Source organism: Clostridioides sp. ZZV14-6150 (assembly GCF_020657875.1).
In the GTDB taxonomy this organism is placed as follows: domain Bacteria; phylum Bacillota; class Clostridia; order Peptostreptococcales; family Peptostreptococcaceae; genus Clostridioides.
The window spans coordinates 1-47,504 of sequence record NZ_JAGWDA010000022.1 but is presented as its reverse complement, the minus strand read 5'-3'; the positions used below and the strand labels follow the sequence as shown (position 1 = coordinate 47,504).

Sequence of the window (47,504 nt, the reverse complement as noted above, 5' to 3'; positions counted from 1 at the left end):
GGGATAGCCTGTGGAGAATTGGTAAGACATATTTTAGTATGCAAAATTCTATGAAGCAGGAACCCTGTGACTTTAGTTATGGGAGGTTCAGAATAAACATTTATGAATAGTTATAAATGATACCTTTAATTTTTAGAAAATGATTAAAAGAAAGATTTATGAAATTAAACCTAGTATTTTCTGATATAATAAACATGTGTATTTTTAAATAAAAAGGATATTATTATTAAGTTTGATTAAAAATAAACTTGCAAAACAATGTACTAGTTTAATATTATAGTTATATTGAATAAAATATCAGGAGGAAGTAAAAATGAATGTAAGAGTAAGATTTGCACCAAGTCCAACAGGATTTGTACATATAGGTAGTTTAAGAACTGCTTTATATAACTATTTATTTGCAAAAAAAATGGGCGGAGAATATATATTAAGAGTAGAAGATACAGACCAAAGTAGATTAGTAGAAGGTGCTATAGAGAATATGCTTAATGCTATGAAATGGGCTGGTGTTAATCATGATGAGGGTGTTATATTAGATGATAATGGAAAAGTAATACAAAAAGGAGAATATGGACCATATATTCAATCTCAAAGATTAGATATATATCAAGAATATATAAAACAACTTTTAGATAGTGGAAAGGCTTACTACTGTTTCTGCACAAAGGAAAGATTAGATGAAGTAAGAGATGCTCAAAAGGCAGCAGGAGAAACTGCTAAATATGATGGTCACTGCAAAAAACTTTCTAAAGAAGAGATAGAAGCTAATATAAAAGCAGGAGTACCATATGTTATAAGATTAAAATTACCAGAAAATCATATAATTAAGTTTACAGATTTAGTTAGAGGAGACATGGAATTCAATACTAATGATTTAGATGACCAAGTTTTAATGAAAACAGATGGATTCCCAACTTATCATTTTGCAGTAGTGGTAGATGATTATTTAATGAAAATTACACATGTTATAAGAGGCGAAGAGTGGGTATCATCTACTCCAAAACATGTTTATTTATATGAAGCATTTGGATGGGAAGCACCAGTATTCGTACATTTACCAAATATACTTAATAAAGAAAAGAAAAAATTGAGTAAGAGACAAGGTGATGTAGCAGTTGAAGATTTTAAGAAAAAAGGATATTTACCAGAAGGATTAGTAAACTATGTAGCACTAGTTGGTTGGTCTCCAGAAGATAATCAAGAGTTATTTACAATGGAAGAATTAGAAAAAGCTTTCTCTGTGGAAAGAGTATCTAAAAGTGGAGGAGTATTCGATACTGAAAAGTTAAACTGGGTTAATCAACATTATATAAAAGATGGTGATGATGCTTACTTAACGGATTTAGCTATACCGTTCTTAATAGAAGATGGATTTATAACAGAAGCAGAAGCTACTAGTAAGTATGAATTTTTAAAGAGTATGATATCAGTGCTTAAAGAAAAATTACAATATGTAAAAGAAGTTACTGAGCATGCGAGTATATTCTTTGGAGATAAGGTAGAGGTAGAAACTGAAGAAGGAAGTGACTTCTTAAAATTAGAACACATACCTACTTTAATAGATGCCTTACAAGAAAAAATAGAAAAAGCAGAAATATTAAATGCTGAGTTTGGTCAAGCAATGCTTAAAGAGATACAAAAAGAGTATAAAATAAAAGGAAAAAATTTATTTATGGGCTCAAGAATAATTTTGACAGGACAAATGCATGGCCCAGATTTACCAAAAGTAATGGAAGTTTTAGGAAAAGAAACTTGCTTAAATAGAATAGCTTATGTAAAAAATCATATATTATAGTCATAAAAGTCCGCTAATTTAGATGCGGACTTTTTTTGTGTTAGTATTTGGTGAAAATATATGGCTAACAAAATGAAGGTATTTAGGTCAATAAATTTAATATATAAAAAGCAAAGCAAAAATATAAATAATAAACTAATAAAAATATTAAGCATAGAAGAAGGTAATCTATTATTTTAGTTTGATTTAATTATTAAGGGGGTAATTACTATGTATAGTAATATTGATGATGTTAAAAAGGAATTAAAGGAGCTATGCTTAGAATATGTTACAATTTTAGAAAAGTTAAAAGACGAAAAAATGATTACAGAAGAGACTTTTGAAAAGTGTTCTTCTCAAAAAAAGATATTTTTAGAGGAACAATAGAAAATAGTGATAATATTATTATGTAATTTGAAGGATAGTATGAAAAATGATAGTAGTACTATTATTTATTGCAATTTTCAACTATAATATAATATATGATGTTAAGAAAATAATTTATAAAAATACAGTGAGGTGATGAGTGTGAAAGTTTATAATACATTAACTAGAGCAAAAGAAGAATTTGTTCCATTAGAAGAAGGAAAGGTAAAAATGTATGTGTGTGGTCCAACAGTTTATAACTATATCCACATAGGTAATGCAAGACCATTTATAATATTTGATACTCTAAGAAGGTATTTAGAGTATAGAGGATATGACGTAACTTATGTACAAAACTTTACAGATGTTGATGATAAGATTATAAATAGAAGCCACGAAGAAGGAATATCTCCAGAAGAAGTTGCTACTAAATACATAAAAGAGTATTTTGTAGATTGTGATGGATTAGGAATTAAGAGAGCTACTGTTCATCCTCAAGTTACAGATAATATACAACAAATTATAGATTTTATAAAAGAATTAGAAGATAAAGGATATGCATATGCAGTAAATGGCGATGTCTATTTTGATACAAATAAATTTGAAGGATATGGAAAACTTTCAGGTCAAAAACAAGAAGATTTAGAGGCTGGAGCTAGAATTGAAGTTAATGACCAAAAAAGACATCCTATGGACTTTGTTCTTTGGAAAGCAAAAAAAGAAGGAGAGCCAGGATGGGAGAGTCCTTGGGGAGAAGGTAGACCAGGATGGCATATAGAATGTTCTGTTATGTCTAAGAGATACTTAGGTGAGACAATTGATATACATGCAGGTGGTCAAGATTTAACATTCCCACACCATGAAAACGAAATAGCACAAAGTGAAGCTAGAAGTGGAAAAACATTCTCGAAATATTGGATGCATAATGGATATATAAATATAAATGATGAAAAAATGAGTAAATCAAAAGGTAATTTCTTTACAGTAAGAGATATATCAAAGCTATATGATTTAGAAATAGTGAGATTTTTCATGTTATCAGCACATTATAGAAATCCAGTAAACTTTAGTGATGAAATGTTAAACCAAGCTAAAGCTGGTCTTGAAAGATTATATAATACTAAAGAAAAATTAGAGTTTACATTAAGTAATTTAAAAGAATCATCTCTAACAGAAAAAGAAGTAGAACTTGTTAAAGAATTAGATAACTTTAGACAAAGATTTATAGATGCTATGGATGATGATGTTAATACAGCAGATGCAGTAAGTATTATATTTGAGTTGGCTAAGTTGATAAATTCTAATGTAGACGAAAACTCTTCTTTAGAGTTAGCTAAGAAATGTTTAGATGAATTTAATGAGCTTACAGGAGTATTAAATATTGTAAATAAGAAAAAGGATACTGTGCTAGATAAAGACATTGAAGAATTAATACAAAAGAGAACTGACGCAAAGAAAAATAAAGAATTCCAATTAGCAGATGATATAAGACAACAATTATTAGATATGGGAATAGTACTAGAAGACACAAGACAAGGTGTTAAGTGGAAAAGGGTATAAAAATGGAAAAAACTGAATTAGTTACTATGTCACCACTAGTTTTAGCATATTTAGGTGATACAGTGTATGAGACATATATAAGAGAACACTTGATTAGACAAAATACACAGCGAAAAGTTAATGATTTGCATAAGTTAGCCATAAAGTATGTAAAAGCTAAAGCTCAAGCGTCAATAATTCATGAAATCGAAAGTGAATTAACAGAGGAAGAGAGTAAAATTTATAAAAGGGGAAGAAATCAAAAATCAAACACTTCTCCTAAAAATGCAGATATTATAGACTATAAACATGCAACTGGATTTGAAGCATTAGTTGGATATTTGTATTTGAATAATGAAATAGAGAGACTTCAATATATTATCAATAAAGGAATCAAAATTATTGAAAGAGATATGTAAATATTAAAGAGTGTTGTCTTAATAATAATTAATAAGGCAACACTTTTTTTATAACTAATGTATAATAAATATATAGAAATTAGTAATAAGAAAGGACGAAAATTTATGAAAGTAAAATTAATATCACATACACCTGAACCCGAAAAAGTAATAGCTATGGCAGCTAAATTATGCTATTCACCAGTTGGGACAGACGAAATAGAAAAAGACTTAACAGAAGAAAGTATAGAAAAATTTTTAAATATGTTATTAAATATAGGGCATGGTTCAATATTAGAGCATGCATCTTTTACGTTTTCAATAGAAGGTATTTCAAGAGCTTGTTCGCATCAAATTGTTAGACATCGTATAGCTAGTTTTTCACAACAAAGTCAAAGATATGTTAAACTAGACCAATTTGAGTACATAATTCCTCCTGAAATAGAAAAAATAGAAAAAGCAAAAGAGTTATTTGTCAACTCAATGAAAAAGGACCAAGAGGATTATGACAAATTAGTGGAGATATTATTTGATAAGCATTATAATGACTTAATAAAAGAAGGAAAAAATGAGAAAACAGCAAAGAGACAAGCTGAGAAAAAAGCAATAGAGGATGCTAGATATGTATTTCCAAATGCATGTGAAACAAAAATGGTATTTACTATAAACGCTAGAAGTTTATTTAATTTCTTTGAACATAGATGTTGTGAAAGAGCACAATGGGAAATAAGAAACTTAGCTGTAGAAATGTTAAGAGAAGTTAAAAAAGTTGCTCCTATATTATTTAAAAAGACTGGTCCAAGCTGTGTAAATGGAAGTTGTCCAGAAGGAACTATGACTTGTGGTGACATAGTTCAAGTTAGAGAAAAATTTAAATCCTTGTAGGTGGTGAATAGTTTGGCAAGTATTGAAGGAAGAAATCCTGTAATAGAAGCTATAAAGAGTGATAGAGAGATAGATAAAATATTAATTGCAAACTCAGCTAAAGAAGGTTCAATTAAGAAAATAATAGGAATGGCAAAAGAAAAGAATATAATTATACAATATGTTGATAAACATAAGTTAGATGAAGTAAGCACAAGTCATTCTCATCAAGGTGTAATAGCTTATGCAAGTGAATATAAGTATTATGAATTAGATGAGTTAATAGACTCAGTAAAAAGTAAAAATGAAGACCCATTTTTTATTATACTAGATGAAATAACAGACCCACATAATCTAGGTTCAATAATAAGGACAGCAGATGCAGTAGGAGCACATGGAGTTATTATCCCAAAAAGAAGGTCTGTGCACATAACTCCTGTAGTTACAAAAGCTTCTGCTGGAGCTGTAGAGTATATGCCAGTTTGTAAGGTAACCAATATAGTCAATACAATAAAAAGACTGAAGGATGAGGGGCTGTGGATTGCAGCTGCTGATATGGATGGAGAAACTTTTTATAAACAAAATCTTACAGGACCTCTAGGTGTAGTAATTGGAAGTGAAGGTTTTGGAATATCTAGATTGGTTAAACAAAACTGTGACTTTATAGTAAAAATGCCCATGATAGGTAATGTTACATCTTTAAATGCATCTGTAGCAGGTGGTATACTTTTATATGAAATATTCAGACAAAGACTGGATAAAAAGTAAATAAGTATGAGAAGAAACATAAATCACTACTTAATAATAGATGGCTATAATATTATAAATGCGTGGGATAATTTAAAAGAACTGGCTAAAGAGGATTTAGAAGATTCTCGAGAAAAACTTATTGATGATATTATAGAATTCTCTGAGTTTATGGGATATAAGACTATAATAGTTTTTGATGCTTATAATGTTAAGAATTCCCGAGAAAAAGTTGAAAAAAGAAAACACATAACAATAGTTTATACAAGAGAGCACCAAACAGCAGATAGTTATATAGAAAAATTTATAACTTCTCTATCAAAATATGATGATGTAAAAGTAGCTACTAATGACTATGCAGAGCAACAAATGATTTTAGGAAAAGGTGCTATGAGAATGTCTGCTAGAGAATTAAAGTTAGAATTAGATCGTTCCAAGAATAAAATGAAGGAAAAAAATAGCGGTTTAAGGAAAAAAATTCAGCGAAATTGGTTGGAGGAGAGGTTAGATGAAGAAACATTGTCGAAACTTGAGAACATTCGTAGAAAGCGTTGAAATTACTAGGTTCTTTAGACTATAATATACCTATAAATTTGTTTTATATATGGGGGAGATTTACATGTTGGTAGCAAAAGAAAAAAGTTATGAGTTAATAGACAATTGTCAGCAAGATGAGTATAACATTGTATTAAAAGCAAGTGAAGGGGATAAGATAGCACTAGAGTATATTATTACCAAATACAGAAATTTTGTAAAGGCAAAAGCAAAGTCATATTTTTTAATTGGAGCAGATAAAGAAGATATAATACAAGAAGGAATGATAGGCCTTTATAAGGCAGTTAGAGATTTTGATGGAAGTAAGACAAATTCATTTAAATGTTTTGCAGAGATATGTATAACAAGACAAATAATAACTGCTATAAAAACTGCAACAAGACAAAAACATATACCTTTAAATTCATATGTTTCTTTGAATAAACCAATATATGATGAAGAGTCAGACAGAACACTTTTAGATATAATAGCTACAAGTATAGTAACAGATCCAGAAGAACTTATAATTAGTAAAGAAGAATTAAAAAATATAGAATCAAAGATGAACGAATTATTAAGCGACTTGGAATTAGAAGTCCTAGAATTGTATTTGAATGGAAAGTCATACCAGTTCATAGCGGACAAACTTAAAAGAGATGTAAAGTCAATAGATAACGCTTTACAAAGGGTTAAGAGAAAATTAGAAAAACATCTTGAAAACAGAAATGATTAATAGTAAAATACTTACCATAAGCTTATTGTGAGCAAAATTAATTTATATCGAAAGATAAGGGAGGAAATTCAAAATGGCTAAAGCTAAATACGAAAGAACAAAACCTCATGTTAATATAGGGACAATAGGACACGTTGACCACGGTAAAACTACATTAACAGCAGCAATAACAAAAACATTATATGACAGATACCAATTAGGAGAAGCAGTAGATTTCGCAAACATAGATAAAGCTCCAGAAGAAAGAGAAAGAGGAATCACAATATCAACAGCACACGTTGAGTATGAAACTCCAAATAGACACTACGCACACGTTGACTGCCCAGGACATGCTGACTACGTTAAGAACATGATAACAGGAGCAGCTCAAATGGATGGAGCAATATTAGTTTGTTCAGCAACAGATGGACCAATGCCACAAACAAGAGAGCATATACTATTATCAAGACAAGTTGGTGTACCATATATAGTAGTATTCTTAAACAAATGTGACATGGTAGATGACGAAGAGTTATTAGAACTAGTAGAAATGGAAGTAAGAGATTTATTAACAGAATATGATTTCCCAGGAGATGATACTCCAATAATAAGAGGATCAGCATTAATGGCATTAGAAGATCCAAAGAGCGAATGGGGAAATAAAATAGTAGAATTATTTGAGCAAATAGATGAATATATACCAGCACCAGAAAGAGATACTGACAAACCATTCTTAATGCCAGTAGAAGACGTATTCTCAATCACAGGAAGAGGAACAGTTGCAACAGGAAGAGTGGAAAGAGGAGTATTAAAAGTACAAGACGAAGTAGAATTAGTAGGATTAACAGAAGCACCAAGAAAAGTAGTAGTAACAGGAGTAGAAATGTTCAGAAAATTATTAGACCAAGCACAAGCAGGGGATAATATAGGAGCATTATTAAGAGGAGTACAAAGAAACGAAATAGAAAGAGGACAAGTACTAGCAAAAACTGGATCAGTAAAAGCACACACAAAATTTACTGCAGAAGTATATGTACTTAAAAAAGAAGAAGGTGGAAGACATACACCATTCTTTGATGGATATAGACCACAATTCTATTTCAGAACAACAGATGTAACAGGAGCTTGTAAGTTACCAGATGGAATAGAAATGGTAATGCCTGGAGATAACGTAACAATGGAAGTAGACTTAATAAACTCAATAGTTGTAGAAGAAGGATTAAGATTCTCAATAAGAGAAGGTGGAAGAACAGTAGCTTCAGGAGTTGTTGCTACAATAATCGAGTAATTCTTTTTACTAAACTGATGGATTAAAGAATAATAAAAAGAGGGGTTATGCTCCTCTTTTTTTAACATAGAAATACAAAAACATTGACACAGCATAGGATTTTGTGATACCTTATACAAGGTAATGATTATAGGAAGTTAATAATATCTTGAATACTGTAGATTTTTAATAAATACATATTTTAAAGATATTATATTCACATATATTAACAATATATATTATTGTATTACAAAGTTGGAGGTGTATCAGATGAGAGTTAAAGTAACTTTAGCATGTACAGAGTGTAAGCAAAGAAACTACAACACTACTAAGAATAAGAAAAACAATCCAGACAGAATAGAATTACAAAAATATTGTAGATTCTGTAAAAAGCATACAACTCATAAAGAAACAAAATAGTTTTATAAGGATGTGAGTATGGAATGGCTGCCCAAACAAATGACGGTGTAAAAACTAAAAAGAGATTCAGTTTATTTGGTTATTTAAAAGAAACTAAACAAGAATTGAAAAGAGTTACATGGCCGACAAAAAAAGAATTGTTTAAAAACACAGGTATAGTTTTAACTGTAGTTATTTCATGCACTATATTAGTATGGGGTATAGACACTATATTATCTGGTGCACTAGCGTTATTACTAAAATAGACGAAAAGAGGTAAGTTAAATGTCAGAATTACAAGAAGCAAGTTGGTATGTAGTTCATACTTATTCGGGACATGAAAATAAAGTTAAAGCTACAATAGAAAAAGCAGTTAAAACAAGAAGTATGGAAGACTGCATAAGACAAGTAGTTGTTCCAACAGAAGAAGTAGTGGAAACTACTAAAACTGGAAAAGAGAAAACTAGACAACGTAAAGTTTATCCAAGTTATGTTTTGGTTAAAATGATAATAACTGATGAATCTTGGTATGTAGTAAGAAATACTAAGGGAGTTACAGGTTTCGTTGGACCTGGTTCAAAACCAGTACCATTAAGTGAAGATGAAGTTAAAGCTATGGGCATAGATACAACTGACCCTAAAGTAGTAAATAGTGATATTGACTTTGAAATAGGGGATACAGTAAAGGTATCTCAAGGACCATTTAGTGGACAAGTAGGAAACATAGAAGAAATTGACGTAGAAAACAGAGAAGTTAAAGTGTGCATAAATGCATTTGGTAAAAGGACTCTATTTGTAATAGAGCTTGAAGGTATAGAAAAAATCTAATACTATTATTATAGAAAAATCTGAGGAGGTGCGCTCAAAATGGCTAAAAAAGTTATAGGTCAAATAAAATTACAAATACCTGCAGGAAAGGCTACTCCAGCGCCACCAGTTGGACCAGCATTAGGACAACATGGTGTTAATATAATGGGATTCACAAAAGAATTTAATGCTAAAACTGCAGATCAAGCTGGAATGATAATACCAGTTGTTATAACTGTATATCAAGATAGATCATTCAGTTTTATAACAAAAACTCCACCAGCTGCAGTTTTAATTAAAAAAGCATTAAACTTAAAATCAGGTTCTGGAGAACCAAACAAAAAGAAAGTTGCTAAAATAACTTCAGCTCAAGTAAGAGAAATAGCTGAGTTAAAAATGCCTGACTTAAATGCTGCATCAGTAGAAGCTGCTATGAGTATGATAGCTGGTACTGCTAGAAGCATGGGTGTTGTAGTAGAAGATTAATTAAAAGATACACTTTTTTTTATAAAGTGGGAGGCGAAAAGCCGAGATTAACCACAAGGAGGAAAATAAAATGGCTAAAAAAGGTAAAAGATATGCAGGTGCATTACAAAAAGTAGATAGAACTAAATTCTATGATGCATCAGAAGCATTAACATTAGTTTCAGATATAGCTGGAGCTAAATTTGACGAGACAGTAGAAGCACACATTAAATTAGGTGTTGACTCAAGACATGCTGATCAACAAGTAAGAGGTGCAGTTGTATTACCTCACGGAACTGGTAAAACTAAGAGAGTTTTGGTTTTTGCTAAAGGTGAAAAAGCTAAAGAAGCTGAACAAGCTGGTGCTGATTTTGTAGGAGCTGAAGAATTAGTTCAAAAAATACAAGGTGAAAACTGGTTTGATTTTGATATAGTAGTTGCTACTCCAGATATGATGGGTGTAGTAGGTAGATTAGGTAGAGTATTAGGACCTAAAGGTTTAATGCCAAACCCTAAATCAGGAACAGTTACATTTGATGTAGCTAAAGCTATAGATGAAATAAAAGCTGGTAAAGTTGAATACAGATTAGACAAAACTAACATAATACACGTTCCAGTAGGAAAAGTATCATTTGGTGGAGAAAAATTATCTGAAAACTTTGCTGCATTAATGGATGCTATAATAAAAGCTAAACCAGCTGCTGCTAAAGGGCAATATTTAAGAAGTATAACTGTAGCTTCTTCAATGGGACCTGGAGTTAAAATAAACCCAGCAAGAACAGCTGAATAATAAAACTGTTGACACAGGTTGACAAAAGTGTTATTATATCATTTGTCAATGTAAAAAAGAATAGATTTGCCGTAGATAGTGGGTGCAAAAGCTTAATATCCCACCGAGGTTTTAGATAAATTGAGATTACTAAAGCTTTTGATGTCTACTTTTGGCAACAAAAGCTTTTTATAATGTTGCGGTAAATACTAAGCCTATTTGGTGAAGGAGGTGCACATCTAGATGAGAAAAGCTATAGAAATTAAATCAGAAGTTGTTTCTGAAATAGTTGAAAAGTTACAAAAATCTTCTGCTGCGGTTGTTGTAGATTACAAAGGATTAACAGTTGAAGAAGTAACTGAGTTAAGAAAACAAATGAGAGAAGCTGGTGTAGATTACAAAGTATATAAAAATACTTTAGTTAGAAGAGCAGCTAAAGAAGTTGGTATAGAGCAATTCAATGAAGAATTATTAATTGGTACTAATGCTATAGCATTTGGGTATGATGATCCAGTTGCTCCAGCTAGAATATTAAAAGGATTCATGGATTCTCATCCAAAGATGAAATTAAAGATGGGTGTTGTAGAAGGTGTATTCTATGACGAAGCTAAGATTGTTGAAATGGCTAACATACCATCAAGAGAAGTTCTTATCGCTAAATTACTTGGTAGCTTAAAAGCTCCAATATCAAACTTTGCATACTTAATAGATGCAATAGCGAAAAAGGCAGAAGGTCAAGAAGAAGCTTAATTGCTTAACTAAAAAATTATAAATATTAATTTGAAAAGAAAATTCGGAGGTGCTAAAAATGACAATAGAACAAATATTAGAAGCTATAGAAAATATGAAAGTTTTAGAATTAAATGAATTAGTTAAAGCTGCTGAAGAAAAATTCGGCGTTTCAGCTTCAGCTCCAGTAATGGTAGCTGGTGCAGCTGCTGGTGGACCAGCTGCTGAAGAAAAAACTGAGTTTGATGTAGTATTAGCTGAGGTTGGTTCTTCAAAAGTTGGAGTTATAAAAGCAGTTAGAGAAATAACAGGATTAGGATTAAAAGAAGCTAAAGAAGTAGTTGACAATGCTCCTAAGACAGTTAAAGAAGGAGCTTCTAAAGAAGAAGCTGATCAAATAAAAGAAAAATTAGAAGCTGCTGGAGCTAAAGTAGAAGTTAAGTAGTTTCTTTAAAAAGGTACCCATTTGGGTATCTTTTTTTATTTATAAAAAATTGTAAATAAAATATTTCTATAAAATAAAAAAAATTTATATAATAGTATTAAATTAAGGGTATCATATAGTGTGTAATGATATTTTAATTTAATACTATTAAAGAATATGTTTTTTACTATGTCAAACACAGACGTTAAATTAAAATATAAACAATTATTGTAATATGCACATATAAGGTGATATAATAAAAGGAAAAATATATAAAACTACATATTATTTTAAAAATTTACAAAAGTACTTTAAAAATAAAATGTAATAAATAATTAATTAACAAATATAAATTTAAAATGAGTTAAATACTTCTAAAAATCGAAATATGTAGATTTCAAGAAAGGCATTTAAGGAGGAGTTAATAATGGAAAAATTACAAGGGAAAGTTGCAGTGGTTACTGCAGCAACTAAAGGTATTGGATTAGCATCAGCTGAAATATTGGCACAAAATGGAGCAGTTGTATATTTAGCAGCTCGTTCAGAAGAATTGGCTAATGAAGTTATAGATAGAATAAGTGCAGAAGGTGGTTGTGCTAGGTTTGTTTATTTTAATGCCCGTGAAGAAGAAACATTTACTTCAATGATAGAAGATGTAGTTAAAAAAGAAGGCAAGATAGATATACTTGTAAATAATTTTGGTTCGACAAATCCTTCACTTGATAAAGACCTTTTAACTGGAGATACAGATAATTTCTTTGATACAGTAAATACTAATTTAAAAAGTGTATATTTACCATGTAAAGCTGCTATTCCTCATATGATAAAGAATGGTAAGGGAAGTATAATAAATATATCTAGTATAGGTTCAGTATTACCTGACCTATCTAGAATAGCTTACTGTGTATCAAAAGCATCAATCAACTCATTAACTCAAAATATAGCAACACAATATGCAAAAGATAATGTTAGATGTAATGCTGTACTTCCAGGTCTTATTGCAACCAAAGCTGCCTTAGATAATATGTCTCCAGAATTTATAAAGGAGTTTCTAAAGCATGTTCCTTTAAATCGTATAGGGAAGCCAGAAGACATAGCAAAGGCTGTTTTATTCTATGCTAGTGATGATTCATCCTTTATAACAGGAGACTTACTTGAAGTAGCTGGAGGTTTTGGTTTACCTACACCACAGTTTGCAGATAATATATTAGGATAATTATATTACTAATATATAGTAAAAATAAAAAACTTAATTATAGTAGAAATTCTATTTTTATAAAGACTGTAGATATAATTTATGATGGAAATAGTTTAAGATTTAAAACTCCAGATTAAATTCATTTATGGTCTTTATTTTGTATATTTAACAGATTTTATATAAATACAATTATTTACTAGTACTTATTTATGAAATTATAATTAAATATGGGTATAGTAATGGAATGTAACTTTTTATAGAAAATTACACCGATAAATGAAAAAATTGGATTTTATATTGAAGAATTGTACATAATACATAATATATGCTTAAAATAATTTACAAAAAATCAAAAATAATGCATAGTTTACATATAAGATAAAAAATATATTGAAAAATACTTGACATTATGCTAAAATTATTAGATGCGTTAGAATGAACTATTGTTTTATTTTTAATTATTGAGAGGTGAAAAGTGAATGCCACATCCTGTCACGATAGGTAAAAGAACTAGAATGAGCTTTTCTAAAATTAAGGAAATAGCTGATGTGCCAAATCTTATAGAAATTCAAGTAGATTCCTATGAGTGGTTTTTAAAAGAAGGTTTAAAAGAAGTGTTTGATGATATTTCACCAATAGAAGATTATACTGGTAATCTTATATTGGAATTTGTTGACTACTCTTTAGACGATAAACCAAAGTACGATATAGAAGAGTGTAAAGAGAGAGATGCTACATATTGTGCACCTCTAAAAGTTAAGGTAAGACTTATAAATAAAGAAACAGGCGAAATAAAAGAACAAGAAGTATTTATGGGTGACTTCCCTTTAATGACAGAAAGAGGAACTTTCGTTATAAATGGGGCAGAAAGAGTTATCGTAAGTCAATTAGTTAGATCTCCTGGTGTTTACTATGCGGAAGAGAGAGATAAAACAGGTAAGAGATTAATTTCATCTACTGTAATTCCTAATAGAGGAGCATGGTTAGAATATGAAACAGATTCTAACGATGTAATATCTGTAAGAGTTGATAGAACAAGAAAACAACCAGTTACAGTTTTACTTAGAGCTTTAGGAATAGGGACAGATGCAGAAATAATTGACCTTTTAGGAGAAGACGAAAGATTATCTGCTACATTAGAAAAAGATAATACTAAGACAGTAGAGGAAGGTCTTGTTGAGATATATAAAAAATTAAGACCAGGTGAACCACCTACTGTAGAAAGTGCATCATCTTTACTAAATGCTTTATTCTTTGATCCAAAGAGATATGATTTAGCAAAAGTTGGTAGATACAAATTTAATAAAAAACTTGCTTTATGCTATAGAATTATGAATAGAATTTCAGCAGAAGACATAATAAATCCTGAAACAGGAGAAGTATTTGTAAAAGCTGGAGAAAAAATAAGCTATGAGTTAGCTAAAGATATACAAAATGCAGGTATAAATGTAGTAAATCTATTAATGGATGATGATAAGAAAGTTAGAGTTATAGGAAATAATTTTGTAGACATTAAGTCTCATATTGATTTTGACATAGATGATTTAAACATAAAAGAAAAAGTGCATTATCCAACATTAAAAGAAATTTTAGATGGATATAGTGACGAAGAAGAAATAAAAGAAGCTATAAAATCAAGAATTAAAGAACTTATACCAAAACATATATTATTAGACGATATAATAGCTTCAATAAGTTATGAATTCAATATCTTCTATAATATAGGAAATATTGATGATATAGACCATTTAGGAAATAGAAGAATAAGATCTGTAGGAGAATTATTACAAAACCAAGTTAGAATTGGTCTTTCAAGAATGGAAAGAGTCATAAAAGAAAGAATGACAGTTCAAGATATGGAAGCTATAACGCCTCAAGCGTTAGTTAACATAAGACCAGTTTCAGCTGCAATAAAAGAATTCTTCGGTAGTTCTCAGTTATCTCAGTTCATGGACCAAACAAATCCTTTATCTGAGTTAACACATAAGAGAAGACTATCAGCTCTTGGACCTGGAGGTCTTTCAAGAGAAAGAGCTGGATTCGAAGTGCGTGACGTTCACCATTCACACTACGGTAGAATGTGTCCGATAGAGACTCCAGAAGGGCCAAATATCGGTCTTATAAACTCTCTTGGAACTTATGCAAAAATAAATGAGTTTGGATTTATAGAATCACCATATAGAAAATTTGATAAAGTAACATCAACAGTTACTGATGAGATACATTATTTAACTGCTGATGAAGAAGATTTATTCGTAAGAGCTCAGGCAAATGAGCCATTAACAGACGATGGTAAATTCGTAAACCATAGAGTTGTTTGTAGAACTGTAAATGGTGCTGTTGAAATGGTTCCTGAAAGCAGAGTAGACTATATGGATATATCTCCTAAGCAGGTTGTATCTGTTGCCACTGCTATGATACCTTTCTTAGAAAATGATGACGCCAACCGTGCCCTTATGGGAGCGAACATGCAACGTCAGGCAGTGCCTCTAGTTAGAAGAGAAGCACCAATTATAGGAACTGGTATAGAATATAGAGCTGCAAAAGACTCTGGAGCAGTTGTTGTTGCTAGAAATTCTGGTATAGCAGAAAGAGTAACAGCAGATGAGATAATTATAAAAAGAGAAGATGGAAACAGAGATAGATATAATCTACTTAAATTTAAACGTTCAAACTCAGGTACTTGTATAAATCAAACACCTATAATAACTAAAGGTGAGCAAATAATGCAAGGAGATGTTATAGCAGACGGTCCAGCAACTGATTTAGGAGAAGTAGCACTTGGAAGAAACTGTCTTATAGCATTCATGACTTGGGAAGGTTATAACTACGAAGATGCCATATTAATAAATGAAAGATTAGTTAAAGAAGATAGATTATCAACAATTCATATAGAAGAATATGAATGTGAAGCTAGAGATACAAAACTAGGGCCAGAGGAAATAACTAGAGATATACCTAATGTTGGAGATAGTGCAATTAAGAACTTAGATGACAGAGGTATAATAAGAATAGGTGCAGAAGTAGATTCAGGAGATATATTAGTTGGTAAAGTAACTCCAAAAGGAGAAACTGAACTTACTGCTGAGGAAAGATTACTTCGTGCAATATTTGGTGAAAAGGCTAGAGAAGTCAGAGATACTTCACTTAAAGTACCTCATGGTGAATCTGGTATAATAGTTGATGTAAAAGTATTTACTAGAGAAAATGGAGATGATTTATCTCCAGGAGTAAATGAATTAGTAAGATGTTATATAGCTAAAAAGAGAAAAATAAAAGTTGGAGATAAAATGGCTGGTCGTCATGGTAATAAAGGGGTTATCTCAAGAATATTACCAGAAGAAGATATGCCATTCATGGAAAATGGAACTCCACTAGATATAATACTTAACCCACAAGGTATACCATCACGTATGAACATCGGTCAGGTTTTAGAGGTTCATTTAGGACTTGCTGCTAAGACTTTAGGATGGTATGTTGCAACATCAGTATTTGATGGTGCCAATGAGTATGATATAATGGATGCTCTTGAAGAAGCTGGATATCCTAGAGATGGTAAATTAACTTTATATGATGGTAGAACAGGTGAAACTTTTGATAATAGAATAACTGTTGGATATATGTACTACTTAAAACTACATCATTTAGTTGATGAAAAACTACATGCAAGAAGTACTGGACCATACTCATTAGTTACTCAACAGCCACTAGGTGGTAAAGCACAATTTGGTGGACAAAGATTTGGAGAGATGGAGGTTTGGGCTCTAGAAGCATATGGAGCTGCTCATATACTTCAAGAAATACTTACTGTCAAGTCTGATGATGTTGTAGGTCGTGTTAGAACTTACGAAGCCATAGTTAAAGGTGAAAACATACCTGAGCCAGGAATCCCAGAATCATTTAAGGTTCTTATAAAAGAACTTCAAAGTTTATGCTTAGATGTAAAAGTATTAACAGATGAAGATCAAGAAATAGAAGTAAGAGAATCTGTAGATGAAGATGACACAATAGGTGAATTTGAACTAGATGTTGTAAATAACATGGGAGAAGTTGAAGAAAGTAATATAATAGAAGAAATTGAAGATGATTTTACGGAAACCGTAGAAGATGAGGATATAGAGAATTTAGAAGAATTTGCTGAAGAAGATTTATTTGAAGAAGAAATAGACTTTGTTGGTGATGACTTTGATGTGTAAATTTAATTAATGTAAATCTCAAATAGAAGGGAGAGAACTCCTTGTTTGAATTAAACAATTTCGAGTCGATAAAAATAGCATTGGCTTCTCCAGAAAAAATAAGACAATGGTCTAGAGGAGAAGTTAAAAAGCCAGAAACTATAAATTACCGTACTTTAAAACCAGAAAAAGATGGTCTTTTCTGTGAAAGAATATTTGGACCACAAAAAGACTGGGAGTGTCATTGTGGTAAATATAGAAGAGTTAGATACAAAGGTGTAGTTTGTGATAGATGTGGAGTAGAAGTAACTAAATCAAAAGTAAGAAGAGAAAGAATGGGACATATAGAGCTAGCAGCTCCTATGTCTCACATCTGGTACTTTAAAGGTATACCAAGTAGAATGGGACTTTTACTTGATATGTCACCAAGATCATTAGAAAAAATACTATACTTTGCTTCATATGTAGTAGTTGATCCAGGAGAAACTGGATTGAATGAGAAGCAGTTATTGACAGAAAAAGAGTATAGAACTGCTCTTGAAAAATACGGATATACTTTTACTGTAGGTATGGGTGCTGAAGCTGTAAAGATATTGTTACAAAACATAGATTTAGAGCAACAAAGCAAAGACCTAAGATCGGAATTAAAAGACAGTACAGGACAAAAGAAAGTTAGAACAATAAGAAGATTAGAAGTTGTAGAAGCATTTAAAAAATCTGGGAATAAACCAGAATGGATGATTTTAGATGCAATACCAGTAATACCACCAGATTTAAGACCAATGGTACAACTTGATGGTGGAAGATTTGCAACTTCAGACTTAAATGATTTATATAGAAGAGTTATAAACAGAAATAATAGACTTAAGAGATTACTAGAGCTTGGAGCTCCAGATATAATTGTAAGAAATGAAAAAAGAATGCTTCAAGAAGCAGTTGACGCATTAATAGATAATGGTAGAAGAGGTAGACCTGTAACAGGGCCTGGAAATAGACCACTTAAGTCTTTATCAGATATGTTAAAGGGTAAACAAGGTCGTTTCCGTCAAAACTTACTTGGTAAGCGTGTTGACTACTCAGGACGTTCTGTTATAGTTGTTGGACCAGAACTTAAATTCTATCAATGTGGTCTTCCAAAGAAAATGGCACTAGAACTATTCAAGCCATTTGTTATGGATAAACTAGTTAAAGAAGGATATGCACATAATATAAAAAGTGCAAAATCTATAGTAGAAAAAGTTAAGCCAGAAGTTTGGGATGTTTTAGAAGATGTTATAAAAAGCCATCCAGTTCTTCTTAACCGTGCGCCGACTCTACATAGATTAGGTATACAAGCATTTGAACCAATTTTGGTTGAAGGTAAAGCTATAAAGCTACATCCTCTTGTATGTACAGCTTACAATGCAGACTTCGATGGTGACCAAATGGCGGTTCATGTACCTTTATCAGTAGAAGCACAAGCAGAAGCAAGATTTTTAATGCTTTCTGTAAACAACATTCTTGCTCCTAAAGATGGTTCTCCGATAACTACTCCATCTCAGGATATGGTTTTAGGTTGTTATTATCTAACAATAGAAGCACAAGATGATGCTAAAGGAACAGGAATGGTATTTAAAGATTTTAATGAACTATTACTTGCTTATTACAATAAATCAGTTCATCTACATGCCTTAGTAAAACTAAAAGTAACTCTTGAAGATGGAAGAAGCTCATTAGTTGAAAGTACAGTTGGTAGATTTATATTTAATGAAAGTATACCTCAAGATTTAGGATTTGTAGATAGAAATGAAAACCCATTTGCTCTTGAAGTTGACTTCTTAGCAGATAAAAAATCTCTAGGTAAAATAATAGATAAGTGCTTTAGAAAACATGGAAATACAGAAACAGCTGAATTACTAGATTATATAAAATCTCTAGGATTTAAATACTCTACATTAGGTGGTATAACAGTTGCTGTTGCTGATATGAGTGTTCCAGAAGAAAAGAAAGTATTTATAGCTGAGGCAGAAGCAAAAGTTGATAAATATGAAAAAGCATACAGAAGAGGTTTAATATCTAATGAAGAAAGATATGAAAAAGTTATAGAGACATGGACAGAAACAACTGATAAGGTTACTGATGCTCTTATGGGTGGACTAGATAGATTAAACAATATATATATAATGGCACATTCAGGAGCCAGAGGTTCTAAAAATCAAATTAGACAGTTAGCAGGTATGCGTGGTCTTATGGCCAATGCATCTGGTAAAACAGTTGAGATACCAGTTAAATCTAATTTCCGTGAAGGTTTATCAGTACTTGAATACTTTACATCTTCACATGGTGCCAGAAAAGGTCTTGCCGATACAGCTATACGTACAGCTGAATCTGGATACTTAACAAGAAGACTTGTTGATGTAAGTCAAGATGTTATTGTAAGAGAAGTAGATTGTGGAACAGAAGATACTACAGAAATTTATGCTATAAAAGAAGGAAATGAAGTTATAGAAGAGATATATGATAGAATTGTAGGAAGATATACTATAGACCCTATATTAAATCCTGAAACTGGTGAAGTTATAGTTGAAGCTGATGCTATGATACAAGAAGATGAAGCAGAAACTATAGTAGCTTTAGGAATTGAAAAAATTAGGATAAGAACAGTTCTTAACTGTAGAACTAATCATGGAGTTTGTTCTAAGTGCTATGGTAGAAACTTAGCTACAGGAAAAGAAGTTAATATAGGTGAAGCAGTTGGTATAATAGCAGCTCAATCTATAGGTGAGCCGGGTACTCAGCTTACAATGCGTACATTCCATACTGGAGGGGTTGCAGGAGCCGATATAACTCAAGGTCTTCCAAGGGTTGAAGAATTATTTGAAGCTAGAAAACCAAAAGGTTTAGCTGTAATAACTGAAGTATCTGGTAGAGTTGAAATAGATGAAACTGGAAAGAGAAAAGAAGTAAATGTAATACCAGAAGAAGGCGAAACTCAAACATATGTGATACCATATGGTTCTAGATTAAAAGTTAAGCAAGGACAGATATTAGAAGCTGGAGATCCTTTAACACAAGGATTTATAAATCCTCATGATATAGTAAGAGTAAAAGGTGTTAAAGGTGTTCAAGAATATATAGTTAAAGAAGTTCAAAGGGTTTATAGACTTCAAGGGGTTGATGTTAACGATAAGCATATAGAAGTTATAGTAAGACAAATGCTATCTAAAGTTAAAGTTGAAGACCCAGGAGATACAGATTTATTACCAGGTGGATATGAAGATGTATTAACATTTAATAGATGTAACGAAGAAGCTATAGCTAAAGACTTAAGACCAGCAGTTGCTAAAAGAGTATTACTTGGTATAACTAAAGCATCTCTTGCAACTGATTCATTCTTATCAGCAGCTTCATTCCAGGAAACAACAAGAGTATTAACAGAAGCTGCAATAAAAGGTAAAGAAGATCACCTAATAGGGCTTAAAGAGAATGTTATATTAGGTAAACTAATACCAGCAGGAACAGGAATGAAGAAATATAGAAATATAGCTGTTGAAAAAATTGAAGATTAATGGCAGATAGAGTAAAGAAATCTTGACAACCATTATTTGTGGTGTTAAAATAGTAAAGTGTGTTGTTTAAAAGTACACTAAGGGCTTATATGAGCTCTTAGTGACTTTTAAATGGCAATAAACAAAAACTAAAAGCATCAAGCTAGAAAAATGCTAATATCACATATTCATGTGTTATAGACATTAAATTGTAAGTAACAAATGTTACAATCAGTCAGTATGAGTATTCATATTGATGTAGTTGGCGGTCACTGATAAGATCGAAAATTTGGAAGGAGGTGCAGATGATGCCAACAATTAACCAATTAGTTCGTAAAAGTAGAAAAGCAGTTGAAAAGAAATCTACTGCTCCAGCATTACAAAAAGGTTACAACTCTTTAAACAAGAAAGTAACTGACGCTAGTGCTCCACAAAAAAGAGGGGTTTGTACTTCAGTAAAAACAGTTACTCCTAAGAAACCTAACTCAGCTTTAAGAAAAGTTGCCAGAGTTAGATTAACTAATGGTATAGAAGTTTCTGCTTATATACCAGGAGAAGGACATAACTTACAAGAGCATAGTGTTGTTCTTATAAGAGGCGGAAGAGTAAAAGACCTTCCAGGGGTTAGATACCATATACTAAGAGGTACTTTAGATACAGCAGGTGTTGATAAGAGAAGACAATCAAGATCTAAGTATGGTGCTAAGAAACCTAAGGACGCTAAAAAATAAAAACAATTAATGATTGATTATAGTTCGGTGCTTTAAATATATAGATATTTATGGCATCACGGCATTAAATGATTTATGTCGAGTACCTATGATTTAAGTTAAATAATTAAGGAGGGAAGCGAAATGCCAAGAAAAGGTAATGTTCCAAAGAGAGAAGTTTTACCAGATCCTATGTATGGGAGTAAGGTAGTTACTAAATTGATAAATAATTTAATGGTAGACGGAAAAAAAGGAAAGTCTCAAACAATAGTTTATGATGCTTTCACAATTATTGCTGAAAAAACAGGAGAAGATGCTTTAGAAGTATTTAATAAGGCAATGGATAATATAATGCCTGTTTTAGAAGTAAAAGCAAGAAGAGTTGGTGGGGCAAACTACCAAGTACCAATCGAAGTTAGACCTGAAAGAAGACAAACATTAGGTTTAAGATGGTTAGTAAAATATACTAGAGCTCGTGGAGAAAAAGGAATGGTTGATAAATTAGCTAAAGAAATAATGGACGCAGCTAACAACACAGGAGCTTCAGTTAAGAAAAAAGAAGATACTCATAAAATGGCAGAAGCTAATAAAGCATTTGCTCATTATAGATGGTAGGATATATAGATATCTTATAAAATTGAGGATATCATAAGGAGGATAACCATGGCTAGAAAGTTTCCTTTGGAAAGAACTAGGAATATAGGAATCATGGCTCATATAGATGCAGGGAAAACTACTACTACAGAAAGAATCCTGTTTTATACTGGGCAAACTCATAAGATAGGAGAAACTCATGAAGGGGCTTCTCAAATGGACTGGATGGAGCAAGAAAAGGAAAGAGGTATAACAATAACTTCTGCCGCTACTACTGCTTCATGGAAAGACCATAGAATAAATATAATAGATACTCCTGGACACGTGGACTTCACAGTTGAAGTTGAAAGATCTCTAAGAGTTCTTGACGGTTCAGTTGCTGTATTCTGTGCAAAAGGTGGAGTTGAACCTCAATCTGAGAATGTATGGAGACAAGCTGAAACTTATGGAGTACCTAGAATAGCTTTTGTAAATAAAATGGATATATTAGGTGCAGATTTCTACAATGTTGTAAGCATGATGAAATCTAGATTAAATTCTAATGCAGTTCCTATGCAATTACCAATAGGTAAAGAAGATTCATTTATAGGTATAATAGACTTATTAAAAATGGATGCTGTTATATACAAAGACGACTTAGGTGTTGAAATGGAAGAAACAGACATACCAGAAGATATGAAAGAATTAGCTACAGAGTGGAGAGAAAAATTAGTTGAAGCAGTAGCTGAAACTGATGAAGAGTTAATGATGAAATATCTTGAAGGTGAAGAACCTACTATAGATGAATTAAAAGTTGCTATAAGAAAAGCTACTATAGCTTGTGAAATGAACCCAGTTTTCTGTGGTACAGCTTATAGAAACAAAGGTGTTCAGTTAGTAATAGATGCAGTTTTAGATTACTTACCAGCACCAACTGATATAGCAGCTATAAAAGGTATATTGGAAGATGGAGAGGAAGCTGAAAGACATTCTTCTGATGAAGAGCCATTCTCTGCATTAGCATTCAAAATAATGACTGACCCATTTGTTGGAAAACTAGCGTTCTTCAGAGTTTACTCTGGAACATTAGAATCTGGTTCTTATGTTTTAAATGCAACTAAGAATAAGAGAGAAAGAATTGGTCGTATACTACAAATGCATGCCAATACAAGAGAAGAAATAACTAAAGTTTATGCTGGAGATATAGCAGCAGCAGTAGGATTAAAAGATACTACTACTGGAGACACATTATGTGATCCTGCTAATCCAATAATACTTGAATCTATGGAATTCCCTGAGCCAGTTATATCTGTTGCTATAGAACCAAGTTCTAAAGCAGCTCAAGAAAAAATGGGTATAGCTCTTCAAAAATTAGCTGAAGAAGACCCAACTTTCACAGTTAAAACTGACCAAGAAACAGGACAAACTATAATATCTGGTATGGGTGAATTACACTTAGAGATAATAGTAGATAGATTATTAAGAGAATTTAAAGTAGAAGCTAAAGTTGGTGCTCCACAAGTTGCATACAGAGAAACTATAACTCAACCAGTTGATGTTGAATACAAGTACTCTAAGCAATCAGGTGGTAGAGGACAATATGGTCACGTTAAGATTAGAGTTGCTCCTCAAGAGCCAGGTGAAGGATACAAATTCACAAACAAAACTGTTGGTGGATCTGTACCAAAAGAATATGTTGGTCCAGTTGACATGGGTATACAAGGAGCTATGCAATCTGGTATAGTTGCTGGATATCCAGTTGTAGACGTTGCTGTTGAGTTATATGATGGTTCTTACCATGAAGTTGACTCTTCTGAGATGGCGTTCAAGATGGCTGGTTCAATGGCATTTAAAGATGCTATGAAGAAAGGTAATGCAGTTCTTTTAGAGCCTTACTTCAAAGTAGAAGTTGTTACTCCAGAAGATTACATGGGAGATGTTATGGGTGACTTAAACTCAAGAAGAGGATTAATCCAAGGAATGGAAGCAAGAAGTGGTGCACAAGTTATAAATGCATTTGTTCCACTTTCAGAAATGTTTGGATACTCTACAGACCTAAGATCTTCAACTCAAGGTCGTGCAACTTATACAATGATATTCGATCACTATGAACAAGTTCCAGCTTCAGTTGCTAAAAAGATAGCTGAAGGAAAATAATTTAAAAATTAATTAATAATATAAATATAAAAAATAATCAGCAAGACGAGACTTGTCTCGTCTTGCACAAGATAAAGGGAGGAAATTCAAAATGGCTAAAGCTAAATACGAAAGAACAAAACCTCATGTTAATATAGGGACAATAGGACACGTTGACCACGGTAAAACTACATTAACAGCAGCAATAACAAAAACATTATATGACAGATACCAATTAGGAGAAGCAGTAGATTTCGCAAACATAGATAAAGCTCCAGAAGAAAGAGAAAGAGGAATCACAATATCAACAGCACACGTTGAGTATGAAACTCCAAATAGACACTACGCACACGTTGACTGCCCAGGACATGCTGACTACGTTAAGAACATGATAACAGGAGCAGCTCAAATGGATGGAGCAATATTAGTTTGTTCAGCAACAGATGGACCAATGCCACAAACAAGAGAGCATATACTATTATCAAGACAAGTTGGTGTACCATATATAGTAGTATTCTTAAACAAATGTGACATGGTAGATGACGAAGAGTTATTAGAACTAGTAGAAATGGAAGTAAGAGATTTATTAACAGAATATGATTTCCCAGGAGATGATACTCCAATAATAAGAGGATCAGCATTAATGGCATTAGAAGATCCAAAGAGCGAATGGGGAAATAAAATAGTAGAATTATTTGAGCAAATAGATGAATATATACCAGCACCAGAAAGAGATACTGACAAACCATTCTTAATGCCAGTAGAAGACGTATTCTCAATCACAGGAAGAGGAACAGTTGCAACAGGAAGAGTGGAAAGAGGAGTATTAAAAGTACAAGACGAAGTAGAATTAGTAGGATTAACAGAAGCACCAAGAAAAGTAGTAGTAACAGGAGTAGAAATGTTCAGAAAATTATTAGACCAAGCACAAGCAGGGGATAATATAGGAGCATTATTAAGAGGAGTACAAAGAAACGAAATAGAAAGAGGACAAGTACTAGCAAAAACTGGATCAGTAAAAGCACACACAAAATTTACTGCAGAAGTATATGTACTTAAAAAAGAAGAAGGTGGAAGACATACACCATTCTTTGATGGATATAGACCACAATTCTATTTCAGAACAACAGATGTAACAGGAGCTTGTAAGTTACCAGATGGAATAGAAATGGTAATGCCTGGAGATAACGTAACAATGGAAGTAGACTTAATAAACTCAATAGTTGTAGAAGAAGGATTAAGATTCTCAATAAGAGAAGGTGGAAGAACAGTAGCTTCAGGAGTTGTTGCTACAATAATCGAATAATCTTTTACTAAGCTAATTGATTTCATATAAAAAAAGAGGGGGTTCAACCTCTCTTTTTTGTTTTTTGTTGACAAGTAGCAATAAAGCATATATACTAAACTAGTGCCTTGAGATAGATTAATAATCAAGTTTAAGGTTATAATGTTGTAAGAGAAAATAAAATTGGAAAAAACATAAAAAAAACTTGAAAAAATGTAACAGATGATATAAAATATAATAGTGTGCTTGAGAGATTAAGAAAATAAGAATTAAATCCTAGTGAAATACGAACTGATATCGATTTGAAAGTTACAACACACCCGGAGCAGTGTATCGGTATTGGTTGTACGCAACTTGAAAATTAAACACGTGATAAAGGAGGGAAAACAAAATGGCTAAGAATGAAAAAATAAGAATAAGATTAAAATCATATGATCACAAATTATTAGATTTTTCAGCAGGTAAAATAGTTGAAACTGCTAAAAAGGCTGGATCACAAGTTTCAGGACCTGTGCCTCTACCAACAGAAAAACAAATTGTAACTATATTAAGAGCCGTACATAAGTACAAAGACTCTAGAGAACAATTTGAAATAAGAACTCATAAAAGACTAATCGACATAGCTAATCCAACACCTAAAACAGTTGACTCATTAATGAGATTAGACTTACCAGCAGGTGTAGATATAGAAATAAAATTATAAGAACCCCTAAGATATTATCCTATAGGTAACTATCTTAGAATGATTACTTCTAAAATGATGTAATCCGCTGTAAGAATTATAGGAGGTGCTAATATGAATGGAATATTAGGAAAAAAAGTTGGTATGACTCAAATATTCACTGATAAAGGTGTAGTTATACCTGTAACAGCTGTTGAAGCAGGACCTATGGTCGTTACTCAAATAAAAACAGTTGATAAAGATGGATACAATGCTATACAAATAGGTTTTGAAGATGCTAAAGAAAAATCTTTAAACAAGCCTAAAAAAGGACACTTAGCTGCTGCTAATGTTTTAAAGAAACATTTAAAAGAGTTTAGAGTAGATTCTGTAGAAGGATACACAGTTGGACAAGAAATAAAAGCTGATGTATTTGAAGCAGGTGCAAAAATAGATGTTACTGGAATAAGTAAAGGTAAGGGATTCCAAGGTCCAATAAAAAGACATGGACAAAGTAGAGGTCCTGAATCTCACGGTTCTAGATACCACAGAAGACCAGGTTCAATGGGAGCTTGTTCTTACCCAGGTAGAGTATTTAAAAACAAAAAATTAGCTGGACATATGGGAAGCGTAAAGGTAACAGTTCAAAACTTAGAGGTTGTTAAAGTAGATGCTGATAAGAACCTTATATTAGTTAAGGGAGCTATACCAGGAGCTAAAGGTTCAGTAGTAACTATAAAAGAAGCTGTAAAGGTTTCTAAATAATGACTAACCTAGAGAAAGGAGGAATAACAATGCCAAAATTAAATGTACTAAATATTAGTGGACAAAACGTTGGAGAAATAGAATTATCAGATTCTATATTTGGCGTAGAAGTTAATGGACATGTTTTATATGAAGTTGTAAAAAATCAATTAGCAAATAAGAGACAAGGAACTCAATCTGCTAAAACTAGAGCAGAAGTTAGAGGTGGCGGAAGAAAACCTTGGAAACAAAAAGGAACAGGTAGAGCAAGACAAGGTTCTACAAGATCTGTACAATGGGTAGGTGGAGGAGTTGCTTTTGCACCTAAACCAAGAAGTTACAAATATACATTACCTAAGAAGGTAAGAAGATTAGCTATGAAGAGTGCTTTATCTTCAAAAATACAAAATAGTGAAGTTATAGTATTAGATGCATTAAACATAGATGCTCCTAAAACTAAAGAATTCGCTCAAATATTAAATAATATAAATGCTGCTAAAAAAGCTTTAGTAGTTATAGCTGATAAAAATGATAATGTAATAAAATCAGCTAGAAATATAGAAGGTGTTCAAACTGCATTAGTTAATACTATGAATGTATATGATATATTAAAATATGATTCATTTATAATAACTACAGATGCTGTTAAAAAAGTGGAGGAGGTGTACGCATAATGACTAATCCACATGATGTAATAATAAGACCAGTTGTAACTGAGCACAGTATGGCTGAAATGGGTGAAAAAAAATACACTTTTGTTGTGGCTAAAGATGCGAACAAAACTGAAATAAAAAAAGCAGTAGAAAAAGTATTCGGAGTTAGTGTTGATAAAGTAAATACTTTAAACTACGATGGAAAAGTTAAAAGAATGGGTAGAACTCAAGGAAGAACAGCAAGCTTTAAGAAAGCAGTAGTTAAATTAACTGCTGATAGTAAAGAAATAGAATTCTTCCAAGGAATGTAATATTATAACAAACGAAGGAGGGAAAACAGATGGCTATAAAAAAGTTTAGACCAACTTCTCCTGCCTTAAGACAAATGACAGTTTTAGTTTCTGAGGAAATAACATGTAACCAACCAGAAAGATCTCTTTTAGTTAACTTAAAGAAAAATGCTGGTAGAAACGTACATGGTAGAATAACTGTTCGTCATAGAGGTGGAGGACAAAAAAGAAAATATAGAATAATAGATTTTAAAAGAGATAAAGATGGTATACCTGCTAAGGTTGCTACTATAGAATATGATCCAAACAGAACTGCAAATATTGCATTATTAAACTATGCTGATGGAGAAAAAAGATATATATTAGCTCCAGTTGGAATCAACGTTGGAGATACTATCTTATCAGGATTAGGTGCTGATATAAAACCAGGAAACTGTTTAGCATTAAAAGATATGCCAGTTGGTACTATCATTCATAATATAGAATTAAAGCCAGGAAAAGGAGCTCAATTAGTTAGATCTGCTGGAGTTTCTGCACAATTAATGGCTAAAGAAGGAAAAAATGCTTTATTAAGATTACCATCAGGTGAAATGAGATTAGTAAGCATAAACTGTAAAGCTACTATAGGACAAGTTGGAAATATAGAGCACGGTAACGTAGTTATTGGTAAAGCAGGTAGAAAAAGACATATGGGAATAAGACCTACTGTAAGAGGTTCTGTAATGAACCCTAATGACCATCCACACGGTGGAGGGGAAGGTAGATCTCCAATAGGTAGACCATCTCCTGTTACTCCATGGGGTAAACCAGCTCTTGGATACAAAACTAGAAAGAAAAACAAAGCTTCAAATAAATTAATAGTATCAAGAAGAACTAAGTAGTAAATTTATTTTTGCTCGGAAAGGAGGAATATAAATGTCAAGATCAACTAAAAAAGGGCCTTTTGTCCATGCAAGACTTTTAAAGAAAATAGAAGCTATGAATGCTAGTGGAAGTAAAGAAGTTATAAAAACTTGGTCAAGATCTTCAACTGTATTTCCACAAATGGTAGAAAACACTATAGCTGTTCATGATGGAAGAAAACATGTTCCAGTATATATAACAGAAGATATGGTTGGACACAAATTAGGTGAGTTCGTTCCTACTAGAACTTTCAAAGGACATAAGGATGACGAAAAATCTAATAAGAGAAAATAATTAAATTATGACTAAGAAAGGAGGAATAACAATGGAAGCAAAAGCTACTGCTAAATATGTACGTGTATCACCAAGAAAAGCAGGCCAAATCTGTGACCTTGTTAGAGGAAAGAATGTTGATGAAGCATTAGCGATATTAAAGTTCACTCCAAGAGGAGCAGCTTCAATAATAGCTAAAGTTGTAAAGTCAGCTAAAGCTAACGCAGAAAACAATCACGAAATGGATACTGAAAAATTATATATAGCATCAATAGTTGCTAATCAAGGGCCAACAATGAAGAGATTCATGCCTAGAGCTATGGGTCGTGCAACTACAATAAGAAAAAGAACTTCTCATATAGAGGTTGTTGTGAAAGAAAAAAAATAATTAATAGATAGGAGGGAAAATAATGGGTCAAAAGGTTAATCCACACGGCTTAAGAGTCGGTGTTATAAAAGATTGGGACTCAAGATGGTTCGCTACTGATAAAAAAGAGTTCGGAAACTTATTATTAGAAGACCATAATATACGTAAATTCTTAAAGAAAAGATTATACTCAGCTGGAGTTGCTAGAATAGAAATAGAAAGATCAGCTAACAAAATAAAAATGGACTTACATGTTGCTAAGCCAGGAGTAGTTATAGGAAGAGCTGGTGCTGGAATCGAAGCATTAAAAGTTGAATTAGAAAAAATGACAAAGAAAAGTATAATAGTTAACATAGTAGAAGTAAGAAGTACAGATAAAAATGCTCAATTAGTAGCTGAAAATATAGCTTTAGCTATAGAAAGAAGGGTTGCTTTCAGAAGAGCAATGAAACAAGCTATACAAAGAGCAATGAAATCTGGTGCTAAAGGGATAAAAGTTTCTGCTTCAGGAAGATTAGGTGGAGCTGAAATGGCTAGAACTGAAGGTTATAGTGAAGGAAATGTGCCACTACAAACTTTAAGAGCAGATATAGATTATGGTTTCGCTGAAGCTGATACTACTTATGGAAAAATAGGTATAAAAGTTTGGGTATGTAATGGTGAAGTTTTACCAACTAGAGATGGTGTAAACCCAAGAGAAGAAAGCAGAAAGAGCGACAGAAGAGACAACAAGAGAGATAACAGAAGAAACGATAGAAGAGGAAATGATAGAAGAGGAAACGATAACAGAGGAAACTATAGAGGGCAAAAACCTCAAGGTGGACAAAGACCTCAAGGTGGATCAAGACCTCAAAGAACTGAAAACAAAGGAAATTAATAATAGTTAGGTTCAAGGAAGGAGGAAAAATACTCATGTTAATGCCAAAAAGAGTAAAGCGTCGTAGAGTTCATAGAGGAAGTATGGCTGGGCAAGCTCATAAAGGTAACAAAGTTACTTATGGTGAGTTTGGATTAGTAGCTTTAGAAGCTTCTTGGATAACTTCTAATCAAATAGAAGCTGCCAGAATCGCGATGACTAGATATATAAAAAGAGGGGGAAAGGTTTGGATAAAAATATTCCCTCATAAACCAGTAACAAGAAAACCAGCAGAAACTCGTATGGGTGCAGGGAAAGGTTCTCCAGAATATTGGGTAGCTGTAGTTAAGCCAGGAAGAGTTATGTTTGAATTAGCAGGTGTTTCTGAAGATAAAGCAAGAGAAGCTATGAGACTTGCTGCACATAAATTACCAATCAAATGTAAATTTGTTAAAAAAGAAGATTTAGAAGTAAAGGGTGGTGAATAGGATGAAAGCTAAAGAATTAAGAGATTTAACAAGCGAAGAGCTAATGAACAAATTAAACGACTTCAAAAGTGAATTATTTAGCTTAAGATTCCAATTAGCTACTGGTCAATTAGAAAATACAGCTAGAATAAAGTTTGTTAAGAAGGATATAGCAAAAGTTAAAACTGTTCTTGCTGAAAGAAAGTTATACGAAACTAGAGCTTAATTTGGAAAGGAGGCTTTTTAAACATGGAAAGAGGAAGAAGAAAAGTTAGAATAGGCCGTGTTGTTAGTGATAAGATGGATAAAACAATAGTAGTAGCTGTTGAAGAATTCGTACGTCATCCACTATATAACAAACGTGTTAAGAGAACTAAGAAATTTAAGGCTCATGATGAAAAGAATATATGTAACATCGGAGATAGAGTTAAAATAATGGAAACTAGACCTTTATCTAAAGATAAGAGATTCAGACTAGTTGAAGTTGTTGAGAAAGTTAAGTAGTTTTTGAAGAAGGAGGGATTACGATATGATACAACAAGAATCACGTCTAAGAGTTGCTGATAACTCAGGAGCTAAAGAACTTTTATGTATACGTGTTCTAGGCGGAAGTAAAAGAAGATATGGTAACATAGGCGACGTTATAGTTGCTACTGTTAAAAGTGCAACACCTGGTGGAGTTGTAAAAAAAGGTAAGGTTGTTAAAGCTGTTATAGTAAGAAGCAAACAAGGCGTAAGACGTAATGACGGAAGCTATATATCTTTTGATGAAAATGCTGCTGTTATAATAAAGGACGATAAAACTCCAGTAGGAACTCGTATATTCGGGCCTGTTGCTAGAGAGTTAAGAGACAATGAATTCATGAAAATAGTTTCTCTTGCTCCAGAAGTACTATAATTAAGGAGGTGCAATAGGACATGATGCGTGTTAAAAAAGGTGACACTGTTGTAGTTATAGCAGGTAAAGATAAAGGTAAAAAAGGTTCAGTTTTAAAGGTATACCCTAAAGCTGATAAAGTATTAGTTGAAGGTGTAAACGTAATAACTAAACATCAAAAACCAAGTGCTATGAACCAACAAGGTGGAATAATAAATAAAGAAGCCCCAATACACATATCTAATGTAATGCCATTTGATCCTGAAACAGGAAAAGGCGTTAGAGTAAGATATGAAGTAAAAGATGGGACAAAAGTAAGAGTATCAGCAAAGAGCGGAAAAGAATTATAATAAATATTGCTTGAAAGGAGGGACCTTAAATGGCTTCTAGATTACAAGAAAAATACATGAAAGAAGTTGCTCCTGCTTTAATGGAGAAATTTGGATATAAAAACGTAATGGAGATACCTAAGTTAAATAAAATAGTTATTAACATGGGTATAGGTGATGCTAGAGAAAATCCAAAAGGATTAGAAAAAGGCGTTGAAGAATTAGAAATAATATCAGGACAAAAGCCTGTTATAACTAAAGCTAGAAAATCTGTTGCTAACTTCAAACTAAGAGAAGGAATGCCAATAGGAACAAAAGTTACATTAAGAGCTGACAAAATGTTCTACTTTATGGACAAATTAGTATCAGTTTCTTTACCAAGAGTTAGAGACTTTAGAGGTGTTAACCCTAATGCTTTTGATGGTAGAGGAAACTATGCTTTAGGAGTTAAAGAACAATTAATATTCCCTGAAATAGAATATGATAAAATTGATAAAGTAAGAGGAATGGATATAATATTCGTTACTACAGCAAAAACTGACGAAGAAGCTCGTGAATTATTAAAATTATTAGGAATGCCATTTTCTAAGTAAGCAAAGGAGGGATTCCCGTGGCTAGAAAAGCGATGGTTGTTAAACAACAAAGAAAGCAAAAGTACGCTACTAGAGAATACACTAGATGTACTATATGCGGAAGACCGCATTCAGTTTTGAAAAAATTTGGTATATGCCGTATATGCTTTAGAGAATTAGCTTATAAAGGTCAAATACCTGGTGTTAGAAAAGCAAGCTGGTAGAAGCTTGATTAGAATGGAAGGAGGGCTACAAAATGACAATGACAGATCCAATTGCAGATATGCTTACTCGTATAAGAAATGCTAATGTTGTTAAGCATGAAACTGTAGATGTTCCAGCTTCTAATATGAAGAAAGAGTTAGCTAGAATCTTATTAGAAGAAGGTTTCATAAGAGGTTATGATGTTATAGAAGATGGAAAACAAGGTATCATAAGAATACAATTAAAGTACGGACAAGAAGGCGAAAGAGTTATCACAGGTCTTAAGAAAATATCTAAGCCTGGTATGAGAGTTTACGCTGCTAACCACGAAATACCAAAAGTATTAAATGGATTAGGAATATCAGTAATATCTACTTCAAAAGGAATATTAACTGACAAGCAAGCTAGAAAAGAAAATGTTGGTGGAGAAGTAATCTGCTACGTTTGGTAATCAATATGAACAATGTAAGGAGGTGCGACCATGTCAAGAATAGGTGTTAAGCCAATAATAATACCAGCAGGTGTTGAAGTTACTATAGCTGAAGGAAATTTAGTTACAGTAAAAGGTCCAAAGGGAACTTTAACTAAACAATTAAGTGCTGAGTTAAATATAAAAAAAGAAGAAAATACAATAATGGTTGAAAGACCAACTGATAATAAAAAACACAGATCTTTACACGGATTAACTAGAACTTTATTAGATAATATGGTTGTAGGTGTAAATACTGGTTTCGAAAAGAAATTAGAACTAAAAGGTGTTGGATACAGAGCTCAAAAACAAGGGAAAAAATTAGTTATGAACTTAGGTTTCTCTCATCCAGTTGAAATGGAAGATCCAGAAGGAATAACTGTTGAAGCTCCAAACCAAACTGAGTTAATAGTAAAAGGTATAGACAAGCAATTAGTAGGAAACTATGCTGCTAAAATAAGAGCTTGGAGAAAGCCAGAGCCATACAAAGGTAAAGGTATAAAATACGTTGATGAAGTAATCAGACGTAAAGAAGGAAAAACTGGTAAAAAATAATACCAAAACTTAAACGCTAGAAAGGAGTGAGCTAGGTGTTAAAAAAGGCTGATAAAAATGCTAATAGACTTCAAAGACATAAGAGAGTTCGTAGAAAAATAAGCGGTACTGCTCAAAGACCAAGATTATGTGTATTTAGAAGTGCTAACAATATATATGCTCAAATAATAGATGACACAAACAGAGTAACTCTAGTTGCTGCATCTTCTTTAGAAGCAGAAGTTAAGAGTGCTGTTAATCATACAGGAAATAAGGAAGCAGCTAAGAAAGTTGGAGAATTAGTTGCTAAAAAAGCTGTTGAAAAAGGAATCACTGAAGTTGTATTTGACAGAGGTGGATACTTATATCATGGAAGAATTCAAGAATTAGCTGAAAGTGCTAGAGAAGCTGGTCTTAAGTTCTAATACGAAGGAGGGAAAAATACATGCTACGTCGTAAGCCGATAGATGCAGGACAACTTGACTTACAAGAAAAAGTTGTTGAAGTAAGACGTGTTACTAAGGTTGTAAAAGGTGGTAGAAACTTCAGATTTGCAGCGTTAGTAGTTGTTGGAGATGAAAACGGACACGTTGGTATAGGTGCTGGGAAAGCAATGGAAGTACCAGACGCTATAAAAAAAGCAGTTGAAGATGCTAAGAAAAATCTAATAGTAGTGCCAATGGTTGGGACTACAATTCCTCACGAAGTACGCGGACACTTTGGTGCTGGAAATATATTAATAATGCCTGCTGTAGAAGGTACAGGAGTAATAGCTGGGGGACCTGCTAGAGCCGTACTTGAGTTAGCTGGACTAAAAGACGTTAGAGCTAAATCTTTAGGATCTAACAATCCAAGAAATATGGTAAATGCTACAATAGAAGGACTTAATTCTCTAAAAACAGTTGAAGATATAGCTAAACTTAGAGGTAAAAAAGTTGAAGAACTTCTAGGGTAAGGAGGTAGTGTAAAATGGCTAAATTACAAATAAAATTAGTTAGAAGTGTTATAGGAACTACTCCTAACCAAAAAAAGAATGTTGAAGCGTTAGGATTAAGAAAAAGAGAACAAGTTGTTGTAAAAGAAGACAATGCTCAAATAAGAGGTATGATAAAAAAAGTAAGTCATTTATTAGAAGTAACTGAAATAGCTGAATAATTTTTAAAAAGTAGTGCAAGGAGGTGCAATCCATGAAGTTACATGAGTTAAAACCTGCTGAAGGTGCAGTAAGAGCTAAAAGAAGATTAGGTAGAGGTACTGCAACTGGACAAGGTAAAACTGCAGGACGTGGACAAAAAGGTCAATGGTCTCGTTCTGGTGGTGGAGTAAGAGTAGGGTTCGAAGGTGGACAAATGCCACTAGCTAGAAGACTTCCTAAGAGAGGTTTCAATAACATATTTAAGAAAGTTTACACAGAAGTTAATGTTGAAGTTTTAAATAGATTTGAAAATGGAACAGAAATAACTGCAGAATTATTAAAATCTACTAAAACTATAAGCAAAATAGGTAAAGATGGAATTAAAATCTTAGGTGAAGGTAATTTAGAAAAAGCTTTAACTGTTAAAGCTGCTAAATTTACAGCTTCAGCTCAAGAAAAAATAGAAAAAGCTGGTGGAAAAGCAGAGTTAGTATAATAACCTGCTAATCTCCTAGCCAGTACAGGCGGGGTGAATTAGCGTGCTGTCAAAATTAAAACAAGCTTGGAAGATTAAAGCAGTAAGAAAAAAAGTAATGTATACACTTATGATGATCGTGATATTCAGAATAGGTACTACAATACCAGTTCCAGGTATAGACACTAGTATTATACAAAAGATGGTAGGCGGCAATAGTCTACTTTCTCTGTATAATATGTTTACTGGTGGAGCATTTAGTAACTTTTCATTATTTGCTTTGGGTATAAGTCCATATATTACTGCATCAATCATAATACAGCTTCTAACAGTAGGTTTTGAAAGTTTAGCAGAACTTCAAAAATCTGGTGAAGAAGGAAAGAAAAAAATCAATAAGTACACTAAATATACAGCACTAGCTCTAGCAGTTGTACAAGCTTTGGGAATTACATTAGGAATTGTAAGAAGTGCTTTAATATCAAATAGTGTGTTTTTTATCACAACTGTTGTAATAACATTAGTTTCAGCAAGTATGTTAGTAATGTGGATTGGGGACAAAATTACCGAAAAAGGAATTGGTAATGGTAGTTCAGTAATAATATTTGCAGGTATTATATCAAGAATACCAACAGATGTTATTAAAATCGCACAACAAGTTAAATCTGGTCAAGTTGCACCTTGGGTAATAATACTTCTAATTGTAGTTATATTACTTACAGTTACAGGAGTTACATTTATACAAGAAGCTACTAGAAAGATACCTGTACAATATGCTAAAAGAGTTGTTGGAAGAAAAATGTATGGAGGACAAAGTTCTCATATACCAATGAAAGTTAACCAATCAGGAGTTATGCCTATAATTTTTGCTAGTTCACTTTTAGCTTTTCCACAAACAATAGCTATGTTTATGGGGGCAGATGCTCAAGCTTTTGTTCAAAAATACTTAAGTATGGCAACAGAACAAGGATTTTGGACATACAGATCAATTGAAATTCTACTTATAATTTTCTTCTCATATTTTTATACAACTGTATCATTCAATACAGAAGATATATCTAAAAATATGAAAAATAATGGTGGATTTATACCAGGTATCAGACCAGGTGAACCTACTATGGATTATTTAAATAGAATCTTAACAAGATTAACTTTAGCTGGAGCTACTTTCTTAGCAATAATTGCTATGGTACCAGCTCTTACAACACATTATATGAATGTAAATATGAGTCTAGCTGGGACTTCATTGCTAATCGTTGTTGGGGTTGCTTTGGAGCTTAAGAGACAATTAGAGTCAAACTTAGTTATGAGAAGCTATCAAGGTTTCTTAAAATAAAATGGAGATGGATAATATGAGAATAATATTACTTGGACCTCCAGGTGCTGGTAAAGGTACTCAGGCGGCAGGAATAGTAGAAAAATACAATATACCTCATATATCAACAGGAGATATATTCAGAAAGAATATAAAAGAGGGAACAGAACTTGGAAAAAAAGCTAAAGAATACATGGACCAAGGTTTATTAGTACCAGATGAGTTAACTGTAGGTTTAGTTACTGATAGAATATCTCAAGAAGACTGTAAAAATGGATTTATGTTAGATGGATTTCCAAGAAATGTAGCACAAGGTGAGCATTTAGATGTATTCTTAAAAAATGCTGGTATAGTACTAGATAAAGTTGTCAATATTGAAGTTGATAAGAGTATATTAGTATCTAGAGCAGTTGGTAGAAGAATATGCAAGTCTTGTGGAGCTACTTATCATGTTGAGTTTAATCCTCCTAAAGTAAAAGGTGTATGTGATGTATGCCAAGGAGAATTATATCAAAGAGCTGATGATAATGAAGAAACTGTATCTAAGAGAATACAAGTTTATCTAGATGAAACTAAGCCTTTAGTAGATTATTATAGCAAACAAGGTATAATAGCTGATATAAAAGGTGACCAAGCAATAGATAAAGTATTTGAAGATATTGTTGCTGCTTTAGGAAGTGGAAAATAAATGATTATCTTGAAATCAAAGAAAGAAATAGAACTTTTAAGAGAAGCAGGCAAAATTGTTGCTGATACTCATGAAGTTTTAAGAAATGCTATTTCTCCGGGAATATCTACTTTAGAATTAGATAAAATAGCTGAAGAGAATATAAGAAAATACAATGCTGAACCATCTTTTAAAGGATATGGAGGTTTTCCAGGAAGTATATGTGCTTCTATCAATAGAGAAGTTGTACATGGAATTCCAGGTGAGACTCTATTAAAAGAAGGAGACATTGTAAGCTTAGATATAGGAGCCTATTATAAAGGATATCATGGTGATTCTGCGAAAACTCATGGAGTAGGCATGATATCTGAAGAAGATAGGAAATTAATAGAAGTAACTAGAGAAAGCTTCTATGAAGGAATAAAATTTGCTAAATTAGGATATAGACTTTCAGATATCTCACACGCAGTACAAACACACGTTGAGAAACATGGTTTCTCAGTAGTTAGGGATTTGGTAGGACATGGAGTTGGAGCAAATCTTCATGAAGATCCACAGGTACCTAATTATGGACTCCCAGGAAAAGGACCAAGACTTAGAGAAGGAATGGTTATTGCTATAGAGCCAATGGTTAATGCAGGTCGTTATCATGTAAAGACTCTATCAGATGGGTGGACGACTGTTACAATAGATGGAAAAAAATCAGCTCATTATGAGCATACGATAGCAATTACTGAACATGAACCTTTGATATTGACAAAGTTGTAAATTAAGAAGTAGGTGAAAAAAGTGCTATCAGATAATTTAAGTATAGGTCAAGTTGTTAAGGTTTCATTAGGTCGAGATGAAGGAAATTTATTTTTCGTAGTCAAGATAATTAATAATGAATATGTATTAATAGCTGATGGAAAGAAAAGAAAACTTGACAAACCTAAGTTAAAGAAAGTTAAGCACTTAAAAAAATATAATTTTATTAATGATGAAGTTAGAAAAAGAGTAGTATCTGGACAAGAGATTACAGATTCTTTTTTAAGAGCTGAACTTACTAAGTTAAATTAGATAATTTAACTTATTGAAATGGAGGGCTGGTTAGTTAATGGCCAAAAAAGATGTTATAGAATTAGAAGGTACAGTTTCAGAAGCTTTACCTAATGCTATGTTTAAAGTTAAATTAGAAAATGGACATGAGATATTATGCCACATTTCTGGAAAGCTAAGAATGAACTTCATAAGAATTCTTGAAGGTGATAAGGTGAATGTTGAACTTTCTCCATATGACCTTACAAGAGGGAGAATCACTTGGCGTAAGAAGTAGACTATCTTGATATTTAGTCTAAGGAGGGATTAATAATGAAAGTTAGACCATCAGTAAAACCAATATGTGAAAAATGCAAAGTAATAAAAAGAAAAGGAAAAGTAATGGTTATCTGTGAAAATCCAAAGCATAAGCAAAAACAAGGATAAGAAATTATTACTAGTATTTTGTTAAATTTTATAGTATAATACTATATTGTGATGTTAACAAAAGAACGTTAAAATCGTTGAACAATCTGACGTAGGATTGATATATGATATGAAGTTTTAAACACTAAAAACTATGTGTAGGAGGTGCGATCATGGCAAGAATAGCTGGGGTAGATTTACCTAGAGAAAAAAGAGCGGAGATAGGCTTAACTTATATATATGGTATAGGTAAAGCAACTGCTAACGAAATATTAGCTAAAGCTGAGATAAATCCAGATACAAGAATAAAAGATTTATCAGAAGATCAAGTTAATGAGTTAAGAAAAGTTATAGATGACGATTTCTTAGTTGAAGGTGACTTAAGAAGAGAAATTGCTTTAAACATAAAGAGATTAAGAGATATAAAATGTTATAGAGGAATTAGACATGGTAAAGGTCTTCCATTAAGAGGACAAAGAACTAAAACTAATGCTAGAACTAGAAAAGGTCCTAGAAAAACAGTATCTCGTAAAAAGAAAAAATAATTAAATAATAATTAGATGAAGGAGGGAAAAGGAAAATGGCTAAACCAAAAAAGAAAGTTACACGTGTTAGAAGAAGAGAACGTAAAAATATAGAACGTGGTCATGCTCATATACAGTCAACTTTCAACAATACAATAATAACTTTAACTGACGTTCATGGAAATGCTATATCTTGGGCAAGTTCAGGACAATTAGGATTCAAAGGATCAAGAAAATCAACTCCATTTGCATCTCAAATGGCTGCTGAAACAGCTGCAAAAGCTGCGATGGAACACGGATTAAAAAGTGTTGAGGTATTCGTAAAGGGGCCAGGTTCAGGAAGAGAAGCTGCTATAAGAGCTTTACAAGCAACTGGACTAGAAGTAACTATGATAAAAGACGTTACTCCAATCCCACATAACGGATGTAGACCACCAAAGAGAAGAAGAGTGTAATTAATAAGAGTACAAATAGGAGGTGTAGATAAATGGCAAGATATACAGGTGCATCATGTAGACAATGCCGTAGAGAGGGAATGAAATTATTCCTTAAAGGTGATAGATGTTATACAGATAAATGTGCTATAGTTAAAAGAAACTATGCTCCAGGTCAACATGGCCAAGGGAGAAAGAAAGTTTCTAACTATGGATTACAATTAAGAGAAAAACAAAAAGTTAAAAGAATATATGGAGTTTTAGAAACTCAATTTAGAAATTTATACGAACGTGCTGAGAACATGCCTGGAAAATCAGGTGAGAACTTATTAAGTTTATTAGAGAGAAGATTAGACAATGTAGTTTACAGAATGGGACTAGCATCTTCTAGAAAAGAAGCTAGACAATTAGTAACTCATGGTCATTTCACTTTAAATGGAAATAAAGTAGATATAGCTTCATTAACAGTTAAAGTTGGAGATGTGATAGAAGTTAAAGAAAAATCAAGATCTTCTGCAAAATTCAAAAATTTAGTAGAAGTTAACTCAAGAATAGCTCCTAAATGGTTAGAAGCTAATGTAGAAGGAATGACAGCAAAAGTAGTTGGTGTTCCAACAAGAGAAGATATAGATCTTGAAATAGCAGAGCACTTAATCATAGAACTTTACTCTAAATAATAAGCACACTTTTAAAAATTATTTTAAAATTTTGTTTACCCTCAGTGGATTACTGAATTTTAAGGAGGGTTTTGTCCATGATAGAAATAGAAAAGCCAAAAGTAGATATAGTTGAGCTTAGCGAAGACTATAGATATGGTAAGTTTGTTATAGAACCTCTAGAAAGAGGATATGGAATAACTATAGGTAACACACTAAGAAGAATATTATTATCATCTTTACCAGGTGTAGCTGTAAATGCTATAAAAATAGATGGAGTTCTTCATGAATTCTCTACAATACCTGGTGTTAAAGAAGATGTTACAGAGATAATATTAACTTTAAAAGAGCTTTCAGCAACTATAGATGGTGAAGGAAGTAGAACACTTAAAATAGAGGCTCAAGGACCATGCTCTATCACAGGTTCAGATATAATCTGTCCTCCAGATGTTGAAATATTAAGCAAAGACTTAGCAATAGCTACATTAGATGATAATGCCAAGTTTAATATGGAAATATTTGTAGATAAAGGTAGAGGTTATGTTTCTGCTGAAGAAAATAAAACAGAGAATGTTCCAATAGGTGTTTTACCTGTGGATTCAATATATACTCCTGTTGAGAAAGTTAGTTATCATGTAGAAAACACAAGAGTTGGTCAAAAAACAGATTATGATAAATTAGTACTAGAAGTTTGGACTAATGGTAGTATAAACCCTCAAGAAGGTATATCATTAGCTGCAAAAGTATTAGTTGAGCATTTAAATCTATTTATAGACTTAACTGAACATGTAAGTAGTGTTGAAATCATGGTAGAAAAAGAAGAAGATCAAAAAGAAAAAGTTCTTGAAATGACTATAGAAGAATTAGATTTATCAGTTAGATCATACAACTGTTTAAAGAGAGCGGGAATTAACACAGTTGAAGAATTAGCTAATAAGTCTGAAGACGATATGATGAAGGTTAGAAACCTAGGTAAAAAGTCATTAGAAGAGGTAATACAAAAACTAGAGGAACTTGGGCTAGGTTTAAAACCAAGTGAAGAATAGCGAGCAAAGGAGGGATAAGAATGGCTAAGTACCGTAAATTAGGACGTGAAACAGCTCACAGAAACCTTATGTTAAGAAACTTAGTAACTTGTTTACTAAGAAGTGGAAGAATAGAAACTACAGTAACTAGAGCTAAAGAAACTCGTAGAATGGCTGAAAAGATGATAACTCTTGCTAAAAGAGGAGATCTTCATGCTAGAAGACAAGTTTTAGCTTATGTTATGGATGAAACAGTAGTTAATAACTTATTCACAGATTTAGCTCCAAAATATGTTGAGAGAAATGGTGGATACACTAGAATAATAAAAATAGGGCCAAGAAAAGGCGATGCTGCTGAAATGGCTTTTATAGAATTAGTATAGTAAGGAAAGGATTAGGCTTGATGGCTTAATCTTTTTTTTATTTTTTTGACTAAGGTGTGATATAATAATGTGTAAAATGATTTTTATAAGTTATTGCTTACTAAAAGGAGTATGAATTAATGGATAATATAATAAAAGTAAACAATATTTCATTTGAGTATATTACAGATGAAGCAAAACTTAAAGCAATAGATAATTTAAGCTTGGATGTTAAAAAGGGAGAATTTGTTGCGATAATAGGACATAATGGTTCTGGTAAGTCTACTTTATCTAAAAACTTAAATGCTATTCTTATGCCTACAGAAGGAAATATTCTCATTGATGGAATGGATACCAAAGAAGAAGAAAGATTATGGGATATAAGACAAACAGCAGGCATGGTATTTCAAAACCCAGATAATCAAATTGTTGCCACAATAGTAGAGGAAGATGTGGCTTTTGGTCCTGAAAACTTAGGCATAGAGCCAAAAGAGATAAGACGTATTGTAGAAGAGTCTTTAAAAAGTGTAGGTATGTATGATTTAAGAGGTAGACAACCACATTTGTTATCAGGTGGTCAAAAACAGAGGGTTGCAATAGCAGGTATAATTGCAATGAGGCCTAAGTGTATAATATTTGATGAAGCAACAGCGATGTTAGACCCATCTGGAAGAAAAGAAGTTATGAAAACAATAAAAAGACTTAATAAAGAAGAAAATATAACTGTTTTACATATAACTCACTTTATGGAAGAAGCTGTAGAAGCTGATAGAGTTGTCGTTATGGAGAAAGGTAAGAAACTTTTAGAAGGGACTCCTAAAGAAGTATTTAGTAAAATAGATATGTTAAAGGAAATCGGTTTAGATGTGCCTTGTATGACAGAGTTGTCTAGTTTATTAATAGAAGAAGGTATAAATATTAGTAGTGATATATTAACTGTGGATGAGATGGTGATGGAATTATGTCAATTATAGTAAAGAACTTAACACATATATATAATGAAGGGATGCCTTTTGCAAGTAAGGCACTTGATGATGTATCTTTTGAAATTAAAGATAGAGATTTTGTTGGACTTATAGGTCATACAGGTTCAGGAAAGTCTACATTGATACAACATTTAAATGGACTATTAAAGCCTTCCTCAGGAGAGATTTTTATAAATGATTTTAATATAACAGATAAGAATTTAAACTTAACTGAGATAAGGAAAAGAGTAGGTGTTGTATTTCAATATCCAGAATATCAATTATTTGAAGAAACAATTGATAAAGATATAGCTTTTGGACCCGCTAATTTAGGTCTAGAAGAGGCTGAAATACATAATAGGGTAAAAGCATCGATGGAAGCTGTAGGACTTGACTATGAGGAATTTAAAGATAAATCTCCATTTGAATTATCAGGAGGACAAAAACGTAGAGTTGCAATAGCTGGAGTTATAGCAATGAATCCAGAAGTACTTATATTAGATGAGCCAACTGCAGGTCTTGACCCTGGTGGAAGAGATGAAATTTTCAATTTAATAAAAAATTTACATGAAAAAAACAATATGACTATAATATTGTCATCACATAGTATGGATGATATGGCAAAGTTGGCACAAACTTTAATTGTTATGAATCATGGGAAAATAGAATTTATGGGTACTCCTAGAGATGTATTTAAATCAAATGCTATTAAATTAAAAGAAATTGGTTTAGATATTCCACAGGTTTTAGAACTTGCATTGAAATTAAGAGAACAAGGTTTTGACATTAGTGAAGACATATTGACTTTAGAAGAAGCAAAACAGGAAATATTAAGAGTTGTGAGAGGGCGAGGATTATGTTAAAAGATATAACTATAGGGCAATACTACCCAACAAGTTCTGCTATTCATAAATTAGATCCAAGGATAAAACTTGTAGCAACAATTGTATTTATGGTATCTATATTTGTAGTAAATAAATTTTGGCCTTATATGATAGTTTTATTATGTTTATTAGGTATGATAAAGTTAGCTAATATACCAGTTAAGTATATTGTTAAGGGTGTAAAGCCTCTTAAGTGGATTATTTTATTTACATTTATTATAAATATTTTTTTCTTACCAGGTGATGAGATATGGTCATTTGGATTTTTAACGATAACAAGTCAAGGTTTGAGACAAGCAATTTTTATGGCAATAAGACTTATATTTTTAGTAATTGGGACATCATTACTTACTTTAACAACTTCACCAATAGAATTGACAGATGGTATAGAGAGATTATTGAATCCCTTTAAGAAAATTGGTTTACCAGTTCATGAGCTTGCAATGATGATGACAATTGCTTTGCGCTTTATTCCGACATTATTGGACGAAACAGATAAAATAATGAAAGCTCAGATGTCTAGAGGTGCAGACTTTGAAAGTAAAAATCTTATAAATAGAGCTAAAAATCTAGTACCTCTTTTAGTTCCACTATTTGTTAGTGCATTTAGAAGAGCAGATGAATTGGCTATGGCTATGGAAGCTAGATGTTATAGAGGTGGGCACAATAGAACAAAAATGAGGGAGTCTGTTATAGTAAAAGCAGATTATATAGCATGTGTGTTTCAAGTTATTTATTTAGGATTAATCATAGCTACTAGATTTATAGCGATTTAATAGAAGCATATATAGATGAGGTAAAATATGAGAAATATAAAGATTACAATCCAATATGATGGTAGAAATTATTGTGGATGGCAGAAGCAACCAGATTCCCTAGGGATACAAGGTACAATTGAAAAGGCTATATATGAGATAACGAATGAAGAAGTTAAACTTATAGGGTCAGGTAGAACTGATTCAGGAGTTCATGCTCTTGCACAAACTGCAAATTTTAAAATTAGTTCAAGTATAAGTATAGAAAGTATACCAATGGCACTAAATGCTAAATTACCAAAAGATATATCAGTTATAGAAGCATATGAAGTTAATGATGATTTTCATTCAAGATACAGTGCAAAAGGAAAAACATATAAATATTTAATATATAACAGTAAGTTTAGACATCCAATACTTAACAACATATCATATCAAGTAAAGTACGAACTTGATTTTGATAAAATGTGTATAGAATCAAAAAGCCTATTGGGTACACATGATTTTAAAGGTTTTATGAGTTCTGGTTCATCTGTAAAAGATACAATACGAACAATATATGATATAAATATAAAAAAAACAGATGATTTGATTACTTTAGAAATTAGTGGAGATGGGTTCTTATATAATATGGTGAGAATTATTGTTGGAACACTTGTTGATATAGGACGTGGTAGAATTAATGAATCATTTTTAGATATAATAGAATCCAAAAACAGATCAAGATGTGGACATACAGCTCCAGCACAAGGATTATTTCTTAAAAAAGTTCATTATTAACTTGACACACCAGGCTACATGTATTAAAATATATGAGAATGTGTTAATAAGTCCACTTGCCCCGGACTTGACATAAACGGTAAAAAATTTTTATGAAAAGTAGTTAAGGAGGGACAGTTATGAAAAGTTATATAGCTAAGCCAGCTGATGTACAAAGAAAATGGTACTTAGTTGATGCTGAAGGAAAAACATTAGGTCGTATAGCAACAGAAATTGCGACAGTATTGAGAGGTAAACATAAACCAACATTTACTCCTCACGTTGATGGTGGAGATTTTGTTGTTGTAGTTAATGCAGAAAAAGTAGTTTTAAGTGGAAAAAAATTAGATCAAAAATATTACAGATACCACACTGGTTATGTAGGTGGATTAAAAGAAATATCTTATAGAGATATGATGGATAAAAAACCAGAAGAAGTTATAGCACATGCTGTAAATGGCATGTTACCTAAAAACAAATTAAGAAGTAGAATGATGACTAGATTAAGAGTATTTGCAGGTGCTGAACACACTCATGCAGCTCAAAATCCAGAAGTTTTAAACTTTAAATAAGATTAATAGGTGAAAGGAGGAGTTTATAATGGCTAACGTTCAATATTATGGAACTGGAAGAAGAAAAAGTTCTGTTGCTAGAGTAAGACTAGTTGCAGGTGAAGGAAATATATTAGTAAATGGAAGAGCATTAGAAAATTATTTTAACTATGAAACATTAATAAGAGATGTTAAACAACCATTAGTTTTAACTGGTAATGAAAATAAATATGATGTTATAGTAAAAGTTGAAGGTGGAGGATTCACTGGACAAGCTGGAGCTATAAGACATGGTATATCTAGAGCTTTATTAAAAGCTGATTTAGATTTAAGACCTGCTTTAAAGAAAGAAGGTTTCTTAACTAGAGATGCAAGAATGAAGGAAAGAAAGAAATACGGATTAAAAGCAGCAAGAAGAGCTCCACAATTCTCAAAAAGATAATTATTTATTTTTTTGGAAAAGCAAAATCCTTTATTTTCTGCCATTCAGAAAATATGGGAGCATGTTAAAATGTTGGGTTTAAGTTAATGATTGATATACAATAAAATAATAAGATATCTTATTAGGATGTTTTTCAATAGAAAAACATCCTTTTTATTGTTTTAATTGTCTAATAAAAAATTACATGTTAAAGTTATTGGAATAATAGTTCTATTGAGAAATTAATAAAGAAAGTTACAGTAAATATAATTAAAAATTTTACATTTTATAAGCAATAGAATTTAGGTTATTCAATAATATAATTCATAATATAAATTGTCATAATTTATTATACCTGTTATTCGATAATAATTAAAAATAGGAATTTAGAGTAGACGTGAATATAGCATATTTATGTAATCATATATTAATATTAAAAAATAGAGATTGATAAATACTAAAGTGAAATTTAAATGTTTGTACTAATATTTGGAATATTATAGTGTTTTTATAAGTATACATATACAGGGTGATGTTGTGAGAAAGTACATAAAACATATAATTTTTAGTTTTGTTATGGTGTGTCTAGTAATAGTATCAATATTTGAAGTGAAAAATATTTCTGAAGATGTTATCAAATATATGCCAATAACAAATAAAACAATAATTTTAGATGCTGGTCATGGAGGTATTGATCCAGGAGCATTAAACAAGGATAAGAGCACATCTGAAAAAGATATCAACTTAGCAATAACACTTAAGCTTAGAGAGCTTATAGAATCAAGTGGAGGTCTTGTAATATTAACCAGAGAAGATGACAGTAGCCTCTATAAAGAAGAAAATAATAAAACTACAAGACAAAAATATAATGAGAACTTAAAAAATAGGAAAGAAATAATTTCTAATTCCAATGCTAATATGTTCGTATCCATACATCTAAATGCATTTGAACAGTCTAAATACTATGGAGCTCAGACCTTTTATCCTAAAGATAAACAAGATAGCAAGGAATTATCGAAGTGTATTCAAGAAGAACTTAAAAGAGTAGTAGATAAAACAAATAACAGAGAAGTTAAGCCTAGAGATGACATATACCTTTTGAAAGAAAATAATATTCCATCAGTGTTAATAGAATGTGGTTTTCTATCAAATGAAAAAGAATGTAAACTTTTAACAGATGAAACATATCAAGAAAAGATAGCGTGGGCAATATACATAGGTATACAAAAATATCTAAGTTGAAATAATTATAAAAATAAGTCTAAATATGTAAATAGCTTGTATTGAGGTGTTTAAAAATGCATTAATATGAGCTATTTTTGTTTTGACAAAAAAATAATTAAAATAAAAGTTAAAAAAGCGTTGACTTAGAATAATATAGATGATATTATATATGAGTGCCCAAAAGGAGCACAAAAATAAGACAAAAGAACTTTGAAAATTAAACAGTAGGTTAATTTATAAACAAGAAACAAACCATAAAGCCAGATATTTTGATAACAATAGTATCTGAGCCTGATAAACTTTTATTTGAGAGTT

The 47,504-nt window shown here is 32.0% G+C and carries 62 protein-coding genes and 1 other annotated feature; all 62 genes read left to right on the top strand.

The window, feature by feature from the left end:
- Positions 1–313 precede the first annotated feature (313 nt).
- Entirely contained in the window at positions 314–1,795 is a 1,482-nt protein-coding gene (gene gltX, locus KGF41_RS18810) for a glutamate--tRNA ligase (protein ID WP_227842892.1), read from the top strand.
- Positions 1,796–2,005: 210 nt separating this feature from the next.
- Positions 2,006–2,161, top strand: a complete 156-nt coding sequence (locus KGF41_RS18805; RefSeq protein WP_003421202.1) for a hypothetical protein — start codon at positions 2,006–2,008, stop codon at positions 2,159–2,161.
- 141 nt (positions 2,162–2,302) lie between these two features.
- Positions 2,303–3,700 (top strand): cysteine--tRNA ligase, encoded by a 1,398-nt coding sequence (cysS, locus tag KGF41_RS18800; RefSeq protein ID WP_227483629.1) that lies wholly within the window; start codon positions 2,303–2,305, stop codon positions 3,698–3,700.
- A 2-nt stretch (positions 3,701–3,702) separates the two neighbouring features.
- Complete coding sequence (locus KGF41_RS18795; RefSeq protein WP_227830458.1) at positions 3,703–4,098, top strand: ribonuclease III domain-containing protein; 396 nt, start codon at positions 3,703–3,705, stop codon at positions 4,096–4,098.
- Between the two features lie 105 nt (positions 4,099–4,203).
- The gene (gene thyX / locus KGF41_RS18790; protein WP_227841314.1) at positions 4,204–4,962 is read left to right on the top strand and encodes an FAD-dependent thymidylate synthase; all 759 of its coding nucleotides are present in this window, start codon (positions 4,204–4,206) and stop codon (positions 4,960–4,962) included.
- Between the two features lie 12 nt (positions 4,963–4,974).
- Positions 4,975–5,709 (top strand): 23S rRNA (guanosine(2251)-2'-O)-methyltransferase RlmB, encoded by a 735-nt coding sequence (gene rlmB, locus KGF41_RS18785; protein ID WP_227830460.1) that lies wholly within the window; start codon positions 4,975–4,977, stop codon positions 5,707–5,709.
- 6 nt (positions 5,710–5,715) lie between these two features.
- Positions 5,716–6,243, top strand: a complete 528-nt coding sequence (locus KGF41_RS18780) for an NYN domain-containing protein (protein ID WP_227437059.1) — start codon at positions 5,716–5,718, stop codon at positions 6,241–6,243.
- 64 nt (positions 6,244–6,307) lie between these two features.
- Entirely contained in the window at positions 6,308–6,955 is a 648-nt protein-coding gene (gene sigH / locus KGF41_RS18775) for an RNA polymerase sporulation sigma factor SigH (protein ID WP_227437057.1), read from the top strand.
- A 73-nt stretch (positions 6,956–7,028) separates the two neighbouring features.
- Positions 7,029–8,222, top strand: coding sequence for an elongation factor Tu (gene tuf, locus KGF41_RS18770; protein ID WP_227842893.1), 1,194 nt, complete (start codon positions 7,029–7,031; stop codon positions 8,220–8,222).
- A 249-nt stretch (positions 8,223–8,471) separates the two neighbouring features.
- Positions 8,472–8,621, top strand: coding sequence for a 50S ribosomal protein L33 (rpmG, locus tag KGF41_RS18765; RefSeq protein ID WP_003421192.1), 150 nt, complete (start codon positions 8,472–8,474; stop codon positions 8,619–8,621).
- Between the two features lie 23 nt (positions 8,622–8,644).
- Positions 8,645–8,866, top strand: coding sequence for a preprotein translocase subunit SecE (secE, locus tag KGF41_RS18760; protein WP_227850926.1), 222 nt, complete (start codon positions 8,645–8,647; stop codon positions 8,864–8,866).
- Between the two features lie 19 nt (positions 8,867–8,885).
- Entirely contained in the window at positions 8,886–9,428 is a 543-nt protein-coding gene (gene nusG / locus KGF41_RS18755; protein WP_227830405.1) for a transcription termination/antitermination protein NusG, read from the top strand.
- 39 nt (positions 9,429–9,467) lie between these two features.
- A complete protein-coding gene (gene rplK, locus KGF41_RS18750; protein ID WP_054268674.1) occupies positions 9,468–9,893 on the top strand; it encodes a 50S ribosomal protein L11 in 426 nt (141 codons plus the stop codon).
- A gap of 70 nt (positions 9,894–9,963) precedes the next feature.
- Positions 9,964–10,662, top strand: coding sequence for a 50S ribosomal protein L1 (gene rplA / locus KGF41_RS18745; protein WP_227437049.1), 699 nt, complete (start codon positions 9,964–9,966; stop codon positions 10,660–10,662).
- A 51-nt stretch (positions 10,663–10,713) separates the two neighbouring features.
- Positions 10,714–10,842 (top strand) — a sequence feature (ribosomal protein L10 leader region).
- Positions 10,843–10,884: 42 nt separating this feature from the next.
- Entirely contained in the window at positions 10,885–11,391 is a 507-nt protein-coding gene (gene rplJ / locus KGF41_RS18740; protein ID WP_227437047.1) for a 50S ribosomal protein L10, read from the top strand.
- Positions 11,392–11,449: 58 nt separating this feature from the next.
- On the top strand, positions 11,450–11,815 hold the full coding sequence (gene rplL, locus KGF41_RS18735; protein ID WP_021382505.1) for a 50S ribosomal protein L7/L12: 366 nt from the start codon (positions 11,450–11,452) through the stop codon (positions 11,813–11,815).
- A 406-nt stretch (positions 11,816–12,221) separates the two neighbouring features.
- Entirely contained in the window at positions 12,222–13,010 is a 789-nt protein-coding gene (locus KGF41_RS18730; protein WP_227830406.1) for an SDR family NAD(P)-dependent oxidoreductase, read from the top strand.
- A gap of 461 nt (positions 13,011–13,471) precedes the next feature.
- A complete protein-coding gene (locus tag KGF41_RS18725; RefSeq protein WP_227830407.1) occupies positions 13,472–17,188 on the top strand; it encodes a DNA-directed RNA polymerase subunit beta in 3,717 nt (1,238 codons plus the stop codon).
- Between the two features lie 41 nt (positions 17,189–17,229).
- Positions 17,230–20,715, top strand: a complete 3,486-nt coding sequence (rpoC, locus tag KGF41_RS18720) for a DNA-directed RNA polymerase subunit beta' (protein ID WP_227842894.1) — start codon at positions 17,230–17,232, stop codon at positions 20,713–20,715.
- A gap of 287 nt (positions 20,716–21,002) precedes the next feature.
- Positions 21,003–21,425 carry a 30S ribosomal protein S12 gene (rpsL, locus tag KGF41_RS18715; RefSeq protein ID WP_227437039.1) on the top strand — a complete coding sequence of 141 codons (423 nt, stop codon included), beginning with the start codon at positions 21,003–21,005 and terminating at the stop codon, positions 21,423–21,425.
- Positions 21,426–21,548: 123 nt separating this feature from the next.
- On the top strand, positions 21,549–22,019 hold the full coding sequence (rpsG, locus tag KGF41_RS18710) for a 30S ribosomal protein S7 (protein WP_227830409.1): 471 nt from the start codon (positions 21,549–21,551) through the stop codon (positions 22,017–22,019).
- Positions 22,020–22,067: 48 nt separating this feature from the next.
- The gene (gene fusA, locus KGF41_RS18705; protein ID WP_227437035.1) at positions 22,068–24,134 is read left to right on the top strand and encodes an elongation factor G; all 2,067 of its coding nucleotides are present in this window, start codon (positions 22,068–22,070) and stop codon (positions 24,132–24,134) included.
- A gap of 91 nt (positions 24,135–24,225) precedes the next feature.
- Positions 24,226–25,419 carry an elongation factor Tu gene (gene tuf / locus KGF41_RS18700; RefSeq protein WP_227842893.1) on the top strand — a complete coding sequence of 398 codons (1,194 nt, stop codon included), beginning with the start codon at positions 24,226–24,228 and terminating at the stop codon, positions 25,417–25,419.
- 370 nt (positions 25,420–25,789) lie between these two features.
- Positions 25,790–26,101 carry a 30S ribosomal protein S10 gene (gene rpsJ / locus KGF41_RS18695; protein ID WP_054268679.1) on the top strand — a complete coding sequence of 104 codons (312 nt, stop codon included), beginning with the start codon at positions 25,790–25,792 and terminating at the stop codon, positions 26,099–26,101.
- A gap of 93 nt (positions 26,102–26,194) precedes the next feature.
- Positions 26,195–26,824 (top strand): 50S ribosomal protein L3, encoded by a 630-nt coding sequence (rplC, locus tag KGF41_RS18690; protein WP_227437029.1) that lies wholly within the window; start codon positions 26,195–26,197, stop codon positions 26,822–26,824.
- Positions 26,825–26,853: 29 nt separating this feature from the next.
- Complete coding sequence (rplD, locus tag KGF41_RS18685) at positions 26,854–27,477, top strand: 50S ribosomal protein L4 (protein ID WP_227830334.1); 624 nt, start codon at positions 26,854–26,856, stop codon at positions 27,475–27,477.
- Positions 27,477–27,767, top strand: a complete 291-nt coding sequence (gene rplW / locus KGF41_RS18680; RefSeq protein ID WP_003421170.1) for a 50S ribosomal protein L23 — start codon at positions 27,477–27,479, stop codon at positions 27,765–27,767. Before rplD ends, rplW begins: the two co-directional genes overlap by 1 nt.
- Positions 27,768–27,796: 29 nt before the next feature.
- Positions 27,797–28,627 (top strand): 50S ribosomal protein L2, encoded by an 831-nt coding sequence (gene rplB / locus KGF41_RS18675; protein ID WP_227437027.1) that lies wholly within the window; start codon positions 27,797–27,799, stop codon positions 28,625–28,627.
- Positions 28,628–28,661: 34 nt separating this feature from the next.
- Positions 28,662–28,943: a 30S ribosomal protein S19 gene (gene rpsS / locus KGF41_RS18670; RefSeq protein WP_021386634.1), complete on the top strand. Its 282-nt coding sequence runs from the start codon at positions 28,662–28,664 to the stop codon at positions 28,941–28,943.
- 31 nt (positions 28,944–28,974) lie between these two features.
- Entirely contained in the window at positions 28,975–29,310 is a 336-nt protein-coding gene (gene rplV, locus KGF41_RS18665) for a 50S ribosomal protein L22 (protein WP_009887891.1), read from the top strand.
- 22 nt (positions 29,311–29,332) lie between these two features.
- The gene (gene rpsC, locus KGF41_RS18660; RefSeq protein WP_227830333.1) at positions 29,333–30,166 is read left to right on the top strand and encodes a 30S ribosomal protein S3; all 834 of its coding nucleotides are present in this window, start codon (positions 29,333–29,335) and stop codon (positions 30,164–30,166) included.
- A 35-nt stretch (positions 30,167–30,201) separates the two neighbouring features.
- The gene (gene rplP, locus KGF41_RS18655; protein ID WP_003421160.1) at positions 30,202–30,633 is read left to right on the top strand and encodes a 50S ribosomal protein L16; all 432 of its coding nucleotides are present in this window, start codon (positions 30,202–30,204) and stop codon (positions 30,631–30,633) included.
- Position 30,634: 1 nt separating this feature from the next.
- Entirely contained in the window at positions 30,635–30,838 is a 204-nt protein-coding gene (gene rpmC, locus KGF41_RS18650; RefSeq protein WP_003421158.1) for a 50S ribosomal protein L29, read from the top strand.
- Positions 30,839–30,861: 23 nt separating this feature from the next.
- Complete coding sequence (rpsQ, locus tag KGF41_RS18645) at positions 30,862–31,116, top strand: 30S ribosomal protein S17 (protein ID WP_003421156.1); 255 nt, start codon at positions 30,862–30,864, stop codon at positions 31,114–31,116.
- Between the two features lie 25 nt (positions 31,117–31,141).
- On the top strand, positions 31,142–31,510 hold the full coding sequence (rplN, locus tag KGF41_RS18640; protein WP_003421155.1) for a 50S ribosomal protein L14: 369 nt from the start codon (positions 31,142–31,144) through the stop codon (positions 31,508–31,510).
- Positions 31,511–31,533: 23 nt separating this feature from the next.
- Positions 31,534–31,839, top strand: a complete 306-nt coding sequence (gene rplX, locus KGF41_RS18635; protein WP_227437031.1) for a 50S ribosomal protein L24 — start codon at positions 31,534–31,536, stop codon at positions 31,837–31,839.
- Between the two features lie 29 nt (positions 31,840–31,868).
- Positions 31,869–32,411 carry a 50S ribosomal protein L5 gene (gene rplE, locus KGF41_RS18630; RefSeq protein ID WP_003421151.1) on the top strand — a complete coding sequence of 181 codons (543 nt, stop codon included), beginning with the start codon at positions 31,869–31,871 and terminating at the stop codon, positions 32,409–32,411.
- A 17-nt stretch (positions 32,412–32,428) separates the two neighbouring features.
- Positions 32,429–32,614 carry a type Z 30S ribosomal protein S14 gene (locus KGF41_RS18625; RefSeq protein WP_003421149.1) on the top strand — a complete coding sequence of 62 codons (186 nt, stop codon included), beginning with the start codon at positions 32,429–32,431 and terminating at the stop codon, positions 32,612–32,614.
- 32 nt (positions 32,615–32,646) lie between these two features.
- Complete coding sequence (rpsH, locus tag KGF41_RS18620; protein WP_003421148.1) at positions 32,647–33,045, top strand: 30S ribosomal protein S8; 399 nt, start codon at positions 32,647–32,649, stop codon at positions 33,043–33,045.
- Positions 33,046–33,075: 30 nt separating this feature from the next.
- Positions 33,076–33,618, top strand: coding sequence for a 50S ribosomal protein L6 (rplF, locus tag KGF41_RS18615; RefSeq protein WP_003435668.1), 543 nt, complete (start codon positions 33,076–33,078; stop codon positions 33,616–33,618).
- 35 nt (positions 33,619–33,653) lie between these two features.
- Positions 33,654–34,022 carry a 50S ribosomal protein L18 gene (gene rplR, locus KGF41_RS18610; RefSeq protein WP_227437023.1) on the top strand — a complete coding sequence of 123 codons (369 nt, stop codon included), beginning with the start codon at positions 33,654–33,656 and terminating at the stop codon, positions 34,020–34,022.
- Between the two features lie 20 nt (positions 34,023–34,042).
- Complete coding sequence (rpsE, locus tag KGF41_RS18605; RefSeq protein WP_227437021.1) at positions 34,043–34,552, top strand: 30S ribosomal protein S5; 510 nt, start codon at positions 34,043–34,045, stop codon at positions 34,550–34,552.
- A 14-nt stretch (positions 34,553–34,566) separates the two neighbouring features.
- Positions 34,567–34,752, top strand: a complete 186-nt coding sequence (gene rpmD, locus KGF41_RS18600) for a 50S ribosomal protein L30 (RefSeq protein ID WP_227830332.1) — start codon at positions 34,567–34,569, stop codon at positions 34,750–34,752.
- Between the two features lie 32 nt (positions 34,753–34,784).
- Positions 34,785–35,228, top strand: a complete 444-nt coding sequence (rplO, locus tag KGF41_RS18595; RefSeq protein ID WP_003421135.1) for a 50S ribosomal protein L15 — start codon at positions 34,785–34,787, stop codon at positions 35,226–35,228.
- A gap of 43 nt (positions 35,229–35,271) precedes the next feature.
- Positions 35,272–36,540, top strand: a complete 1,269-nt coding sequence (gene secY / locus KGF41_RS18590; protein WP_227437017.1) for a preprotein translocase subunit SecY — start codon at positions 35,272–35,274, stop codon at positions 36,538–36,540.
- A gap of 16 nt (positions 36,541–36,556) precedes the next feature.
- Positions 36,557–37,207: an adenylate kinase gene (locus KGF41_RS18585; protein WP_227437015.1), complete on the top strand. Its 651-nt coding sequence runs from the start codon at positions 36,557–36,559 to the stop codon at positions 37,205–37,207.
- Positions 37,208–37,954: a type I methionyl aminopeptidase gene (map, locus tag KGF41_RS18580; RefSeq protein ID WP_227830331.1), complete on the top strand. Its 747-nt coding sequence runs from the start codon at positions 37,208–37,210 to the stop codon at positions 37,952–37,954.
- 21 nt (positions 37,955–37,975) lie between these two features.
- Positions 37,976–38,245, top strand: coding sequence for a KOW domain-containing protein (locus tag KGF41_RS18575; protein WP_227854967.1), 270 nt, complete (start codon positions 37,976–37,978; stop codon positions 38,243–38,245).
- Between the two features lie 37 nt (positions 38,246–38,282).
- Positions 38,283–38,501, top strand: a complete 219-nt coding sequence (gene infA / locus KGF41_RS18570; protein ID WP_003421127.1) for a translation initiation factor IF-1 — start codon at positions 38,283–38,285, stop codon at positions 38,499–38,501.
- A 35-nt stretch (positions 38,502–38,536) separates the two neighbouring features.
- The gene (gene rpmJ, locus KGF41_RS18565; protein ID WP_002509257.1) at positions 38,537–38,650 is read left to right on the top strand and encodes a 50S ribosomal protein L36; all 114 of its coding nucleotides are present in this window, start codon (positions 38,537–38,539) and stop codon (positions 38,648–38,650) included.
- A gap of 152 nt (positions 38,651–38,802) precedes the next feature.
- Positions 38,803–39,174 carry a 30S ribosomal protein S13 gene (gene rpsM / locus KGF41_RS18560; protein WP_227437009.1) on the top strand — a complete coding sequence of 124 codons (372 nt, stop codon included), beginning with the start codon at positions 38,803–38,805 and terminating at the stop codon, positions 39,172–39,174.
- Positions 39,175–39,209: 35 nt separating this feature from the next.
- Positions 39,210–39,608 carry a 30S ribosomal protein S11 gene (gene rpsK, locus KGF41_RS18555; protein ID WP_227437007.1) on the top strand — a complete coding sequence of 133 codons (399 nt, stop codon included), beginning with the start codon at positions 39,210–39,212 and terminating at the stop codon, positions 39,606–39,608.
- Positions 39,609–39,640: 32 nt separating this feature from the next.
- On the top strand, positions 39,641–40,264 hold the full coding sequence (rpsD, locus tag KGF41_RS18550; RefSeq protein ID WP_227437005.1) for a 30S ribosomal protein S4: 624 nt from the start codon (positions 39,641–39,643) through the stop codon (positions 40,262–40,264).
- Between the two features lie 77 nt (positions 40,265–40,341).
- A complete protein-coding gene (locus KGF41_RS18545) occupies positions 40,342–41,289 on the top strand; it encodes a DNA-directed RNA polymerase subunit alpha (protein ID WP_227830329.1) in 948 nt (315 codons plus the stop codon).
- Between the two features lie 20 nt (positions 41,290–41,309).
- Positions 41,310–41,651, top strand: a complete 342-nt coding sequence (gene rplQ, locus KGF41_RS18540; protein WP_227830328.1) for a 50S ribosomal protein L17 — start codon at positions 41,310–41,312, stop codon at positions 41,649–41,651.
- Between the two features lie 119 nt (positions 41,652–41,770).
- Entirely contained in the window at positions 41,771–42,604 is an 834-nt protein-coding gene (locus KGF41_RS18535) for an energy-coupling factor transporter ATPase (RefSeq protein WP_227830327.1), read from the top strand.
- Entirely contained in the window at positions 42,592–43,458 is an 867-nt protein-coding gene (locus tag KGF41_RS18530) for an energy-coupling factor transporter ATPase (protein ID WP_227834972.1), read from the top strand. The genes KGF41_RS18535 and KGF41_RS18530 overlap by 13 nt, the downstream gene beginning before the upstream one ends.
- On the top strand, positions 43,452–44,255 hold the full coding sequence (locus KGF41_RS18525; RefSeq protein WP_227436997.1) for an energy-coupling factor transporter transmembrane component T family protein: 804 nt from the start codon (positions 43,452–43,454) through the stop codon (positions 44,253–44,255). Before KGF41_RS18530 ends, KGF41_RS18525 begins: the two co-directional genes overlap by 7 nt.
- 27 nt (positions 44,256–44,282) lie before the next feature.
- Entirely contained in the window at positions 44,283–45,014 is a 732-nt protein-coding gene (truA, locus tag KGF41_RS18520; protein WP_227830325.1) for a tRNA pseudouridine(38-40) synthase TruA, read from the top strand.
- Between the two features lie 119 nt (positions 45,015–45,133).
- Positions 45,134–45,565, top strand: a complete 432-nt coding sequence (gene rplM, locus KGF41_RS18515; RefSeq protein WP_227436993.1) for a 50S ribosomal protein L13 — start codon at positions 45,134–45,136, stop codon at positions 45,563–45,565.
- Between the two features lie 28 nt (positions 45,566–45,593).
- Positions 45,594–45,986 (top strand): 30S ribosomal protein S9, encoded by a 393-nt coding sequence (rpsI, locus tag KGF41_RS18510; RefSeq protein ID WP_003421105.1) that lies wholly within the window; start codon positions 45,594–45,596, stop codon positions 45,984–45,986.
- A gap of 516 nt (positions 45,987–46,502) precedes the next feature.
- Positions 46,503–47,207, top strand: a complete 705-nt coding sequence (gene cwlD / locus KGF41_RS18505; RefSeq protein ID WP_227436991.1) for an N-acetylmuramoyl-L-alanine amidase CwlD — start codon at positions 46,503–46,505, stop codon at positions 47,205–47,207.
- Positions 47,208–47,504 lie beyond the last annotated feature (297 nt).

What these genes read in the sequence shown, in the direction of transcription:
- gltX (WP_227842892.1), top strand. Translation starts at nt 314, where the DNA reads ATGAATGTAAGAGTAAGATTTGCACCAAGTCCAACAGGATTTGTACAT.
- KGF41_RS18805 (WP_003421202.1), top strand. Translation starts at nt 2,006, where the DNA reads ATGTATAGTAATATTGATGATGTTAAAAAGGAATTAAAGGAGCTATGC.
- KGF41_RS18795 (WP_227830458.1), top strand. Translation starts at nt 3,703, where the DNA reads ATGGAAAAAACTGAATTAGTTACTATGTCACCACTAGTTTTAGCATAT.
- thyX (WP_227841314.1), top strand. Translation starts at nt 4,204, where the DNA reads ATGAAAGTAAAATTAATATCACATACACCTGAACCCGAAAAAGTAATA.
- KGF41_RS18780 (WP_227437059.1), top strand. Translation starts at nt 5,716, where the DNA reads ATGAGAAGAAACATAAATCACTACTTAATAATAGATGGCTATAATATT.
- sigH (WP_227437057.1), top strand. Translation starts at nt 6,308, where the DNA reads ATGTTGGTAGCAAAAGAAAAAAGTTATGAGTTAATAGACAATTGTCAG.
- tuf (WP_227842893.1), top strand. Translation starts at nt 7,029, where the DNA reads ATGGCTAAAGCTAAATACGAAAGAACAAAACCTCATGTTAATATAGGG.
- rpmG (WP_003421192.1), top strand. Translation starts at nt 8,472, where the DNA reads ATGAGAGTTAAAGTAACTTTAGCATGTACAGAGTGTAAGCAAAGAAAC.
- secE (WP_227850926.1), top strand. Translation starts at nt 8,645, where the DNA reads ATGGCTGCCCAAACAAATGACGGTGTAAAAACTAAAAAGAGATTCAGT.
- nusG (WP_227830405.1), top strand. Translation starts at nt 8,886, where the DNA reads ATGTCAGAATTACAAGAAGCAAGTTGGTATGTAGTTCATACTTATTCG.
- rplK (WP_054268674.1), top strand. Translation starts at nt 9,468, where the DNA reads ATGGCTAAAAAAGTTATAGGTCAAATAAAATTACAAATACCTGCAGGA.
- rplA (WP_227437049.1), top strand. Translation starts at nt 9,964, where the DNA reads ATGGCTAAAAAAGGTAAAAGATATGCAGGTGCATTACAAAAAGTAGAT.
- rplJ (WP_227437047.1), top strand. Translation starts at nt 10,885, where the DNA reads ATGAGAAAAGCTATAGAAATTAAATCAGAAGTTGTTTCTGAAATAGTT.
- rplL (WP_021382505.1), top strand. Translation starts at nt 11,450, where the DNA reads ATGACAATAGAACAAATATTAGAAGCTATAGAAAATATGAAAGTTTTA.
- KGF41_RS18730 (WP_227830406.1), top strand. Translation starts at nt 12,222, where the DNA reads ATGGAAAAATTACAAGGGAAAGTTGCAGTGGTTACTGCAGCAACTAAA.
- KGF41_RS18725 (WP_227830407.1), top strand. Translation starts at nt 13,472, where the DNA reads ATGCCACATCCTGTCACGATAGGTAAAAGAACTAGAATGAGCTTTTCT.
- rpsL (WP_227437039.1), top strand. Translation starts at nt 21,003, where the DNA reads ATGCCAACAATTAACCAATTAGTTCGTAAAAGTAGAAAAGCAGTTGAA.
- rpsG (WP_227830409.1), top strand. Translation starts at nt 21,549, where the DNA reads ATGCCAAGAAAAGGTAATGTTCCAAAGAGAGAAGTTTTACCAGATCCT.
- fusA (WP_227437035.1), top strand. Translation starts at nt 22,068, where the DNA reads ATGGCTAGAAAGTTTCCTTTGGAAAGAACTAGGAATATAGGAATCATG.
- tuf (WP_227842893.1), top strand. Translation starts at nt 24,226, where the DNA reads ATGGCTAAAGCTAAATACGAAAGAACAAAACCTCATGTTAATATAGGG.
- rpsJ (WP_054268679.1), top strand. Translation starts at nt 25,790, where the DNA reads ATGGCTAAGAATGAAAAAATAAGAATAAGATTAAAATCATATGATCAC.
- rplC (WP_227437029.1), top strand. Translation starts at nt 26,195, where the DNA reads ATGAATGGAATATTAGGAAAAAAAGTTGGTATGACTCAAATATTCACT.
- rplD (WP_227830334.1), top strand. Translation starts at nt 26,854, where the DNA reads ATGCCAAAATTAAATGTACTAAATATTAGTGGACAAAACGTTGGAGAA.
- rplW (WP_003421170.1), top strand. Translation starts at nt 27,477, where the DNA reads ATGACTAATCCACATGATGTAATAATAAGACCAGTTGTAACTGAGCAC.
- rplB (WP_227437027.1), top strand. Translation starts at nt 27,797, where the DNA reads ATGGCTATAAAAAAGTTTAGACCAACTTCTCCTGCCTTAAGACAAATG.
- rpsS (WP_021386634.1), top strand. Translation starts at nt 28,662, where the DNA reads ATGTCAAGATCAACTAAAAAAGGGCCTTTTGTCCATGCAAGACTTTTA.
- rplV (WP_009887891.1), top strand. Translation starts at nt 28,975, where the DNA reads ATGGAAGCAAAAGCTACTGCTAAATATGTACGTGTATCACCAAGAAAA.
- rpsC (WP_227830333.1), top strand. Translation starts at nt 29,333, where the DNA reads ATGGGTCAAAAGGTTAATCCACACGGCTTAAGAGTCGGTGTTATAAAA.
- rplP (WP_003421160.1), top strand. Translation starts at nt 30,202, where the DNA reads ATGTTAATGCCAAAAAGAGTAAAGCGTCGTAGAGTTCATAGAGGAAGT.
- rpmC (WP_003421158.1), top strand. Translation starts at nt 30,635, where the DNA reads ATGAAAGCTAAAGAATTAAGAGATTTAACAAGCGAAGAGCTAATGAAC.
- rpsQ (WP_003421156.1), top strand. Translation starts at nt 30,862, where the DNA reads ATGGAAAGAGGAAGAAGAAAAGTTAGAATAGGCCGTGTTGTTAGTGAT.
- rplN (WP_003421155.1), top strand. Translation starts at nt 31,142, where the DNA reads ATGATACAACAAGAATCACGTCTAAGAGTTGCTGATAACTCAGGAGCT.
- rplX (WP_227437031.1), top strand. Translation starts at nt 31,534, where the DNA reads ATGCGTGTTAAAAAAGGTGACACTGTTGTAGTTATAGCAGGTAAAGAT.
- rplE (WP_003421151.1), top strand. Translation starts at nt 31,869, where the DNA reads ATGGCTTCTAGATTACAAGAAAAATACATGAAAGAAGTTGCTCCTGCT.
- rpsH (WP_003421148.1), top strand. Translation starts at nt 32,647, where the DNA reads ATGACAATGACAGATCCAATTGCAGATATGCTTACTCGTATAAGAAAT.
- rplF (WP_003435668.1), top strand. Translation starts at nt 33,076, where the DNA reads ATGTCAAGAATAGGTGTTAAGCCAATAATAATACCAGCAGGTGTTGAA.
- rpsE (WP_227437021.1), top strand. Translation starts at nt 34,043, where the DNA reads ATGCTACGTCGTAAGCCGATAGATGCAGGACAACTTGACTTACAAGAA.
- rpmD (WP_227830332.1), top strand. Translation starts at nt 34,567, where the DNA reads ATGGCTAAATTACAAATAAAATTAGTTAGAAGTGTTATAGGAACTACT.
- rplO (WP_003421135.1), top strand. Translation starts at nt 34,785, where the DNA reads ATGAAGTTACATGAGTTAAAACCTGCTGAAGGTGCAGTAAGAGCTAAA.
- KGF41_RS18585 (WP_227437015.1), top strand. Translation starts at nt 36,557, where the DNA reads ATGAGAATAATATTACTTGGACCTCCAGGTGCTGGTAAAGGTACTCAG.
- map (WP_227830331.1), top strand. Translation starts at nt 37,208, where the DNA reads ATGATTATCTTGAAATCAAAGAAAGAAATAGAACTTTTAAGAGAAGCA.
- infA (WP_003421127.1), top strand. Translation starts at nt 38,283, where the DNA reads ATGGCCAAAAAAGATGTTATAGAATTAGAAGGTACAGTTTCAGAAGCT.
- rpmJ (WP_002509257.1), top strand. Translation starts at nt 38,537, where the DNA reads ATGAAAGTTAGACCATCAGTAAAACCAATATGTGAAAAATGCAAAGTA.
- rpsM (WP_227437009.1), top strand. Translation starts at nt 38,803, where the DNA reads ATGGCAAGAATAGCTGGGGTAGATTTACCTAGAGAAAAAAGAGCGGAG.
- rpsK (WP_227437007.1), top strand. Translation starts at nt 39,210, where the DNA reads ATGGCTAAACCAAAAAAGAAAGTTACACGTGTTAGAAGAAGAGAACGT.
- rpsD (WP_227437005.1), top strand. Translation starts at nt 39,641, where the DNA reads ATGGCAAGATATACAGGTGCATCATGTAGACAATGCCGTAGAGAGGGA.
- KGF41_RS18545 (WP_227830329.1), top strand. Translation starts at nt 40,342, where the DNA reads ATGATAGAAATAGAAAAGCCAAAAGTAGATATAGTTGAGCTTAGCGAA.
- rplQ (WP_227830328.1), top strand. Translation starts at nt 41,310, where the DNA reads ATGGCTAAGTACCGTAAATTAGGACGTGAAACAGCTCACAGAAACCTT.
- KGF41_RS18535 (WP_227830327.1), top strand. Translation starts at nt 41,771, where the DNA reads ATGGATAATATAATAAAAGTAAACAATATTTCATTTGAGTATATTACA.
- KGF41_RS18530 (WP_227834972.1), top strand. Translation starts at nt 42,592, where the DNA reads ATGTCAATTATAGTAAAGAACTTAACACATATATATAATGAAGGGATG.
- KGF41_RS18525 (WP_227436997.1), top strand. Translation starts at nt 43,452, where the DNA reads ATGTTAAAAGATATAACTATAGGGCAATACTACCCAACAAGTTCTGCT.
- truA (WP_227830325.1), top strand. Translation starts at nt 44,283, where the DNA reads ATGAGAAATATAAAGATTACAATCCAATATGATGGTAGAAATTATTGT.
- rplM (WP_227436993.1), top strand. Translation starts at nt 45,134, where the DNA reads ATGAAAAGTTATATAGCTAAGCCAGCTGATGTACAAAGAAAATGGTAC.
- rpsI (WP_003421105.1), top strand. Translation starts at nt 45,594, where the DNA reads ATGGCTAACGTTCAATATTATGGAACTGGAAGAAGAAAAAGTTCTGTT.